Here is a 49869-nt window from a genome sequence, read left to right as displayed (position 1 = left end):
GGATGATACCAATGTTTTTCCCGATTATTTTAGCAATAATTATTGTAATACTATTATTAGTTATTATTATTGAAAGAAGAGTGATGAATCATAAGCTTGAGACTGAATCATACGCAAAAGATCAGTTAATAAATAAAATTAGTATCATCACGCGTGAAAACACATATTTAAAAAATCAAATGTTTGAAAAAGATGTAAATAATGATACACATCATCATGGATTAAGAAAAGCAAAACAGGATTTAAACGACATATTAAATCAATATCGAAGTCAAGGTTCAATTTCATTTTTTGATATTATTACAACTGGAAATTTAGCAGTGAAACATCCTTTGTTTGAATATGCTAGAGCTTTCGATTACATCGTCATTACTGAAAAAGGATTATTTAATATCAACGTGAAAAACTGGAAGCAAAAAACATTTTATCATTTCACGGTTGACCCAACAAATGACACACAAAATAATGGAAGCGATACAGTAAATCAAACGGTTGGACGTTATATTGCAAACCAATTCCACAGTCAATTTCAATCAACACGACCAACAACATACACATTTGTAGAAAGAATTAGAAATAATTCTATTATTTATGACTTTTATAACTATGATCCATATGAACAGTCTTCAAAAAATGCCAAAGCATTGGAAGATAGAATTGCAGACCAATTAAACCATAGAATTCAAAATATTGGTTTAGTTTATTTTACAGATGGCAGCGTCAATTTAATTGATGGACCTACAGAAAGACAAGATTTTGTAGAAACAGTTTCATCCAAATCTTCACTAAAAGAAGTCATTGGTGAGACGATTGTAAATGCTCAAGAATCATTAACTGAGGCACAATACAATGAATTGCTTGCACATTTTCACTAATTAAAAGGTATTTAAAAAGCTGCAATAGAAATTTTGTTACGTGACGACATATCTGAAAGTGATTTAAATGAAAGAATACAAACTTAAATTAAGTAATGTTGAACACAGACAAACAAGCACGGTTAAAATCATAAAGATTTAAATATAAAAGAGAGCTAATCCATTAGGGTAGCTCTCTTTTTTGAGTATGGTTATTTATGTACCAGCCTCATTTGCGTTTAAGCCATTTGAAATTTTTAACTCCAAATATTTACTTTATTGCTTTTAGCAATCTGTTCTGCTTTTTCGAATAAATCTCTATATTTTCCATTTGGTGAAAAATATTTTTCTCTTGCCAATCCTTTTTTCACTAACAGTTCATTGAACATGGTTTCTTTATCCAACCATACATATGCTAATGTGCGCCCATAGCGATCTTCTTTTTCTTTATCATATTCTAAAAAGACATCTTTATCGGTTAAATGTTCTTTTGAAAAATCAGATGCTTCCTTACCATATGGTTGTACAGGTGTATTTGGTTTAACAGTCTCTGGCGTGTCTACACCTATCAACCTTACTTTAATTTGTTCATGCTGACTATTGTTTGCTACTAGTGTGTCTCCATCAACCACACGCGCTACATGTACTTTCTCAGTTTGTTTTGGTCCAGCATGATTGTTATTGGAATCATTGGATGAAAAAGGACCAGTACCATTAATAAACTGAAATGCTAGTACACCTAGTACAACTATACTTATAATTAATGTCGTAATTTTCTTTGTTGATTTCATTGTTGCACCCACTTTTTTTGAATATACCAAATTATCATATAGAAAATTAAAGTTTACGTCAAGATGCTCATTCCAAAGAAAAATTACGCTTTTACAATAAACGAAACTATAATAGTTCTTTATTTTAACTCACTTAACAAATCGTGCTATAATACTAAGATGATAGGAGTGAACAACTTGAGTATATTTAAGGAGAACATGATTACAGTTATTGCGATTGTTATAGCAATCATAGTGGGATTAATATTACAGTACCAATATCAATTCCCACCTCTTGTATCTGCAGTTGTCGCAATATTTTTAGGCCTTTTTATTGGATTTATTGTCTTTCTCATTCAAGTGATTGTAACTAAAAACAAGAAAAAATAGTACCTTCTGCCGAGTGTTTAAATCGGCAGTTTTTTATTCAAGTTAACATAATATTGTTATTGTTATTTTTATATATAGTAAAAAATAAGTTTTGCTTTAGAAGTTATATTTATAAAATCGCTCGGTTTAATGTTTTTTCTAATAACGTCCATGCTTCGTAATCTTTTTCATTTGAAAGGATTGGTCTAAACCCATAATTTAGATACATATTAACCGCTTGATAACTAGTGGTTTGAGAAGTTAAAAACGCTTGGTTATGATATTGAGATAGGCGATTCATTGCTTCAGATAATAAAGGTTTAGACAATTGCTTACCTTGATACTCTGGGAGTATCGCCACCCAATGAATGCGTCCGCAAATTTTACTATCTCTTGTTAAATTTCCATACCATGCTGTTGTAGTACCTATGACTTCACCTTTAGGATTTTCAAGAAACAAACATCTTTGTTCCATTTCATGCATATTTTGTCCGAATTCAGTGTTAAAATGTGTCAATGCTTGATCTGTAGTATCAAATTCATTTACTTTCATTTCTAAATTTGCCCATTTTACTTCTTCTCCTATTTTAAAATTTCGAATTTTATATCCAACAGGCAATTCATACTGTGGAATACTTTCTAAATTTTCTCTTATCATCTGCACTTTTAAATATTTCATACCTTAACCCCCTCACTCACAAGCCATTTGTCATCAGAAAAAGGTTGAGACATGATGTTCGTCTCAACCTCAATTAGTATAGTTTTCAATTCACTGAACCTTACTTGCATTATAACTTATAACGCTTGTATTTACTCTACTTCTTTTATAAATGTTAATATAGCATGAAACTCTTCTTCATTTGCTGAGAAAGCACGCTCTTCTACTTCACGAACGGTTGAATTGAGTAATTGATAATCCGCTACTTCTTCATCTTTTAAATATGCATTTATGCTACTTTCTAATTCTTTTAAGGAACTCGCTTTTAATGTACTTAGTTTTACTTCTTGCATGTAACTACAACCCCTTTTAATTATTTTTAATCATTTTAATAAGATTAAAAGTTATTTTTACTTAAAAAACTATAAATATGATATGTTTTTTCAAAACCCCTAATCTTATTTTCAAAAATTATATCACTTCATACATATTTTACATAGTTTTTTTATTCTTTAATAGTTCAAACAATGCTTATCGTCCTCAATTTCCACCCAAAAAGCTTTAATTAATATAAATAGGTGCTTAAAAAAGCAATCCAAATCACTTATGAGTAAGTGACTCGGATTGCTTGTATACCTAGTGTTTGCCCCTTTTGCTTAGCACCTAGTATTGTTTTAAATATTGCTCTCTTTCCCATTCAGAAACTTGAGTTCTATAATAATCCCATTCAATAGATTTAGAATTTATAAATTGATTATAAATGTGATTACCCAAAGCCTCTTTAATAGAATCATTATCTTTCATTGCTTTAATAGCAGTATATAATGTTGATGGTAAATCTTGAATACCAACGGCTTCACGTTCTTCACGATTCATTTCATATATATTTTGATTTACTGGCTCAGGTACTTCTAATTTATTTTCAATACCATCTAAGCCCGCTTGTAAAATAGCCGCTAATGCTAAGTAAGGATTGGCTGCTGGATCTACCGAACGAACTTCTACACGTGTTGATAAACCACGTGAAGTTGGTACACGAATTAATGGTGAACGGTTTTTACCACTCCAAGCAATATAGCATGGTGCTTCATAACCTGGAACTAAACGTTTATAAGAATTAACCAATGGATTACATACACCAGTTAAACCTCGTGCATTTTTTAGAATACCTGCGATAAAATGATATGCATCTTTAGTCATTTCCATATCGCCTTCAGGATCGTAAAAGGCATTTTCTTTACCCTTGAAGAGTGACATATTGAAGTGCATGCCGCTTCCGTTCACACCAAATAATGGTTTAGGCATAAATGTTGCATGAAGATTGTGTTGACGTGCAATTGTTTTAACAACTAATTTAAATGTTTGGATATTATCACACGCAGTGATAGCATCTGCATATTTAAAATCAATTTCATGTTGTCCTGGTGCCACTTCATGGTGACTTGCTTCAATATCAAAGCCCATGTCCTCTAATTCTAAAACAATATCACGACGACAATTTTCACCTAAATCTGTAGGCGCAAGGTCGAAGTAACCACCATTATCATTTAATTCTAATGTTGGTTCACCTTTTTCATCTAATTTAAACAAGAAGAATTCAGGTTCTGGTCCTAAATTAAGTTCACTAAACCCTAAATCTTGCATGTTTTTTAATACACGTTTCAAGTTTGCACGTGGGTCACCTTCAAACGGTGTGCCGTCTGTTTTATAAACATCGCAGATAAGACGAGCCACTTTGCCTTGACCTGCTGTCCATGGGAAAATAACCCATGTATCTAAATCTGGACATAAATACATATCTGATTCTTCAATACGGACGAAGCCTTCGATTGAAGATCCATCAAACATCATTTCATTGTCTAAAACTTTTTCTAATTGGCTTACTGGTACTTCCACGTTTTTAATAACACCTAAAATATCAGTGAATTGCAAACGTAGGTATCTGACATTTTCTTCCTTAGCGAACTTGTGTATGTCTTCCTTGGTAAATGTACGTTTTGCCATTATAAATGTCCCCCATTAATTTTATTTGATAAATCGAGATAAGTCACCACGATTTATCGGAATCGCTTCTCGTTGTGGTTTCTGTGTAGCATCAACAATCATTTGTTTTCTCGTTTCTTGTTCATCATCAGAAAGGTGATCTTGTTCGTCATTTAAAATCTGTTTAATACCTTTTAAATTAAAGCCTTTTTCTATCAATCTTTTTATCTCTAAAAGGCGTTCCAAATCGTTTAACGAAAAAAGTCGTTTATTTCCTTCTGACCTATGTGGTTTAATCAGTTCATGTGTCTCATAATAGCGAACTTGTCTAGCAGTTAGTTCACTTAATTTCGTAACAACACTCATAGAGAAGACCGGCATGCTTCGTCGTATCGTATCTTTTGACTCCAATCCAATCACCTCTATTTTTGAACTTGTATTTAATTTAGCATAATTCTTAAAGCAATTCAAAAATATGTCAGGTTTTCTAACATATACTTCAAACCATTGATTTAATTGACTTTATAATGCACTTCCTACATTTAATCGCAGAATTTTCCGAAATTTTTTCTATAATTAGAAAAAGCCACATATGCATTATAATTTGCTATTTGACCTAGCTATAAATACAATGTGGCCTCTCTTTAAATTTATTAAAATATTTTTTCAACAGCTCTTGTTACAGCTAATTTAACGTGTTCATACGTTAAGCCACCTTGAACATAAGCCTCATACGGTGGTCTTATAGGACCATCTGCTGATAATTCAATTGAAGAACCTTGAACAAACGTACCCGCAGCCATAATGACATCATCTTCATAACCCGGCATATAAGATGGTTCAGGACTAAAATGTGCGTTAATCGGTGAAGCTGCTTGAATACTTTGGCAAAATTGAATCATCTGTTCCTTCGTATCAAAAGTGACCGTTTGAATTAAATCCGTTCTTGGCACATCAAATCTTGGTGAGGTGTGCATATTCATTTGTTCTAGTAACAAACTCGTAAATAATGCACCTTTCAAACTTTGGCTCACAACATGAGGCGCTAAGAAAAATCCTTGATACATTTCTTGTAACGAATATAGTGAGGCACCAGCTTCTTTACCAATTCCTGGCGCAGTTAAACGGTATCCACATCTTTCCACCAATGTTTCATTTCCAACGATATAACCACCGATTTTAGCTAGCCCTCCACCAGGGTTTTTAATTAAGGAACCAGCCATTAAATCAGCGCCGCACTCTATAGGTTCTCGTTCTTCTACAAATTCACCATAGCAATTATCTACAAATATTATGATTTCAGGATATTGCGCTTTTATTTGTTGAATTGCACTTTCTATTTTTGTTAAATCTATGGATGGTCGTTGATCATAACCTTTCGAACGCTGAATAGCGATGACCTTAGTTTGTGGTGATATTTTAGTTAATACCTTATCAATATCGATTTCACCGTGCTTTAAGTCTACTTTATTATATATTACTCCGTGTTCTTTTAAACTTTCTATACCATTACCATTAATACCTATCACTTCTAATAATGTATCGTAAGGATCACCTGTAATATACATTAATTCATCCCCATATTTCAAAGTACTTTGTAAAGCAATTGTAATCGCATGCGTACCAGAAATAATCTGAGGGCGCACTAATGCGTCTTCCGCCTTAAATGCATGTGCATATACAGCTTCTAAATGATCTCGACCTATATCATCATATCCATAACCCGTTGTGCCAAGTAAGTCACTTTCGGATACTTTAACAGCGTGGAACGCGTCCAACACTTTTTCTTGATTGATATAAGCAATCTCTTCTATATTTTTAAAATAAGGTTCTAGTTTTGCTTCTGTATCTGCTATTAATTGTTTCATATTTTTCATCGTAAATCTTCTTCCTATTCTTTTTTAAACCCTTTTACAGTATATGTTGCATCTTTCTCATTAAATATGATTTCTGTGACGAGTGTATGTTGTTTCAAGAAATATAATCTATCCGCATCAGCACTTGAGACATTTTCTTCATAAAAAGTTAAAGCTGATTTAACTTGCTCTATAAGTAATTGTTTCACTTTGTCTTCATCTTCTTCATTTTTACTTGAAACAAAAACTGATGGTAAATGAGTTGTTGGCATAGTTCCTTCGTGTAAATCTTTTTTATTAAAAATAATAGCTTGTGGAATATGCCCCATATCTAAGTCACCTATGATTTGGTTTACTGTATCATACTGAACTCGATATTCAGGATGACTAGCATCCACAACATGTAATAGCAAATCTGCGCCTTTCGCCTCTTCTAAAGTGGATTTAAACGCAGCAATGAGTGTAGTTGGTAGTTTTTGAATAAAACCAACCGTATCAGATATGATTAGGTTAAATCCATCATTGATTTGAATTTGTCTTGTTTTAGGATCTAGCGTAGCAAAAAGCAAGTTTTTCTCATAAGTAGCTTCATTCGCCAATGCATTAAACCAAGATGATTTACCAGCGTTTGTATATCCAATAAGTGCTACTTGAAACACATTATTTTGTTCACGTTTGTTGCGATATCGCTCTCGATGTTCAACCACCGTTTCTAATTGATGTTTGATTTCATTCATACGTGTTCTAATATGACGACGATCCATTTCTAACTTAGTTTCACCTGGACCTCTCGTTCCGATGCCACCACCTAATCTTGATAAACTGCGCCCATGACCTTGAAGTCTAGGTAATAAATAATCTAATTGCGCTAATTCTACCTGAAGCTTACCTTCTTTACTTCTTGCTCGAAGTGCAAATATCTCTAAAATCAGTTGTGTTCTGTCGATAATTTTAACGTTCAGATTACCATTTAATGTTTTTGACTGGGCTGTAGTCAATTCATCATTAGCAACAACTACATCTATATCATTCATTTCTATATAAGCTTTTATGTCCTCTAATTTACCTTTTCCAACGTAATATTTATTATCAAAATGTTGTCTGTTCTGGGTGAATTCAGCTTGTACATTTAATTGGCATGTTTCAGACAATGAAGCTAATTCTTCCATTGTTGATTCAAAATCAAACACTTCATCGGTTTGAGCTTGTACGCCAACTAAAATTGCTGTCTCTAATTCTTTTTTAGTCGTATGTGTTTGTTGGCTCATAACATGCACCTCTTTCAAAGTTTTCTTTGCTATTTTATCATAGTGTTTATATAAAGACTATCTTCTCAAATTATGTTAAATTAATAATAAGAGGTGACATGATATGACTATATACGATATAGAAGTTCAAAAACCAAATGACGAAACTTACAAGTTAGAAGAATATAAAAATAAAGTATTGCTAATTGTCAATACTGCAAGTGAGTGTGGCTTCACACCACAATTTGAAGGACTACAACACTTATACGACAACTATAAAGATCGAGGATTTGTTGTGCTAGGTTTTCCATGTAACCAATTTGGGGGTCAAGAACCAGGTACGGGTGAAGAAGCTACTCAAAACTGTAAAATTAACTATGGCGTTTCTTTCCCAATGCACGAAAAAATTGATGTCAAAGGCGAAAATCAACACCCTTTATATCAATTTCTGACAGAACAACAAAATGGCTTTTTCAATGAAAAAATCAAATGGAACTTCACCAAGTTTTTAATCGATAGAGAAGGTAATGTAACTAATCGATATGCGCCACAGAAAAAACCAAGTCAAATTGAAGCTGATATTGAAGCGTTATTATAAATAAATTACTGATTTAAAGAAGAAAGCTACACTTGATAATTTCTATCAAAGTGTAGCTTTCTTCTTTTAAAGTATGCAAAAATAAATTGTTTTTTTAATGTTATACTTCTTCTACTGCATCATCATCAAGTGTGAATGTACTGATAGCATGTTTATAAATAAGATGTTGCTTTCCTTGTGTTAATAAACAAACCAAATTCTCATCATAATCTTCGATAATACCTTTCATTTGAAAACCATTCACTAAAAATACGATAACTTTCGTTTGATCAGCCTTAAATTGTCCTAGGAATTTATCTTGGATGTTTTCTGTTGTATTCATGTTATGTTCTCCTTTTCTTTATTTGGACTGAAACTTCATCTAACATCAATGAAAGTGACATTATCTCTCTATCTAACCATACTACGTCGAGCTTGTTTTTGAACCAAGTCATTTGTCTTTTAGCATAATTTCTAGAATGCTTTTTCAATTTATTTGTTGCTTCGGCTAGACTAGCCTCATTTTTAATTACAGGTAACATCTCTTTATATCCGATAGCTTGCATACTTTGACAAGTCTCAAAACCATCTTCAACGAGTTGTTTCACTTCATTTAGTAATCCGCGTTCCAACATTATATCTACACGTTTATTAATTCTTTGATATAAAGTTTCGCGTGACATTTCTATCCCTATTAATAATGTATCATAATTTTCTGTATATTGTTGATTTTTCTTGCGTGAACTTAAAAGTTTTTTTGTTTTTAAATAATATTCAATCGCTCTACGTACCCTTTTACGATTATTTGGATGAATAGTATCAGCTGAATCTTTATCTATCGAAACTAAATAATCATGCAACGCTTCATTTGATAATGAATCTAATTCATCTAGCGTATGGTCTACTTTAATTTGTTGTGCTTCAGATATCGTTTCATCTTCGAAATCATAATTATAAATTAATGATTGGATATACAAACCTGTACCGCCTACGATGATAGGCATATGACCTCTAGCCGTAATTTCATCTATTAAATTTTGCGCTCTATTTTTAAAATCATACGCAGAAAATGTTTCATCAGGTTCAAGAATATCTATCATATGATGTGGAATATCCGCCATCTCTTCTCTATTTATTTTTGCTGTTCCAATATCCATATGTTTATAGACTTGCATAGAATCTCCACTAATAATTTCACCATTAAATCTTTTAGCCAATTCGATGCTTAATTCTGTTTTACCAACAGCTGTTGGACCAACTAATGCAATTATAAAAGGTTTATCGCTCTGCACTTATATCAACTCTCTTTATGCTTTATCTACTCTGCTATATTTTTTTAAAATTTGTCTTTCTATCCAATCATACATATGTTGCCACGTAGTCGTAGCATCTTTTTCAAATAACACTTCATGTCTTTTATTTTTGTATAAATGTACTGTAATATGATGAATATTACCCTTTTTATATAGTTTTCCTAAATGTCTAATCCCTTTTCCATAATTGCCTATCGCATCATCTTTTCCAGAAATTAGTAAAATAGGAAGATCTGACTTCATTTTTTTTATGTTTTTTAATTTGCTTGTCTGTAACATATACTTTACTGTTTCAAAAATCAGTTGATTTGAGACTAAAAATCCAGTAAAAGGGTCTTTTTCAAATTTTTCAACTTCTTGGTCATCGCTGGATAACCAATCATTTTTCGATTTGTTGTTTTTTATATTTTTATTGAAAGTTTTATACATTATTTGGTTTAACCATTTTAAACGACGTCTTTTACCAGTTATTAAAGTGATAAGTTTTAAAATTATTTGTACGCATTTCCCTAAAAACTTAGAGTATTGCATTGTTCCTGATAGAATCATGCCTTGTGCAACATCTGGATATTTTTGGGTAAAAATTCTAGCAATAATAGAACCCATTGAATGCCCCAATATAATATATGGCGTATGCACAGTATCTGAATACAACGTCTGTGCAATTTCAAAAGTATCATCTGCCACTTGCTCCATACTATCAATGTGACCACGTTCATACGATGCTATATCTTTACCATGCCCTCTATGGTTGTGTCGTAGTACATCATATCCTTGTTGGTTTAATGAATCAATAAGTGCATCATATCGATCCATATGTTCTGCCATGCCATGAAGTAAGTGTATAACACCAATCGTGTCTTTTTTCGCCTTATTCAATTTCACTTCTAAAGTCGTTCCATCTGCAACAGTGATTTTAAACTCATTTCCACTCATGTTTTACCCCCAAATCACGTTTCATTTCATTCATCATACATAATACAATATACCTTCAAAATACACTGTTTTCAAATACAATGCTATTCGGCTTATCACTTGTTACAGCGCTATTATTGATAAAATTAAATGCAAAACCTCATTAAAAATATAAAAACCCCTCCAAAGTCTACATTTTTTAATGTCTACTTTGAAGGGAAAGAATTATTGTTCAAAATTTGAATCTACTAACTCATTATTGGATAAAGATCAAATGTTAGATTCGGACAATATTTAATTTATTCTTTAACTGCAGGTTGATTATTACCTGTTTGTGCTTCATCAATTGCAGTTTGAAGTTCTTTTGTAAACAAGTCTTTTTGAATATCTGTGTAACCTAGTAATTCAGCCATTACATCAATAACTTGATCTTTATAATTGAGAACGTCATCTATTTTGAAATAAAGTTTACCAGTACGACGAATAAAGAAATCTGTTGGACGGTGAACCATTTCGTTTTGAATAGAATAAATCAATTCTGTATATATATCTAATGGTAAACCAGATTCTTGATATTGTGCTGTTTGAGCAATTTTGAATAATTCTTCTACATTTGAACCATATTTCGTTGCAAAATGACGTGCTGTCGCATCATCTATTTGATAAGCTTTAGCATCTTCAACTTTTTTATCAATAAATTGATCAAAGTTTGCACTACCACCAACATCTCCACCAGAAATTGGTAAGTGTTTTGTAGCACATTTATCAAATTTCAAACCGTATTCTGATTTTAAGCGTTTAGATAAAAGGTCTACAATTTCTAATGCCATATGACGATAACCAGTTAATTTACCACCAGCAATTGTAAGTAGGCCTGATTTACCTTCCCAAACTTCATCTTTACGAGATATTTCTGATGGGTCTTTACCTTCTTCTAAAATTAATGGTCTTACGCCAGCCCATGATGACTCAATATCTTCATCAGCTACATTTACATCTGGGAACATATAGTTGATCGCATCAATTAAGTAATCTCTGTCTTCTTGTGTAGCTAATGGTGATGTTTTATCGTTATCGTAAAATGTATCTGTTGTACCTACGTATGCTTTACCTTCACGAGGAATCGCAAAAATCATACGTCCATCTTTTTCAGTATCAAAGTATACTGCTTGTCCTAATGGGAATTTTGATTGATCAATAACAATATGAACACCTTTTGTTAAACGTAATTGTTTGTTATTACGTGCATAATCACCACTACGTACTTCATCTACCCATGGGCCACTTGCATTGATTACTTTTTTAGCCTTAATTGGATAAGTCTCACCAGAAATTTGGTCTTCTGCATGAATACCGTTGACCTTTTCATTTGAATCATATGTGAAATGTACTGATTTCGTATGATTGATTACTGTGGCACCTTTTTCAGCTGCACGTTTCATGACTTCAATTGTTAAACGCGCATCATCTGTACGATATTCAACATAAGATCCGCCACCTTTTAATCCTGATTTTTTAACAAGTGGCTCTTTCGCTAACGTTTCTTTAGCATTTAACATTGTTTTACGTTCTGATTTTTTAACGCCTGCTAGTCTATCATACATTGCTAAGCCAATAGATGTAGTAAATTTACCCATAGAACCACCTTTATGCATTGGCAATAGCATACGTTCAGGTGTCGTTACATGAGGCCCATTTTCATATACAATTGCACGTTCACGTCCAGTTTCTGCTACAACGCCAACTTGCAATTGTTTCAAGTAACGCAACCCACCATGCACTAATTTTGTTGAACGTGAACTTGTACCTTGTGCAAAGTCTTGCATTTCTACTAACGCGACTTTCATACCTCTTTGTGTTGCATCTAATGCAATACCTGCACCAGTAATACCTCCACCGATAATGACAACATCAAAAGTATCATTTTTTAAATCTTGCTTAATCTGTTCTCTTTTCAAAGTTGATAAACTCATAAAATCTAGCGCCTCCTAGTAGTAATAAAAAAAGAGAGACCTATCCCATACATATATAATTGTACGAACAGTGTCTCTCAATTCTCATCTCGATAATATTAACTTACCCTTATTATAGCATAAGAAACTTAGATAAGTCTAATTCTTTTATTCTTCGTCTAACTTAAAGACTTGAGTGGCCTCTACAGCTTTTTTCCAGCCTTTGTATAATTTATTTCTTTCTTTTTCTTCCATATCTGGATTAAATTCTTTTTCAAGTTTCCAACGGTTAGCAATTTCATCTTTACTATCCCAGAAACCTACAGCTAAACCAGCTAAATAAGCGGCACCTAAAGCTGTTGTTTCGTTAATTTCTGGACGTTCCACACTCACGTTTAATAGGTCTGATTGGAATTGCATAATAAAATTATTTTTAACAGCACCACCGTCGACACGTAGGTTATTTACTGTAATATCAGAATCTTTTTCCATTGCTTCAAGCACATCACGTGTTTGATAACACAATGATTCTAATGTAGCACGAATAAAGTGTTCTTTTTCAGTACCACGCGTTAAACCAAAGATTGCTCCACGTGCATCAGCATCCCAATATGGTGTTCCTAAACCTACGAATGCTGGCACAACATAAACACCTTCCGTAGATTCTACACGTTCCGCGTAATTTTCTGATTGTGGTGCAGAATTAATCATTCTCAATCCATCTCTCAACCATTGAATAGCTGATCCTGAAACAAAGATAGAACCTTCAAGTGCATAATTAACTTTTCCGTCTAGTCCATAGGCAATTGTTGTTAATAATCCACTTTCAGATGCTACAGCTTCTTCACCAGTGTTCATCAGCATAAAGCCACCTGTACCGTAAGTGTTTTTTACATCTCCACGTTCAAAGCATGCTTGACCAAATAATGCTGCCTGTTGGTCACCTGCAATACCAGCAATTGGAATTTCTTGTCCGAAGAAATGATAATCAATGGTATTTGCATAAACTTCACTAGATTCTTTAACCTCAGGTAACATAGTATTTGGAATTTCTAATATATCCAATAATTCTTGGTCCCATTCTAAATCATGGATATTATAAATCAACGTACGGCTTGCATTCGTATAATCTGTAATATGAGCTTTACCACCAGATAATTTCCACACTAGCCAAGAATCAATAGTACCGAATAATAAATCTCCATTATCAGCTTTCTCTCTAGCACCTTCCACATTATCTAGAATCCATTTAACTTTTGTTCCAGCAAAATATGGATCTAGTAAAAGACCTGTTTTTTCTCTAAATTTATCTTCTAAGCCTTGCTCTTTTAATTCTTGACAGATGCCTTGAGTTTGACGAGATTGCCAAACAATCGCATGATACACTGGTCTTGATGTTTTCTTATCCCATACTACCGTAGTTTCACGTTGGTTTGTAATACCAATACCAGCTATTTGATCAGCACCGATGTTTTCTTCATTTAAAACTTCCGCCATAACAGCTAAAACGGATGTCCAAATTTCATTGGCGTCATGTTCTACCCAGCCTGATTTTGGAAAATATTGTTTGAATTCACGCTGTGCAACTCCTTTAATTTTTCCATCTTGATCAAATAGAATTGCTCTCGAACTCGTAGTACCTTGGTCGATTGACAAAATATATTTTTCCATAATGATTAGCTCCCTCTTCAAATGTTCGTAATACGAATTACATATGTAATTCACATTGATATATATATTTCTCTGTACCCAATTTTTATTAGTTCACTCAACTAATAATTTTATATTAATACAATGACAATAATATCTAGTTATATTTTAACGTAAATACACTTAAATTAAACGTAATTAATATATAGTTTCTATACCTTTAGCATTTTTCGCTTTATTTAACGTTACGCCTAAAATAAGTGTGATAATTAATAATACGATAGCAACTACCGACATTGTATCAAATGCACCTTTGTAAAATAATCTGTAAATCACTGCACCAATCATACCACCAGTTACAGGTCCTAACACAGGTACAATTGCATATGACCAATTAGAATCACCTTTACCTGCGATTGGTAAAATCGCATGTGCAATACGTGGACCTAAATCACGAGCTGGGTTAATTGCATAACCTGTTGGCCCACCTAGACTTAATCCAATTGCAACGATTAAACTACCGACAATTAATGGATTTAAACCATCAGCAATTTTGTTCATACCAATGAATAAAAGCCCCATTGTTAAAATACCTGTACCAATAATTTCACTCATGAAGTTTGCAAAATAGTTTTTAATGGCAGGTGCTGTAGAAAATACAGCTAATTTTGTGCCTTGGTCTTCTGTGGCTTTCCATTGTGCTAAATACATTAACCAAACTAATGCACCACCAACGATACCACCTAGAATTTGACAGATAATATAGCCTGGCACCATAGCCCAACTAATGGCACCATCCATGGCAAATGCTAAAGTAACTGCAGGATTTAAATGTGCACCTGAAATATTACCTACCGCGTACACTCCCATAGTAACTGCTAATCCCCAACCTGTAGCAATAACAATCCAATCTGCGCCATTCCCATTACTTCTTTTTAAGTTGACGTTTGCAACAACCCCTCCCCCAAATAGTATAAGTATTGCTGTTCCCAAAAATTCAGCAAAATATTCACTCATAAAGACTCCTCCTAAAATAAGACAGGGAGACCCCTACAATTATATCCAGTTGTGAACCACCGGTTTAATTACTGTAGAAATCTCCCATCTCTGTTCTAAATATTAACTTGTGTACATCTTACACCGTTGTTGTAAGCGTTGTCAAATACTTTGTAAAAAAGTTGTCACAACTCAAGTTGATATCACACTATTTTCATCAATACTAAATTGACTAGTCAATGGGTCAATTTGTGCCGTTAACCCATAAGGAATCGCATGTTTGGGCTCATTATGACCAAATGATAAATTATAAAAAACTACCATTTTAGGATTATTGCTTTTTTTAATTATTTTTAATATCTCTTTTTTATAATTTTCATAATATACATTATTAAATGGCTTACCAAAAATCATACCATTCAGGTGATTTAAAATCCCTTGCTTCAGCAATTCCTCTAAATATTTAGCAAACATATCAAGTGTCGGTGTGTCTTCTGAGGTTTCTAAAAATAATATTGCACCATTAAATGCTTCAATTTCAGGAAATATTGATGTATGCATTAAATCAACAAAAGTTTCTAGATTTCCACCTAAAAGGTGTCCGCTCACTTTTTTATTTCCATTTAATATTTCGTATCCTTTTTGTTCTATTTTAGCTCTACATGTATATTTGTTTTGTTTATTCCATTTTAATCCATATGGTCTCATATAAAATGCTGGTTCTATTTTATTTGTATTAAACCAACACTTGTTAATATTCTCCACTGTATATGTATCCATTGCTATATTTTCTGCAAAGTCAGTAAGTAATGCCTGACCATAAAAACTAACTATTCCCATTTTATAAAACATCAAATGTACTGTTGTTGTATCTGAATAACCACTGAATATTTTAGGGTTGTTTGCAATTGCTTGGAAATCTACATAAGGTAAAATACGTATCGCATCTTCTCCGCCAATACAACTAATAATAGCTTTAACTTCTTGATCTTTTACTGCTTCATTTAAATCTTTAGCTCTACATTCTGGATGATTGTGAATAAACGCTACACCTTTTAATGCATGTGGCATTACTTTGACTTTTAAGCCAAATTCATTTTCCAAACGTTGAATGCCTTGTCGAGTTCGCCATAACATATTACTTTCACCTGCTAAACCAGAAGAAAGAGACACAATTGCTACTGTGTCTCCTACTTTCAATTGCTTTGGTTTTATCATTGTCGTCATCCCCTTATACTCGTTCACAACGATTGATTACAAATAAATGAATCAATAATATGGAAATAGTTAAATTTTTATCATTTTAGTGACAATACATGATTCGATTACCATAGTGATCGGTCACTAGTTGTAATATATTTTGCACCATTTGAAACTGCAACATCTACTTCTTCTTTGCTATTTATGAGCCCACCTGCAATTACTGCAGTATTCGTTTCTTCGTTAATGATACGTATTGCTTTAGTAGCAATACCAGGTAAAACTTCCACAAAATCTGGTTCTACACGCTTAATCAATTCGATACTTCTAGATAGTGCATGACTATCTAATACAAACACTCTGAACACGGTTGTAGTATTTAATGATTTTGCTTTATTAATTACTTTTGTCTTAGTTGAAACGATGCCTTTAGGATGATAATTTTGAATGATATATTCACAAGCAAATTCATCATGGCTCATACCTTTGATTAAATCGATATGCATGTATGTTTCAATCTTATTCTTGTTTAATAGACCCATAATACTTTTAACATGTCCGATATGCGCATCTAACATGACACATGCCTTGTAATCGGTCATCGTTAATTTTTCTAAATCTTTCATTGAGCGAACTGCAGGCAAAATATGCGGTTTCAACATGAATTCCTCCTTAGACAATACGTTTAAATAGGCGTTCTAATTCATAATTTGAGAAATTAATAATAATGGGTCTACCGTGTGGACAGGTAAATGGGTCTTCAGTGTCTCTCAATTGATTAACTAAATCTGCCATCTCGTTATTTTTTAGATAGTGGTTAGCCTTGATTGATTTTTTACAGCTCATCATAATCGCAGCTTCTTCACGAATTTTTCTTACGTCAACTTTTTTATGTTCTAATACATATTCGATCATATCCTTGATGATTTCTTCAGCTTCTTCTTTAGGAAACCATACTGGATAGCTATCTACAATGTAATCATGTCCACCAAATGGTTCTAAATGCACGCCTACTTTATCTAATTCATCTTTATATTGATTAATTATCATTAATTCATCTTTTGAAAAATGGAAAGTTAATGGAATCAATAAATTTTGACTTTCATTTACAACATCACCAATTTTTTCTCTGAAATATTCATACTTTATTCTTTCTTGAGCTGCGTGTTGATCAATCATAAACATACCATTTTCATTTTGAGCGATGATGTAAGTGCCATGCACTTGTCCAACAATTTCCATATAAGGTATTCTACGTGTTGGCGAAGCACTCACGCGCCCTTTAATATCTTCTTCACCACTGTGTTGTAAAATGTTATCCGTAGTTGATACTTCGTTATCAGTAGAATCACTACTTGTCGTTTCTAAATCATAAAGCAAATCATTTTGTATTTTCTTATAATCATCATAATCATTTTGTGACTCCTGAATGCCGCTTCGTTCATTATCCGGTTGATTTATATAGGAGGTTGAATTGTCTACACTTGCGTTATTTGCATTATTCACGTTTGGTTCACTTGATTGCTCAACATTTTGCTCAAGGTTATTTTGTTGTTGCCGTTTTTCGAAGTCCATTTTCTGTTGCTCAAATTGGTCTAATACCTTGTTTTTCTTCGTCATTTTATCCATATCATTTTGAGGAATTAAAATACGATCTTTAAATGCTTCACGAATTTTCGTCACAATTAATTCAAAAAGCTGGTCTTCTTTTGATAACCTTACCTCTAGTTTAGTTGGGTGCACATTAACATCTACCAATATCGGATCCATTTCAATATTGATATAGCATATTGGATAACGACCAACCATTAATAAAGTATGATAGCCCTCTAAAATTGCTTTATTTAATAAGAAGTTTTTAATATATCTGCCATTAATAAAGATAGAAATATAATGCTTATTACTTCTAGAATGTTCTGGCTTTGCAAAATAAGCTTCTAAATGATAATCACTTGTATCACCCGTTACATGAACTAGATCTTTTGCAATTTTCATACCATAAATTTCTGCCATGACTTCATTTGTTCTACCTGATCCATTTGTTTTTAATATTGTTTTACCATCAGAAACTAGTGAAATACGGATATCAGGATGACTCATAGCCATACGGTTCACGATATCTGTAATCTTTCCAAGTTCTGTATAGAGACTTTTAATATATTTTAAACGTGCTGGCGTATTATAAAACAATGACTCTACCAAAATATCTGTGCCTCTTTTTGCTTTAGCTGGTTTTCGATTTAAAACTTCCCCATTTTCCACATAAATTTCTTGGCCTTCTTGATTATCTGTACATGTTTTCAATGTCACCTTAGAAACTGAAGAAATACTAGCTAAAGCTTCACCGCGAAATCCTAATGTGCGAATATGGAACAAATCATCATCTGCATCTAATTTACTTGTTGCATGGCGATGGAATACTAAGTCTAAATCATCGATTTCTATACCAGTACCATTGTCAACCACACGTATAGAAGCGACTCCTGATTGTTTAACCTCTATGTTTATTTCTGTCGCTTGAGCATCAATTGCATTTTCTAATAATTCTTTCACAACCGATCCAGGTCTTTCTACTACTTCACCGGCTGCTATTTTATTTGCTAAAGATGTCTGTAATTCTTTTATTTTACCCATTGAATGACCTCACCTCTATTTTAACTGTTTTTGTAATTCACTAAGTTTTACTAGAGCTTCTATCGGTGTCATATTCGATAAATTTAATTGCTTAATTTCAGTCTCAACTTCACTTTGTACCGCAGGATAATCAAATAAATCAAAAGCTGCTTGTTCAAATTGGTGGCTACTTTGTGCTTGCTTGTCATCGTTATAGCTGTGCTCGTTTTCAGATACAAATGATTTTTCTATCGGCGGTGCTTCCACGCCCGATTTAATAACGTTCATTTGTTCATTTGTCGCTTGTCCATGATTATTATTTTGTTCAAATGCATCTAGAATCACTTGTGCGCGTGATATAACTGCTTCTGGTAAATGTGCTAACTTCGCAACTTGGATACCATAACTATCATCGACAGCCCCGTCTTTAACTTTGTGTAAGAAGATAAGCTCACCTTTGTATTCATTTGCTGCAACATGAACATTTTTCAACGAAGGCAACGACTGATCTAATGTTGTTAACTCGTGATAATGTGTAGAGAATAATGTCTTAGCATGAGAAGTATGTGCCACGAATTCAATCATTGCTTGTGCCAATGCTAATCCATCATAAGTAGAGGTTCCCCTACCTATTTCATCAAAAATAATTAAACTATTTTCTGTAGCGTTAGCGAGTGCTTTTTGTGCTTCCAACATCTCAACCATAAATGTACTTTTACCAGAAACTAAATCATCTGCAGCTCCAATTCTTGTAAATATTTGATCAAAAACTGGTAATACAGCTGTTTCACACGGCACATAAGCACCCATTTGTGCCATAATGCTTATGATTGCAACTTGTCTCATATAAGTAGATTTCCCAGACATATTAGGTCCAGTGATTAAATAGATAAACGTATCTTGATCTAAATTACAATCATTTGGCACATAGTCGTTGTGATCCATAACGCGTTCTACAACAGGATGTCTCGAATTTGTTAATTTAAGTGTTTTGTCTTCGCTAAATGCAGGTCTTGCATAATTATATTTTTGTGCTATCTCGGCAAAACTTTGCAAACAATCCAATTCAGAAATAACTTTTGCTTGTTTTTGTAAGCGTTCTGTATATGTCTTTATTTGTTCACGTAATTCAACGAATAATTGATATTCTAATTCAATCGCTTTATCTTCAGCACCTAATATAATGTCTTCTTTTTCTTTTAATTCATCCGTAATAAACCGTTCTGCATTTGATAAGGTTTGTTTACGATGATAACCATATGCAGAAGGGTCAAAACCTTGCAAGTTGGCTCTTGTAATTTCAATAAAGTATCCAAACACTTTGTTAAAGCTAATCTTCAGTGATTTAATACCAGTGCGTTGACGCTCCTTAGTCTGAAGTTCAGCCAACCAAGTTTTACCATTTTTCGATGCTTCTAAATATTCATCTAGCTCCTGATTAAACCCTTTTTTGAATAATCCACCTTCTTTAACAGATATTGGCGGTTCTTCTTTCAAACTATTTTCTAATAATGCTAACAGCTCATCTAATGGTTCAAGTGCTTTAAATTGCTCAGTAGTTTCTGTATCTAAGCGATCTAATAATTGCTTAATATTGGGTATTTCAGAAATTGAATGTTTGAGTTGAATTAGATCTCTAGCATTTACATTACCATAACTCACTCGACCGACTAAGCGCTCGATATCATATACTTGATTAAGATGTTCTCTCAATGTATCTCTCTCTATAAAAAAGTCTATAAATTGCTCAACTGTATCTAGACGTGATTCAATTTGATTTTTGTGAATTAACGGTCTATCAATCCATTGTTTTAATCTTCTTGCACCCATAGGGGTCTTAGTTTCATCCATCAGCCATAGTAATGTTCCTTTTTTACTTTTCAGACGAATACTTTCTGTCAATTCTAAATTTCTTTTTGCATAAAAATCCATTTTCATAAAATCTACTGCTTCATATTTAACAACAGTTTCTATATGAGATAGATCTCGTTTTTGCGTATGAAAAATATAATCAAGTAATAACTGAGTCGCATTGTATAAAGATTGTTCATTACTAGTATTTACTGCATAATGTGCATCTGATATTTCATTCAATACTGTAATCGTTTCAGTTGTTAAACTTATTTGACGTTTTAGTTCTTCAGCAATATGCTCATTTACTACGATTTCATTTGGATTAATGGTTGTTATTTCATTTATTAATGTAGCTTGATCGTTAAAGGAAGTTACTTTTAGTTCTCCCGTAGACACATCACAATAACTTAATGCATAACAGTCATTTATTTGTACAAAGCTCAAAATATAATTATTTTGTTTTTCATCTACGCCACCTTGATCCATAACCGTACCTGGCGTAACGATTCTAACAACTTCACGTTTTACCATTCCTTTTGTCTGTCTAGGATCTTCCATTTGCTCACAAATAGCTACTTTATATCCATTATTAATTAATGTTTCAATATAGCCATCTGCTGAGTGGTAAGGGACCCCACACATAGGAATAGGATTTTCTTTTTTAGCATCACGCTTTGTTAATGTAATCTCTAGAACTCTAGAAGCTTCTTTCGCATCTTCAAAAAACATTTCATAAAAGTCGCCTAATCTAAAAAATAATAAACAATCTTGATATTGTGATTTTATTTTTAAATACTGTTGCATCATTGGCGTTTGGTTAGTCATTTAATCTTTCACAATCCTTCTATTAGTTTCTTACTATTATTTACAATACATTAAATAAACTATTACTTATGTATGTTATATCATTAAATCAGATGGTTGCTCACTTGTTTAACTGATTGCTATTTTTACTTTATAACTAGTGTTTCTATTCTTATATTATTTCGTACTTTTAAACCATATTTCGATATTTTTATTGTCCATTTAACTCTTAAATTTTAACATAACTTTAGTTTTTACGCTTATGCTTACAAATTAGGATTGGTGTACAATGTTGTCAATTAACTACTTGATGAATGATATTTATAAAATAAAAAAGATTAAGCTTCATTTGCACATACAATTAGTTAATTACAAATCTAAATTATAATTAAATCGTTGATATGTTAAAAGCAATGAAACTTAACCTTTTCATATTTATAAGAATCGTTTTAAGATGCCTTTTCTTTTCATAACCATTAAAATAACATAACTAATCATTGCACCAATCACACTTGAAGCAATAAAAGCTATCATTAAAGGCTTGACAGCAAAGTTAGCAAAACCTAATACCCAGGCTAATGGTATACACATAATACTACCAATGATGCCTGTACCTATAACTTCACCGATTGCTGCCATAAAAATATGCTTGCGATAATAGTAAAAACCACTTGCTAATAATACACCTACCATACTTCCAGGAAATGCAAAGAAACTACCGGTACCAAACACCATTCTTAACAGCGAAGAAATAAACGCTTGTGCCAGACCAAACCAAGGCCCCACAAATACCGCACATATCACATTGATTAAATGTTGTATAGGTGCCGCTTTGATAGGCCCAAGTGGTATAACAACAATGCTACTTAACACTACATTTATGGCAATCAATATCGCAGTCAGTGTTAATTTTCTTGTTTTCATATTGCTCATTTCCTTTCTACATATGGATTATGCATTAATCTTTATCTTGTTGAATTTCATTTAAACGGTTTGACATCGTACTAATCATCATTTGCAATAAGTCATTTGCCTCTGCTTGTGATTCTCTAAATTCTTCAACAATAGGTATAATATTGAGGTTTTGCTCGATATCTTGAATTTTATCTTCAGACTGACGCAGTGCCTGCTGTTTACCATAATTTTGTAAATTAACAGACTGTTTCTGCGTTTTTTTCAAGTCTTTCATACGTGTTTCAATATTTTTATTTTGATGAATTTGCTGTTCAATCGCTTGATATTCTTTAACAGTGTCTAATGATTGAATACGTTGCCTGAGTTTATCTGCCTCTGCCAATATTTCATCTTTTTCATACATTATTGTGTCACCACTGCTTTTTCACTAACGCCTAAAAACGTACCATTCAATGAAAACTGTTTAGCTTCATCAACTTTTACATCAACAATCTTTCCAATCATTTCTTTAGGTGCTTTAAAATTAACTAGTTTATTTTTATTCGTATAACCTGCAAGTACAGTATCATCTTTCTTACTAGCACCTTCACAAAGAACTTGTACTGTTTGGCCTTCATATTGTGCCATAGCTTGTTCAGAATAATAGGCTACTTTTTTATTTAACTGTTGTAATCTTGACTTTTTTTCCTCTAATGGTACATTATCTTTCATTTTAGCTGCTGGCGTGCCATCTCTTTGAGAATAAATATACGTATATGCATGTTCAAATGCTACTTCATCATATAAAGTCAATGTTTCTTCAAATTGTTCTGCTGTTTCATTTGGATAGCCTACAATAATATCTGTTGTTAAAGCAACATCAGGTATTTTTGACTTAATACGATTGACTAAATCTAGATAGCTTTCTCTAGTATATTTACGTCCCATAATTTTAAGAACAGCATTATTTCCTGATTGTACGGGCAAATGCACATGTGGAACGATGTTTCCACCGTTAGCAATCACTTCTATCATACGATCGGTGAAATCCCATGGGTGACTCGTAGTGAAACGTACTCTAGGAATATCTATTTTCGAAATATCTTCTAGCAAGTCGCCAAGTCCATATTCTAATCCATCAATATCCTTACCGTATGAATTAACATTTTGACCTAATAGTGTAACTTCTTGATATCCTTGACGAGCTAAATCTCTAACTTCGTCTATAATATCTTGTGGTCTTCTACTACGCTCTTTACCTCGTGTAAATGGCACAATACAGTATGTACAGAATTTGTCACAGCCATACATGATATTAACCCATGCTTTTATATTACCTTTTCTGACTTTAGGTAAATTTTCAATTACATCGCCTTCTTTAGACCAAACTTCTACCACCATTGCTTTTGAGAGATAAGCTTCTTCGAGTATTTCAGGCAGTCTGTGTATATTATGCGTACCAAAAATCATATCCACATTTTGATATGATTTTAATATTTTATTCACGACTGATTCTTCTTGAGACATACAACCGCAAACACCAATAACTGTTTCAGGTTTTTCTTTTTTCAAGTGTTTTAAATTGCCAATCTCGCTAAACACTTTATTCTCTGCATTTTCACGAATTGCACAAGTGTTAATTAAAATAACATCCGCTTCATCGATTTCTTCTGTTGGCTGATAACCTAAAGCACTTAAAATACCTGCCATTACTTCTGTATCATGTGCATTCATTTGGCAACCATATGTTTTTATTAAAAATGTTTTACCTTTACCCATACCACGATATTTTTCATCGATTTGAAAATCACGGTTATAATGTACTTTTTCTTTACCACGTTTACGTGCTTCTTTTAAACTTGGTGGTTGGTATACATGCTCAAAATACTTACTATAATCTTTTGTCTTCTTATCGCGCTCGGCCAAAACATCTATAGAAGTTTGCTTTCTTTGTTCTTCATTCACGCTAACAAAACCCTTTCTATATCATAAAAACTATGAACAAACGCATTAAAATAGATCTTATCTCGCTGTTTTACAATCGAGTCGTTCAAAGTTCTATAACTTTATCTATAATCATTATTTCATTATATTAAATTTAGCAATAAAGTGCAAAAGTCATCTACAATAATGAATGTTGATTTCAAAAGTACATTTTACAATAAAAACCATCTTGATTAAATATACTTTGTCCAATAACAAACATTTTTAATAAAATAATGATACAAAAATAAGGCACTTACGTATCATTTAATAACATTTATTAAATAAACGATGTACCTTATAGTTACGACTTTAATTTTAATTTTACAATATCATAATGCAATACCTTACTATCAAGAAAACTACTTAGATTTCATCATATTTTCCAGTTAAAGTTTCAATCGTTATACCTTCTGGAACATGATAAAATTTCACTTGACTGATAGTACTTGGTATTTCTAGTTCTACCATTCGCTCATTAAGCTTTTGGATTAATATTAAACATTCATTCATCTCACCTTGTACAGTTGTTTCTAAAGGTCCAACGCGATAATCCAAACCAGAATCATCGATCACTTGAATTGCTTCATCTACGTAAGGTATAACATCTTCACCATTAGCAGTTTTAGGAATAATTTGTACACTCATTAAAGTATCATTCATACTTGTTCAACCCCTTAAATTTTACTTACCTTCAGTTTACCAAAACATTAACTTAAGGTATAGAAATCGAAAGCTTTGTTTATTTATTGATAGGTTTCGTTTATAAGTGACATCATCATATTTTTAGCAACGTTACCACCATTTGAAGCCGCATCGATTAATTGGCTAGGAAAATTGTCCTTAGTCTCTCCAGTTACATATAATCCATTAATATTTGTTTCTCCATATGGTGATGATTTGATTTTGCCCTGTTCATCACGTTCTAACAATATATTATTTAGGAAATTGAATTCGGTATCCCATCCCATTTGTGTAAATGCACCTTCTATTTTTATGACACTACCATCTTCTAATTCGACTCCTTTTAATTGTCCCTGATCTCCTAATAGTTTTTTGATCGTTGTTGAACAGACCTCAATATGGTGTTGTTCTAAAAATTTAATTGCCTCTGGCTCTAACGTTTCAATACCATTAGTAAATACAGTGATTTTTTTCGAAAAATTTCTCAATAATTTAACAATGTGTATTACATCTTTATCAGAGTAAAATACGCCTAATTGAGTATGTTTCATTTCAAAGCCATCACACCAAGGACAATAAAATACCGTTTTACCGTAAAAGGATTCAATATTATTTATTTTAGGTAAATGTTCTCTAACACCTGTAGCAACAAGTATTTGCTTGGCTGTATAGGATTTTGATGCTGTTGATACTTTAAATCCGGATTCAATTTGTATAATATCTACGACCCTTGCATTCACTATGGATACATCTTTGTATTTGGATACATCTTCTATAGCTTGTTGTTTAAATTTTTGTGGAGAAATACCATCTTGCGTTAAATAACCATGTGATAATTGAGTAACTTTATTTCGTGGTTTATCTTCATCAATGACTAATGTATGCATCATTCCTCTACCAAAATTCAAGGCAGCGCTCATACCTGCTGGGCCACCGCCTATGACAATTACTTCATATTCCATCATTCCACTCCTTTTATTTACACGTCTATTAAAGACTTTTAATATCTATAATAGTTTTAAAAAAGTGTATAGAAATAGTTTATGCTTTGCTATTTCTATACTATAAAATTATTTAACTACAGGTTTTAGCAGACTCGATAGTTTCTTTTGCTTCAAAGTTGTTACCAAAGTTGTTTCAGCATCTTCCATTATAGCTTTGATAGGACAGCCTTCATCATGATTAAAAGTGTCTTCTAATAAACTTTGCTCCCCATCTATCGTAACAATGACTTCATAGATAGATACTGAATCCCATCCATTCTTTAATTGATATCCGCCTTTAGCACCACTACTAGCAGAAATGATATTACGCTTAACTAAACGTGTCATTACTTTTGATAAATAAGTTGTAGAAACACCTAAAACTGATGCTAAGTCTTGTACAGGAATCTTTTTTTGATCACCTTGATTATTAATCATAAATAACAGTGCATGTAAAGCATAATCAGTCGCTTTTGAAAATTTCATAAATTTATCATCTTCCTATTATAGATATAATAAATCTATAATAACTTATTTGTTTTTCTTTTTCAATATTACACTAAATTTTTAGTAGCATTAATAATTGCATCTGCAAAATCATACATAAACTGAGCCCAGTTACTACTGTTCTCTCTACTTTTTTTATTATAACGTTCATTTTCAAACAATTTCTTTCTTATTCCTGAGGTTAACTCGAGTTGGACACCTTTCTCAGTTTTACAGCAATTTATAATATTGTCATCATGCGCACCAGACATATGTGATGGGGCTTGTCTGACTATTATCCCTAATTTTTCAAATTCTGCCGTCATCTCATCCATTAATTGCTCATCCTTACCACCCATATAGACAATTTCATCTTCACCTTTACAACCATGTATCGCGATGGCATATTGATTATTTGCAATCATTTTCATTAATTTAGGTTCATCATAATTTCTGGACGTCACATGTAATTCTGCATTACCTTTTGTTCTAATTGCTTTAAACGTAAAGTAGTCAAAACCACCTTTTTCAGCTGTTAATTCCGCCAATTCGGTAGTAGCAGGTTCTATTGCTCCGCCATGAATTGCAGTTATGATAACGTTGCTATTTCGGTCAATTGAATTAATAATCCAATCCGTATTTTCCTCTGTTAGCTGCATTAATTCCGTCATAGATTTAAATTGATCAGCCATTGATTATCCCCCTCAATTTTTTATATGTACACTTTTTGTATACCACATTTTAGCGTCCATTATTTTAAATCACTGTTAAGTTTTTGATAATTTATTAACTCAATTTTTACAGTTAACTATTACTGATTATTGATTGCTTTAATCATAGCTTTTGAAAACGCTTCTAAATAGGTTGACCAGTTCGAACGATTTTCTCGGTCTTTTAAATCAAATTTTTTATTAACAAAACAATGCTTCCTAAAGTTAACAGTCAATTCTAACTGTACCCCCATACCTTTTTGACCACAATTCACAAAGTTATCCTGTTGTTTACCAGAAATATGAGAAGGTGCATCCTTTGTAACGATTCCTGTTTCATTTAACGTTTGTTTTATTTGCGCAATCAGTGATTTATCTCTACCACCGATATACACTTCATTTTTCTTACCCATGCAACCATGTATAGATATAACTTGAGCATGTTCAGTCACAATCTTTTGTAATTTTGGCTCGTCAAAATGAATTGAAGTTACATGAAGTTCATTGTTTTTATTTTTTCTTACACCTTTAAAACTATAAAAACTATAGTTACCTGTTTCACTTAAATGTTGTGCAACTTCAGTAGTTCCTCTTTCTATAGCACCGCCATGGACAGCAGTAATAAGTACTGGTGAATCTCTTTCACACGTTTGAATTTCCCAATCTTTATCTTCATTTGTGTAAGTTAATAATTCCGTCATTGTTTTAAAGTAATCAACCATATCTCTCTAACCTTCCATTTTTCGTATATAAATATAAAACTAGCTGATTCACAAATATAAAACAATGATTTTTTCTATGAAAATCATCTTTTGTGATCAGCTAGTTATTTTACGCTATTGATTATTATTTAAGTAGATAAACGATTATACAAACTGTTTTGTTAAGTCTTTAAATTGTTGTTCATCAAGGTGAATATCTTTTTTGGCTAATGCTGTACCTTCTATTTCTTCAATTTGAGATTCATAAGAAGGTGTTTCCGTGTCTTGATATACAATGCCTTTAAGTAATGAATTATACTCTAAAACCTTTTGAGTAGCTTTTTGTTTGTCGGTCGCATCAAAATCTTCAATTTCATCAATACTTGTAAGATTTTCTTTAAACCAATCATAAGTGTTGACTTTATTATATGTTACACATGGAGAGAATACGTTAACGAATGAAAAACCGTCATGGTTAATTGCATCTTCCAACATTTTAGTTAATCCTTTAATATCACTAGAAAAACCTTGTGCAACAAATGTAGCACCTGAAGACAACGCAAGTTCTAATGGCGCAACATTTTTTTCAATATTACCTTTAGGCGTAGATTTAGTCACAAACCCTTGTGCTGATGAAGGTGATGTTTGTCCTTTAGTTAAACCATAGATTTGGTTATCCATCACTATATATGTCATGTTCATATTTCTACGCAACGCATGGATCGTATGTCCCATACCAATCGCATACCCATCACCATCACCACCAGAGGCAATTACGGTCAAGTCTTTATTAGCCATTTTCACGCCTTGTGCTAATGGTAATGAACGACCATGGATCCCATGTACACCGTATGAATTAACATAACCTGATAAGCGGCCTGAACACCCGATACCTGTTATAATTGCAACTTCTTCAGGTTCTAGCCCAACATTTGCAGCTGCTTTTTGAATAGCTGCTTGAACAGAGAAATCTCCACAACCTGGGCACCAATTGGGCTTCACATTATTTCTAAAATCTTTAAATGTTGCCACTTATACCAACTCCTTTAAATTTTTGGCAATTTCTAATCCTTTGGCTTCTATTTCATTTGGTAAGAATGGCGTACCATCATATTTCGTTTGATTAATTAATTTATCTCCAACGTTCACATTCATTTTTAATATATTGGAAAGTTGTCCTTGATAGTTATGTTCCACAACGACAACTTTTGAAGCTTTATCAACCGCTTCTTGTATCGTTTTGCTTGGGAAAGGATGTAGTTGTCTGATTTGTAAATGATTAACCTTCAATCCTTGTTGCTCTAACCTTTCTTTACCTTCTTGAATCGCACCTTTAGTAGAGATGAAACCTAAGTAAAGTATGTCTGCTTCATCATGGACTGCATTATTTTCTACAGGTTGATTGATCAATAGATGTTCTGTTTTTCGCATCCGTTTATCCATTTGCTGTTGTCTGTTATCAGCTGCTTCACTTGTCTTACCTTCTTCATTATGTTCCACACCTGTGACATGGTGGATGCCCCCTTTAACTCCAGGGATTGGTCTTGGAGAGACCCCACTTTCAGTCAACGCATATCGTTTGAAGTATGTTTTATCATCTTCATCTCTTTCTATATCCGATTGAATCGTTTCTCCTCGGTTTATTTCAATTTTATTATAATCTAATGATTCTACAGTTTGTTTACCTAATGACAATTGTAAATCACTTAAAATAATGACCGGGCATTGATACATTTCAGCAAGATTAAAAGCTTCTATCGTAAGGTAAAATGCATCTTCAGCATCTGTTGGTGCTACAACTATTTTAGGTATATCGCCATGCGTACCGTAGATCATTTGCATAAGGTCTGATTGTTCTTGCTTGGTAGGCAATCCAGTGGACGGACCGCCGCGTTGTGTATTAATTACAACAAATGGCGTTTCCGTCATACCAGAAAGGCCAATTGCTTCCATCATGAGTGAAAGACCAGGTCCAGCGCTCGCTGTAAATGCACGTACGCCAGCATAGTTAGAGCCTATTGCCATATTTGCCGCAGCGATTTCATCTTCAGTTTGTACAACAGTCCCCCCAACTTTGGGTAAATTTTCAATCATATATTCCATGATTTCAGATGCTGGTGTAATAGGATAAGCTGCCATAAATCGAGAACCAGCTGACAACGCACCTAGACCTATCGCATCATTGCCAATCATATATAGATGTGGTGTACCTTCTGTTTTTTCTAAAACAAAATCACCATCAATATGACTTAATTGTTCGTTCATTAAACGGTAACCTTCATTCAATGCTTCAATATTCATTTCTACAACTTTATCACCTTTTTTAGTAAACATATTGGTGATAAGTGTCTCAAAATCTGAAATGTCTAAGTTCATTACTGCACAAGTCGCTCCAACCGCGACCATATTTTTCATTAAAGTAGTGCCTAATTCTTTCGCAGTGGCAGTAAAAGGTAGCGCAACCAATTGTGCGTCACAATGCTCAGGTTTTTCTGGTTTAGCTTTACTATCAGCAATAATCACACTGTCTTTACGCATCTCATGGTGGTTCACTTCAATTGTTTCTTGATCAAATGCGATTAATATATCTAAATCATCACTAATTGCATGTACTGGTGATGTTGATACTCTAATTTTATTATTTGTATGACCGCCTTTGATTCTACTTGAAAAATGACGATACCCATATAAGTAGTATCCTTTACGGTTCATAGCAGTGGCAAAGATTTCACCTGTTGATTCGATGCCTTCCCCTTGTTGTCCGCCCACTTTCCATGATACTTGAGATTTCATATCATCTAGCCTCCTAGTGGTTATAATAATTCATATTTCATCATACCAAAACAAACCACGCTTTTACTATGAAAAGAGCGGTTTATTTTAAAATTCATACTAATGGACGATTATTTAAAAGGATGGTCATCATTGATAAGAATACGTTCGATACGTTTTGTTTTACCATCTTTATTTAAATCTATAATCACACCTGATAATACACTACGACCTTCGTCAGGAACAACATGTCTTTGTGGTAAGCTTGTGATAAAACGCGTAATCACCTCTTCACGATTAATACCAAGAATACCATCATAGTATCCTGTCATACCTACATCTGTAATATATCCTGTGCCTCCAGGTAATATTCTTTCATCTGAAGTTTGGATATGTGTATGCGTGCCGACAACAGCACTAACTCTATTATCTAAATACCATCCCATTGCATTTTTTTCTGAAGTCGTCTCAGCATGAAAGTCAACAAAGATATAATCTGTTTCTTTTTTTGCTTCAGTTACTAACGCATCAGCTTTTTTAAATGGATCATCAATATCTTGCATAAATGCTCGTCCCTGTAAATTAATGATAGCCAATTTGATTTCGTTAATTTGAATGTAGCGCATACCAACACCAGGTGCTTCATCTGGAAAATTGGCAGGGCGAACCATGCGATTGGCATTTTCTATAAAATCATAAATTTGTCGTTGACCATATGTATGATTACCCATTGTCATAAAATCAACGCCTTCTCTTAATAAAGATTTGTATATTTTTTCAGTCAAACCTTTACCATGTGCTGCATTTTCTGCATTTACGATTGTAACCGTAGGTTTATAAGTTTGTTTCAACTTGGGCAAATAGTTTGAAATAGCTTCTCTACCTATTTTACCAACAATATCCCCAATAAATAAAATTCTCATTTACGTGTCATCCTCTCTTACTGTTAGTTTAATTGAAATTAACGATGATGAAAAGGCTCTTTAATAAATATTCATAAACATTACTTTGTTTTAAATTTATGATTGGTGGTAATATTTATATTGTAGTTATGTATCATTTCAAAAAAATAGGAGTTGTATGTAAGATATGTCAATTAATATTGATCCACAACATTTTGCTGATTTAGTTGTTTCTGCAAACCCTTCAAATAGTGACAATCCGGAGGAGATTGCTAAAGATAGCTTGGAGTTATATATCAATGCTTATAGACTTGCTGAAAGATATGCCAATATCTCCACAAATTGTTATGACACTGCCGAAGTAATTAAAGAATTAAGTAAAGTAGATTTAGAATTAAAATAACTTAACGTAATTCACAGTAATAAAAGAGACTGAAGTATAGTGTTTAGTTTCAAAACAAAGGAGTCTGGGGAACATTATTGTTCATCCTAGACTCCTTTATTTTTTCCAGATTTCTAACCTAGTCTTTTGAATTAAAGCATGTACCATGTACGAGTGTGATTGTGCTGTAATATGGTTTACATAATCCGAGCTTGCAATAGCTCTCACAAATAAATCATTCTATCCAATCCAAGTGTCAGCTGTTACGAGTGAAATATGTTAAATCGAAAAAGTGTGAAGTTAACCACAATGTATTTTTACTTTAACTATACTTCTTAATAATATCGGTTTTACAAACTAAAAATAACTGCTAGTAAAATTTTACATCTCTACTAGCAGTTATTCCGTAACTTAATTAAGTTCTTATTTATTATTTTGCGTATTCAATTGCTCTAGTCTCACGAACAACTGTCACTTTTATATGGCCAGGATATTGAAGTTCATCTTCAATCTGACTCTTAATATCTCTTGCTAAGCGGTGTGACTTTAAGTCGTCGATAGTTTCTGGTGATACGATAACTCGAATTTCTCTACCAGCTTGGATTGCAAATGCTTTTTCAACACCATCATAACTTTCTGAGAGTGTTTCTAGTCTTTCTAACCTTCTAATATAATTTTCTAGGGTCTCTTTACGAGCACCTGGTCTTGCAGCTGATAGTGCATCTGCTGCTGCAACTAATATAGAAATAATAGAAGTTGGTTCTACATCACCGTGATGTGAATGTATAGCATTTAATACTGTTTCACTTTCAGCATATTTTTTAGCTAATTCTACACCAATTTCAACGTGACTGCCTTCAACTTCATGGTCGATAGCTTTACCAACATCATGAAGTAGTCCAGCACGTTTGGCTAATGTAACATCTTCTCCTAATTCAGCCGCTAACATGCCGCTTAAATGGGCAACCTCTATAGAATGTTTTAACACATTTTGACCATAGCTAGTACGATATTGTAAACGACCTAGAATTTTAACTAAATCTGGATGCATATTATGCACATTAATTTCAAATGTTGCTTGTTCACCAGCATCTCTTATAATATCGTCAACTTCTTTTCGAGCTTTTTCAACCATATCTTCAATTCTTCCAGGATGGATACGTCCATCTGAAACAAGATTTACTAATGCAGTTCTTGCAATTTCGCGTCTAATTGGGTCAAAACCTGATAGAATAACTGCTTCTGGTGTATCATCTATAATTAAATCAATACCAGTTAACGTTTCTAACGTTCTTATATTTCTACCTTCTCTACCAATAATTCGACCTTTCATTTCGTCATTTGGTAAATTAACAACTGATACTGTAGATTCTGAAGTATGCTCTGCAGCTAACCGTTGTACAGTAGTTGCTAATAATTCTTTTGCATTTTTATCGACTGCTTCTTTTGCTTCTTTCTCTTTTTCCTTAACAAGTATTGCAATATCATGTGACAATTCTTCCTCGACTCTTTGAAGTTGTTCGTTAGCAGCTTCTTCTTGAGTGAGACCAGAGATGCGTTCTAATTCTTGTTCATGCTTATTTATTAATGACTGAACACTACTCTCTTTTGCATCTACTTGTTGTTGTCGTTCTTCAAGTTTAGACTCTTTTTGCTCTAAAATCTCATCCTTTTTATCTAAAAGATCAGATTTTCGCTCTAAGTTTTCTTCTTTTTGAAGAAGTCGTGCTTCTTGCCTTTGAAGATCACCGCGTCTTTCACGAAGTTCATTTTCACTTTGCTCTTTTAAGATTTGATTCTCTTCTTTAGCTTCAAGGAGCTTTTCCTTCTTAATATTCTCTGCTTCTTTATTACCATGTTCGATAATATCTTCTGCAGTTTGTCTTGCTTGTAATTGCTTTTGATGCAATATATTTCGGGCAATAATATACCCTACAACAACTCCGAGAATAATACCTAGCAAAATGAGTAGGAGGTTTAATAAATTCACACAAACACCCCCTTTTTCTAGGATTTTGCTCTGTATATCAAATTCAATATGATTATATGAAGTTATATAAGAATCATACAATGTAATTGTACGGTTTCAAACTAAGAAGTGTCAAGGTGTGCAACTACATTAATTAAATATTTGAATAGCTTCTTTTACATTAAAATAGTTACAGTTACTGCTATTGCTTATTTCTTGTTGTTTTTTCATCATAAAAAATTTTTATTTAATAATTTTAAACCTATATGCAATTACAAAAAAATAAGTGTGTATTTATAAATACACACTTATTTTATAAGAAAATTTATAATATTTTAACTTAATTTATAAGTTACTCATCTTTTTCATCAAAAAGTGTAGCTGGTGCATCTTCTTCCTCTTTTTCATCTACATCACCATCAAAAATACCTAGTTTTTCTCGCAATTTCTGATCGATTTCTTGTTTAACTTTTGGATTTTCTTTTAAATATAATTTAACGTTTTCTTTACCTTGACCCATACGCTCACCATTATATGAATACCAAGCACCCGATTTATTAACGATTTCATTTTCTACACCAAGGTCTATGAGCTCTCCTTCTTTAGAGATACCTTTTCCGTACATCATATCAACTTCAGCCACTCTAAATGGAGGTGCTACTTTGTTTTTTACCACTTTGATTTTTGTTCTGTTACCAACAATTTCTTGACCTTGTTTCAACTGTTCAGCACGACGAACTTCTAAACGTACAGAACTATAGAATTTTAATGCACGTCCACCTGGTGTCGTTTCAGGATTACCAAACATAACGCCAACTTTTTCACGAATTTGGTTTATAAATACAGCAGTTGTATTTGATTTAGAAATAGCACCAGACAATTTACGTAATGCTTGTGACATTAAACGTGCTTGTAAACCGACATGTGTATCGCCCATTTCGCCTTCAATTTCAGCCTTCGGTGTTAACGCAGCTACTGAATCGACAACGACGATATCAACCGCACCACTTCTAACAAATGCTTCAGCGATTTCTAAGCCTTGCTCACCATGATCTGGTTGAGATAAGTATAAGTTTTGAATATCAACACCTAATGCTTCTGCATAAACAGGGTCTAAAGCATGTTCAGCATCAATAAATGCAGCGATACCACCATTTTTTTGTACCTCGGCTATGGCATGTAATGCAACTGTTGTTTTACCAGAACTTTCTGGCCCATATATTTCTATGATTCTACCTTTAGGGTAACCACCAACTCCTAATGCGTTATCTAGTGTTACCGAACCACTTGATACACTAGAAACTTTACGTGCTTCATTATCACCAAGTTTCATTACTGCACCTTTACCAAATGATTTTTCCATATTTTTAATTACTGTATCTAAAGCTTTTTGACGATCATTATCCAAAACGCTGGACCTCCTAAATGAGATTTATCTCTGAAAAATATCTTAACCATACTATACATTGATTTAAAGTATTCTGCAAGCATTTTGCGAATATTTGTTCGCTACTAATAGAACAATTCTTCACAAAAAGGGAACGTACGTACTAATCATTGTTTGTTTTGAATTATTAATTTTTTTCTCTAAAGTAGTTTAATAATCTAATCAATGAATAGTTTTGTGATCTTTTTTTTATTAAATTTCTATTCTTCGTCATTTTAAATGATTTAATGGTTAGGCATTCGTTTTCTAAAATACCTAAGTATACTGTACCATTTTCATGTAATAATGAAATACCAATTTCAGCATTATACAAATCTTTGACGATACGGCATGAAATTAGTAATTGATGCTCCATATCCTCTTTAGAATTTATAAACTGTTGGTGATGGGGTAACATACCAAATAGCTTATTTGAATAATCATGATCTTTCATTCTAGAATATAATTCGCCATCTGTTACACCATCATAGATTGCAAATGATTGTTTCATATGTGCTAAAAAGGATGATTCTATGGAATTATCATCTGACCCGTAATAATATTTACCTATACGTGACAGGATTTCTTTTTTTACTGGTGCTATTAGTGCTTCACACTCTTGTTTAGAGTTACCATTCGCCGTCAGTCTTATATTAACTTCATGCGTACCAGCTAATGGTGCAATAGTAGGATTTGTTTGATTATCTATCAAATCAATTAAAATAGTTTCAACTTTAGATTCACCTATCCCTGCAAAACGCAATAATTCTGAAAAAATAATACCTTCTCCAGTTAAAAAATATGGTAATAAGCCATCTTTTGCCATCGGTTGCATTTCTTTAGGTGGACCAGGCAATAGAGCGATGTGTTTATCGTTATATTCAATCAGCATACCTGGTGCCATACCTACTTTATTTTCTAAAACTGTTGCACCTTCAATGACTAGTGCTTGTTGTTTATTGTTCGGAGTCATTTCAACATTTTGATCTTTAAAATAATGCTCAATATACATCAATGACTTTTCATCCGTTACTAAATTGCGATCTAATATTTGAGCTACCGTATGCTTTGTTAAATCATCTTTAGTAGGTCCTAATCCACCAGTAAGAATAACAGCATCATATTGTTCCAATGATGAATGTATTGCTCTTTCAAGTCTATTAGGATTATCTCCTACTACAGTGTGTTCTACAACACTATGTCCTATATCATTAAATAATTTTGATAGATATTGACCATTGGTATTTGCAATTTGACCCAGCAATAATTCAGATCCAACTGCTATAATTGATATATTCACACTTTCCCCTCCTTGTCCGAAAGAAAAATTTCGCTATTTAATTTGTTAAACTTATTATTTATATTATAAATCCAATTCTATTTAAAAACTAAAATTTCGTTTGAAGATTATTCTGTCTTAATTAATAACGATTCTGTATCAAGATATACTATTTTAACAAAAAAACTGGAAAGGTGCTTAAAAACACTTTCCAGTTGAATTCATGTTTGCCAGAACCAAACTCATATTATTTAGCCTTAAATACATCTCTACCTTTATAAAAGTATTCAATACCAGATAGAATCGTAAAGAATACCCCTATGTATAATAGCACCTGACCTATTGGAAAACCAATCCATGTAGCTAATGGGTCGCCTAGTAAAATCCATACTAACGCAATCATCGTAACCGCCGTTTTAATTTTACCTAATTGGCCTGCTGCGCTTACAAAACCTTGTTCGATTTGTAATAAACGTAACCCTGTAACCGCAAATTCACGTGCAATAATAATAATCGCAACCCATGAGTTTGTTAACCCAATTTCAACAAGAGCAATCAAAGCACTTGAAACGAGTAATTTATCTGCTAATGGGTCTAAAAATTTACCCATATTTGTAACAAGCTGCCATTTTCTTGCTAAGTAACCATCTGCAAAGTCACTTAACGAAGCAACAATAAAGATAATACCACTAATCAATAATTCAATTCTAATTTCATATCCACCAATAAAAGTTACATTACCAAAACCAAAATCTACTAAAGCGAATAATAGAAATACTGGAATTAATATAACTCTAAAGACAGTTATCCAATTCGGAATATTCATTTCAAATCCTCATTTCTATATATATAACTTACAACAAAACTACAATAACATTTTTTATAAAAATAATACCGCTAATATCCACAGTATGGCAGTGATAATAATCACTAGACTTATTACTACTGCTAACTGCAGAGGTTCTTTGTTTTTACTACGATAAGTAGGTTGATGATCTGAAGAAAAAGCATCAATCGTTTCTTTCAAATTGTTATCATGATTAGGAATTTCATCTCTATGTGCATGAATAAGCTGTTCAGCATCAATATTTACAGCCTTTGCATATTTGCGAATAAAACCTTCTACATAATCTGCATTTTTAAGGGACTCAAAATCATTATTTTCAATGAGTGTTAAAGCTTGGCGTTTGATTTCTGTTCGGTTTTCTAATTCTGTTAATGTCATACCTAATCTTTCGCGACGTCCTTTTAAAGTTTGACCAACTAAACTCACGATGTTAGTCCTCCTCATCCATTATCTTTTACTATTCAAAAAATCCAAAACCACCACCGAAAACATCGTCACCGAAATCAAGATTATTTTTACTTTTTACGGTATGTTTTTTCATTTCTTCATAATGGATTTCTTGATTTTTATTTTCTCTTAGCTCAATGATATAATCAAAATCACTCATCTCATAATCACTAGTTTCCACAAATAAATCTGGATGTTCTACAACTTTAATCGCTGGTAAGCTCATAACTTCTTTCACTAATTCTTGATGTTTTTGGTTAGATTCTCTGGCTGTAACCGCACCATCAATAATATAGACATGATCAGAATCATACTCACCTTTGATGAGCGAACTACGAACAGTTTGTTTAATTAGCGTAGAACTAATAAATAGCCAACGCTTATGGGCACAGACACTACCAGCAACAATCGATTCAGTTTTACCTACTCTAGGCATACCTCTAATACCGATTAATTTATGCCCTTTTTCTTTAAATAATTCGGCCATAAAATCTACTAATAAACCTAAATCTTCTCTTTCAAAACGAAATGTTTTTTTATCAGCAGCATCTTGTTCTATGTATCTACCATGTCGTACAGCCAATCGATCTCGTAATTCTGGTTTACGCAATTTAGTAATAGAGATGTCATCAATTTCACTAACGATATTTTCAAATCTACTAACTTTTTCAAGGTTATCCGATTTAATTAATAGACCTCTTCTGCCTTCGTCAATGCCATTTATTGTAACAATACTAATACCCATCATACCTAATAAACTGGAAACGTCACCTAATAATCCAGCTCTGTTCATTGTAATTTCATATTCTAAATACCATTCTTTTTTTGTAGCAACTGTCATGGCATATACACCCCTTAGTTTATAAATCGCAACAATGCGCTTTGACTAAAATCTATCACATTTTCAGTTATTTATTTAATGAAAAAAGCATAGTCCCACATAAATAATTTAAAAAGTAATGTAATGAATGATATTGATATTATATCATTGAATGATTCACAGGTGGTTTATTTTTTCTATTATATCAAAAATTATAAATACCAAGCACCATTCACTTTTTGTATTGTACCAGTGACACTTTTGGCTAATGGATTACAAAGATAACTACAAGTATGGGCAACTTCTTCTGGTTCAATAAATCTTTGTTGTGGTAAATCTTGAGATAAAGTTTCAAGATCATTTTCTCCCCAAGCTTTTAACATATTACCACTTACAAAACCAGGTGCGATCGCGTTCACAGTGACTGAAGTCAATGATAATTCTTGACTCAGTGCTTTTACGAAGCCAATTTGAGCTGACTTCATCGCCGAGTAGACTGTTTCCATACTCGCACCTGTTTCTCCCCATATTGATGAAATAACTATAATCCGCCCATTTTGACTTTGTCGTAACTGGTCTACAAAATATCTACACATTCTAATGAATTGGCGCACGTGAATTTGATAATGCTCATCAATCATTGCATCCGTCATATCTTGCAACTGACCATACAATGCAGTGCCACTCGCATAAATAAGACAATCTAAATTTTTTATAAAATGAAAATATTGGTTAAAATCATCTACGTTGCGCAAATCACATTGTACCAATTGCACTGAACTATGGTTGAACTGAAACTTTAATTTATTGATATCTGTATTATTATAATGAACGATGACTTCATACCCATCAGATAATAAGCGATTAACGATTGCAGAACCAATTGACCCTGAGCCACCTATAACTAAAGCTTTCATTGTTTATTTCATCTCCAAACGACTATCTACAATTTGGGATAAATTCAAACTCGATTGTGCCGTTTCATTTACGCTTTCCAATGTAATACTTTCAACAATATCTAATAGATCAAATAAACTTACACCTTCAAAATAAAGTTTTGTATATTGGTTCGCAATATATTCAGGCGAATTCAAACCAGATATAAACTCACCAATAAATTGCTTTTTCAATAAATTAAATGCTTCTGTATCAGTTAAATTGCCCTGTTTTGCTTCGAGTTCATCCATCAATAATTTTTTTAACTTATCTGGTTGTTGAGTCGCACTGGTAATCATGGAAAAACTATATGTAGGCTCTAATACAAATTGATACCCAAATGTTTCATCTATCAACTCTTCATTAAGTAACATTTGATAAAAGTCAGTTTCTTCACCAAATAGTAATTCAAAAAACAAAGTCATTTCTAAATCTTTTTTTACCAATAATCTATCTGGCACATCAGTTAATGGCATATTTTTAAAGCCAAGCATAATTCGAGGTGATTGCAATTTCATCTTTTCAGTGACTACTTTTTCTTTTACACTATCCTGTTCTTTTAAAGAATCCCTAACTATTCGAGGTTGATTCGTTTTATCTCTTTGATTTTCATGGTCAGCAACAACATTGTAAATATGGTCTACATCTACATCTCCAACAACAAATAAAACCATATTAGAAGGATGATAGAATGTTTCATAGCATAGGTATAAATCTTCTTTAGTTATTTCATAAATACTTTCTACACTACCAGCTATATCTACACGAATTGGATGTGATTCATACATAGCTCTTAATGTATTAAACATTAATTTATATCCAGGTTGCTCTTGATACATTTTTATTTCTTCAGCAATAATACCTTTTTCTTTATCTACAGATGCTTCGGTAAAGTATGGTGTTTCAACCATGGTTAACAAGCGTTTTATATTACTTTCAATATTATCTGTTGCACTAAACAAATAACTTGTTCGGTCAAAACTAGTAAAGGCATTTACTTGTGCATTATCTTCTGCAAATGCAGTAAACAAGTCTTCTTCCTCATTTTCAAATAGTTTATGTTCTAAAAAGTGCGCTACACCATCTGGTACAGTAACATAATCTTCACTGCCATGTGGTTTAAATTTACGGTCTAAGGAACCAAATTGAGTTGTATATGTAACAAATGTTTTCTGAAAGCCAGTTTTAGGGATGACAAATAATTTCAATCCATTATTTAACTCAGCTTCATATACAGTTTCATCTATTTGCTTATAGTATGTGCATTGCATTAATAATTACCCCCTTTCGTTAAAACATAGATTGTATTGAGTTCTATATTTTTTGCTAAATCTATGATTTCAGCATAATCCACATCTTGAATGTGTTTAATGTACGCTTCCTCTGATATACCATGTTCTAATAGAATATTATTATTTAATATCTCTATGATGCGTTTAGGACGGTCATATGACTCTTGACGCTGTGAAATAATAATCTTTTTAGCAAGTTCTAATTTTTCTTCGCTAAATTGACCTTGTTGGAACTTTTCAAATTCCGCAATAATTGTATCTTTCGCTACTTCATATTTGTCAGATGAAACACCACTAAGAACAAACATAAAACCATTTTTTGCATCTATTTGGGAATGAATTGAATATGCTAAACTTTGTTTTTCTCGTACTTCGTTAAACAAAACGGAAGATGGGTCTCCGCCAAACATAGTATTAAAAACAACACTTGCAAAATATTGTTTATCTCCAAATTGTACAGGCAATTTAAATCCAATATTTAATTTAGCTTGATCCACTTCATCTGTCTCAATAATTTCTTGTGGCACATTATCTGCTTGTGGCACTGGCGTCGCATGAGATTGTTTGAATTGGAATGGTTTTATATCAAAATAAGTTTTGATTTGAGATTTTACTTCTTGTTCATCTACATTACCCACGACATAAACAGCACAATAGTCGTTGTGTAGCATAGATTGATATGTATGATATAAATTTTCAGGTGAAATATCTGCTATGTAATCTACTTGTCCTGAAGCTAGGTGACGATATGGTTGTTCACCAAACATATACTTCAATAAATTTAAAAAAGATATTTGAGATTTATTATCAACCATTGCTTCTAATTTTTTAGTTAATAAAGCTTTTTCCTGTGAAACGAAGTTTTCGTCAAAACGATCATTAACAACTAAAGGATTCCAAATCATTTCTCTCAACAAATCTAAACCTTTTTCAAATAATGGGGTTTGATCAGTAAGATAGCGCTCATTCACTAATTCCAATGATATTGTGATGACATGTTTGTCTTTAAATTTTGAGACAAAGCTATTAACATACGCGCCATACAATTCTGAAAGATGACGGTTAAACGCCTTGTCTGTTGGCCATTTTTTTGTAGCACGCACGAGTAACTTACTGAGAATTGATCGAGCTGTCATGGTTTCACTATCTAATGGTGCCATAAATTTTAAAGTAATTGTGGTCGTTTTGAACTTTGTTGTTGGTAACACATTAATATGCAAATTATTTTGTTGTTCATTAATTTTCAAATTGTCAAACCTCACTTTCATAATTTTGTTATTATATACTATTTCTAACCGTTTTAAATTTTACTAAACTACTTTTGAAATAATTAAAAGAATAAAGTATTGGTTGATCATTTTTATCATAATGAATTAATTTCAATAACATAAGTCCTTCATGCGGCGAAGCATCTAAAACATCCGAAATATGTGGTTCATAACCAATAGCTTCAATCTCAGTTTCTGCATATGCCACTTTTTTCGAAGCATAATATTCCAAAGCATTTAACAAAGATTCATCACTATTTTGATACTCTGCACATGTTAAATCTTCAGCTGGTAGCTTATCCAAACAATAAACAACTGGCATGCGGTCAGCCATTCTCACACGTTCAATAATTGTCACCAACGCCTTTTCAGGAAGATTTAATCTTTTAGCATCTAAAGAGGTCGCAGGTTTTTCGTCTAAATTTATAAATTCTGTACTCGCATGATACCCTTGATCTTCTATCATTTTACTAATACTAACCAACTCATCTAATGGATAGAAGAATGGGTGCAGCTTTTTAACACTTGCACCTTCTTCTAAATTATTAGATAGCACTTGCTCAGTAATCAGTTCATCAACTGCATCGTATACATCATCTGTTTTAACATTTAATTTTCTAGCAACCGCAAGATTACTAGGTAAAGCATCTCCCGGTTTCAATCCTCTCGTACTTATCTCTTGAATCAGCCATTCTTTTACTTTATAAACAGAAGTTAATTCCATATTTACACCTCATCACTATCTAAATCCACAAGTATTTGTCTAGGTTTACTACCTTTTTGTGGTCCAATCACTTGATTACGTTCTAAATCATCCATCAATCTAGAAGCACGGTTGTAACCAATTCTAAATTGTCTTTGCAATAACGATGTACTTGCCTTTTGTTGTTCAATTACAAATAAATACGCTTCATCATATAAGGCATCTTCACTCTTCATTTCTGATTTTTCAACTGGGGCATCGGGTTCCATTTCTTTTACATAATTCGCTTTTTGTTGCTCTACGACATAATTTACGATGTCTTGAACCTCTTGGTCACTTAAAAACGCACCTTGAACTCTTGTTCTAGTTGATCCACCATTAGCGACATAAAGCATATCACCTTTACCAAGTAATTTATCTGCTCCGCCACTATCAATGATTGTTCTAGAATCTGTTTGTGAACTCACAGCAAAGGCAATTCTAGACGGAATATTATTTTTGATTAAACCAGTAATTACATCAACGGATGGACGTTGTGTTGCGATTATTAAGTGAATACCAGCAGCACGTGCCATTTGTGTAATTCTTTGAATTGCGTTTTCTACTTCTTTACCAGCAACCATCATTAAATCTGCTAACTCATCTACAATCACGACAATATATGGTAATTCTGATTGCTTTTCATCTAACGCTTCATTTTGCTTTCTAATCGCTTCATTATAACCTTCAATATTTCTAGTAGAAGAATGTTGAAACAAGTCATACCTTCTTTCCATTTCTGCAACTACTTTTTCCAAAGCTTGTGATGCTTTATGAGGATTGGTTACAACAGGTATGAGCAAATGAGGGATGCCATTGTATACGTTTAATTCTACCATTTTCGGATCAATTAACATAAGTTTAACTTCATGTGGCTTTGCATTTAATAGGATGCTTGTAATAATACCATTGATACAAACAGATTTCCCGCTTCCTGTAGAACCTGCTACAAGTAAATGAGGCATTTTGTTAAGTTCTACTGTGATTGGGTCGCCTGAAATATCTCTACCTAGTCCTACTTCTAATTTATTCGAAGCTGGAAATTTTTCATCTAACACTTCTTTTAAAGAAACAAGTGAAATCTTATCATTTGGTACTTCTATACCAACAGCAGATCGGCCAGGTATTGGTGCTTCGATACGTATGTCCTTAGCTGCTAATGCTAACGCAATATCATTATGAAGATTAACAATCTTACTTACTTTAACACCTTGAGCGGGTTGTATTTCATATTGTGTCACTGCTGGACCTATTTTAATTTGAGTGACTTTAGCATCTACACCAAAGTTTTTTAAAGTGTTTTCTAATAACTGCCCTTTTTTCTGCACTTCAGCTTTAGAAGTTGATTTCTGTTTAGCTGGTTGTTTCAATAACGTTAATGGCGGTATTTTATAGGCTTCGTTTTCTACTTCTCCTGCCTCAGATATAGAATTTGAAGCTGCATCTTCATCATATGCTTCACTTTCTTCTAATTCGTTTAAAGGTTGCTCTGTAATTCTATTATCTTCTTGATTCATTTGCTGCGCCGCACTTTGATTATTTTGATCAAAAACGCGTTTAGACCTTTTATTTTGAGGTTGTGCTTGTTGAATATCTTCATCTTTATAATCGTTATGACCATAAATCGGAATTGATTGTTGCTCAGTCGTGTTGTTGCTAATCTCAGGTAAATCAGTGACATCTTTAACGTTATTTTGAGATTGTGATTGCTCAGCTGCTTTTTCAGCTTTTCTTTCTGCTTTTATACGTGCTTTAGCATCTTTCTTAATTTTATTTTCTTTGCGACGCTCTTTAAGATTTGCAGAAGCATCCTGACTTTTTATTTTCATTTTTTCAAAAGCAACTTTAGATACATCTCTATGTCTTTGTTTTGTCAATAAGATAAAACTAGAAGCGATTAATAATATCGTTACAATAATAACTCCGACAATTGAAATAAGAGGTATCAATAATGCCAATAAGTAATGTCCAAATAAGCCTCCACCAAAATTTGGAAATGTCGTATGTTCATAAGATTTATAAACATATGATAGCACAGGCTCTCTGAGCGATTGTGCTCTATGCATGAAATAGTATACTATTTGAGTCACAAGTAACAATGCAATTTGTAAAACAAATGCGCCAGTGGTACGTCTTGTCTTTGGTAACGCTTTATAATAAGTAATGAATACAGTACTAATCAAGATTAATATATAAGTTAAATACCTACTTGTACCAAATAAGTAATTGAAGAAACTATCTATCATGGTGCCTATAATACCCAATTGAAAAACACCAAGGATGATAGCAATAAAAATCACTATCGCAATAATATATCTTAACGGACTGTCACTTTTCTTCTTTTTATTATTTGCGGTTTTCTTTTTCGTATTCGATGTTTTTTTCTTTGTTGTTGAGCTCTTTCTTGTTTGTGCCAACATTCACACCTTCTTTTCAACTCTGTTTTTTCAATATGTATATGAACCATAAATGTGTATTTTAATTACAAGTGAAAATACACATAATAAATATGCTTTTAAATACTATAAAATCATTTTATTACATACTTATAATAACATAAAAGAGGTAAGACATTATTCGCTCCAGTATATTTAAAGGTTGTATATAATTTGTTTAGATATAATATATATACAATGTACTTTTAAATAACTTTACCAAAGCGTCTGTCTTAACCTCTTTATTTTAGGATAGAAATTATTAAATTTCAGAAATTACCGGAATAATCATCGGACGGCGTTTTGTATTTTCAAAAAGTAGTTTGCTTACTTGATCACGCATATTTTGCTTGATTTCTGACCATTCAATACGTTTTTCTTGTAAACCTAATTCAACGATTTCACGTACTTTTTCTTCAGCTTCATTTAATAAAGCCTCACTTTCCCTTACGTAAACAAAACCACGTGATTGAATTTCTGGACCAGCAGCAATTCTACGATTCTTAGGATCTAGCGTTACGACTGCGATAAAAATACCATCTTCAGCAAGTAAATGACGGTCACGTAATACGATGTTACCAACATCACCTACACCTATACCATCAATGAGCACATTGCCGGAATTAACTTTCTCATTTAAAATCATTTCTTCGCCATCGTAGTTTACTACATCGCCTTTTTCCACTAAGAATATTTTTTCTGGTTGGACGCCTGCCTCATTAGCTAACTTGGCATGGGCAATTTGCATTTTAAATTCACCATTTACTGGGATGAAATACTCAGGTTTCATGATATTAATCATCATTTTTAACTCTTCCATACAACCATGACTTGATGTATGAATTTTTTTACTGTTTGGAATGATTTCTGCGCCTGCTCGAACGAGTTCATTTAACGTATTTCCAACAATCACTTCCATATTAGCAGATGCAGTAATTGCTAAAAAGACGGAATCTCCTTCTTCAATATTCATGATTTTATGTTTCTTTTGAGCCATTTGACTTAAAGCTTCAACAGGTTCTCCTTGCATACCAGTAGCAATGATAATCACTTCGTTTTTGGGATAATTTTCCACTTCATTAATTGGTATTAGTAGATCCTTAGAAATATCAAAATAGCCAAGCTTTCTAGCGATATTAAACGAACTTTCCAACGAACGACCTAAGAAAGATACTTTTCTATTTAACCTTTGTGCAATGTTTAAAACTTGTTGAATGCGAATAAAATTAGATGCATAACATGAAACGATTAATCTACCTTTCACCTTTGTAAACGCATCATACATATGAGATTCTATCACGTTTTCAGGTGTATTATAACCTGGTTTTTCTGCCTCAGTAGAATCACTGATTAACGCAAACACACCATCTTGTCCAATTTCAGTCATCTTTTTCAAATCTGGTGCATAATGACCTTGTAAACTTTGATCGAATTTGAATTCTCCAGTGTAAACAATCGCACCATATGAAGTGTGTATACAAACACCTAAACTATCTGGAATACTATGAGTAGTATTAAAGAATGTGACATTAACACCCTTAAAGCGCATAATTGATTCATTATTAACAGTATAATATCTAACTTTCTTATTAACATTGCGCGCCTTCATATTTTCCTTGATTAATGCAATCGTTAATTTCGATCCATAAACAGGTGCATCAACTTGTTCAAGCACATAAGTTACAGCTCCTATCGCATGCTCATGCCCGTGCGTTAGGAATATACCTTTTAATCTCTCTTTATTTTCTATCACATATTGAATATCAGGAATAACAATATCTACACCTAACATTTCATCTTCTGGAAACATCAATCCCGCATCTAACATAAACATTTCATCGTCTACTTCAACGATATACATATTTTTCGCAATTTCCCCAACGCCTCCGAGAGGGATAATACGAATATTTTTATTTTTTTTCTTAATTAAACTCAAAATGTTACCTCCTATTTAAATTACCCGTCCATATATAAACTCATAGTTTATTATAAGTGAAAATAGGCCTTATGTACACTATTAAAGTAGTTCTTTAGTTGTTTTAAAATATATCATTGGATGATTTGTATTTATGTAAAAATTTTTCTCCGGAACGTAATGTCGTATTAATCGCACTTTTTAATGTGCATTTTCAAATATATATTTAACTTTTGACTTAATAATTTTTATTAGCCTAGGTCAAACATTAAAAAAAGAAACCAGTGATCTGACTTGAACTTTTCTACAATAGAATTAAAATAATTCTATTGTAAGCAGTTCTCATCATTTTACCAGTCTCTAGCAATAAACATTATTTAGAATGATTAGATAGTAATGCTTTATGCGAAGCATTTACTCTACCTTGTTTATCAATTTCTGTAACTTTAATTTTAAATGTGTCTCCTACTTTCAACACATCTTCTACTTTATCAATGCGCTCATTAGCAATTTGCGAAATGTGTACAAGTGCGTCTTTACCTGGGAATAATTCAACAAAGGCACCATATTTTTCAATACGTTTAACTGTACCATTGTATACCTCTCCAACTACCGCTTCTCGTGTGATTTCGTCTATGATACTACGTGCTTTTTCAATCGCATCTTTATCTACTGCACCAATAAATATCGTTCCATCTTGTTCAATATCTAATTTAACACCCGTTTCATCAATGATTTCATTGATTTTTTTACCACCAGGGCCAATGACATCTCTAATTTTTTCAGGTTTAATAGACATCGTAACAACCTTAGGTGCAAAAGCACTAAGTTCACTACGTGGCGTATCAATTGTTTTTAACATATGATCTAATATGGCTAAACGACCTTCTCGAGCCTGTTCAAGCGCTTCTTTAATAATTTCTTTAGTTAAACCATCAATTTTGATATCCATTTGTATAGCTGTAATACCTTCCGATGTACCTGCTACTTTAAAGTCCATGTCTCCAAGCGCATCTTCCATGCCCTGTATATCTGTTAAAATCGTATAACTATCGTCACGTGTCACTAATCCCATGGCAATACCCGCAACTGGGGCTTTGATTGGAACACCTGCGTCCATCAACGCTAATGTGGACCCGCAAATAGAAGCTTGTGATGATGAACCGTTTGATTCTAATACTTCACTCACTATTCTCACAGTATATGGGAAATCTTTAACGTCTGGAATGATGTGGCTAAGCGCACGTTCTCCCAACGCACCATGTCCAATTTCACGTCGACCAGGTGAACGAACTGGACCAGTTTCACCAACTGAATAATTTGGGAAATTATAGTGATGCATAAAACGTTTTTGTTCTTCTTCACCAAGACCATCTAAGATTTGGTATTCACTCATTGACCCTAATGTTAATACTGAAAGTGCTTGAGTTTGTCCTCTTGTGAATAAACCTGAACCATGTGCTCTTGGTAAAATACCTACTTCAGATTCTAATGGACGAATTTCATCTGTTTTACGACCATCTGGTCTAATTTTTTCTTCTGCAATGAGACGTCTAACTTCTTCTTTAACCAAGTCATCTAATATACTGTAGACCTCTTTGATTAATGCTTCATTTTCGTCATCATTTTCATCAACAAATTCTGATGCAACCTTTTCTTTAAGTTCATCTAAATTAATATCTCTTTGTTGCTTGTCAAATGTTAATACGGCCTCTTTCAAACCATATGATTCAGTTAATGATTTTACATTAGCAACGAGTGATTCATCTTTTTCAACAGGAATAAATGCTTTTTTCTCTGGTTGAATATGGTCGATAATTTCTTCTTGGAAGCTAACTAGACGTTGAATTTCTTGATGTCCAAAGAAAATCGCTTCAAGCATTTCATTTTCTGTAATTTCACTTGCACCAGCTTCTACCATATTCACCGCATCTTTATGACCAGCTACTTCTAAATCGAGTCTAGATACTTCTTTTTGTGCAACGGTAGGGTTAATCACATATTCACCATCTATATAACCAACGTTTACACCTGCTATTGGACCTTGAAAAGGTATGTCAGAAACACTTAATGCCATTGACGAACCTATCATTGCTGCCATTTCAGGAGAACAATCTGGATCAGCACTCAATACTGTATTCATAATTTGAACGTCATATCTGTAACCTTTAGGGAACAGTGGTCGAATGGGTCTATCAATTAAACGTGCAGTTAACGTGGCTTCATCACTTGGACGTCCTTCGCGTTTTTTAAAGCCACCAGGTATTTTACCTGCAGCATACATTTTTTCTTCATAGTTAACCATTAATGGGAAAAAGTCACCATCTCGTGGTTCTTTTGATGCTACTGCAGTAGATAAAACGACTGTATCACCATATCTAACAA

At 32.9% G+C, this 49869-nt stretch carries 45 protein-coding genes; 4 read left to right on the top strand and 41 right to left on the bottom strand.

The features are described from left to right. Positions 1–11 precede the first annotated feature (11 nt). Positions 12–875, top strand: a complete 864-nt coding sequence (locus CD150_RS12675; RefSeq protein ID WP_103161649.1) for a hypothetical protein — start codon at positions 12–14, stop codon at positions 873–875. Between the two features lie 236 nt (positions 876–1111). Here the strand turns inward: CD150_RS12675 and nucI are convergent, their stop codons facing one another. Further along, on the bottom strand, positions 1112–1645 hold the full coding sequence (gene nucI, locus CD150_RS12670) for a thermonuclease NucI (RefSeq protein WP_073342232.1): 534 nt from the start codon (positions 1643–1645) through the stop codon (positions 1112–1114). A 177-nt stretch (positions 1646–1822) separates the two neighbouring features. Between nucI and CD150_RS12665 the strand changes: the two genes are divergently transcribed. Next, positions 1823–2014, top strand: coding sequence for a hypothetical protein (locus tag CD150_RS12665; RefSeq protein WP_046208583.1), 192 nt, complete (start codon positions 1823–1825; stop codon positions 2012–2014). Positions 2015–2123: 109 nt separating this feature from the next. On the opposite strand, the gene CD150_RS12660 is transcribed toward CD150_RS12665, so the two are convergent. From CD150_RS12660 to hflX, 6 genes are all read right to left on the bottom strand, one after another. Further along, a complete protein-coding gene (locus tag CD150_RS12660) occupies positions 2124–2672 on the bottom strand; it encodes a GNAT family N-acetyltransferase (RefSeq protein WP_046208584.1) in 549 nt (182 codons plus the stop codon). Between the two features lie 131 nt (positions 2673–2803). Further along, positions 2804–3004, bottom strand: coding sequence for a hypothetical protein (locus CD150_RS12655; RefSeq protein WP_046208585.1), 201 nt, complete (start codon positions 3002–3004; stop codon positions 2804–2806). 310 nt (positions 3005–3314) lie between these two features. Next, complete coding sequence (gene glnA, locus CD150_RS12650; protein WP_046208586.1) at positions 3315–4655, bottom strand: type I glutamate--ammonia ligase; 1341 nt, start codon at positions 4653–4655, stop codon at positions 3315–3317. A 21-nt stretch (positions 4656–4676) separates the two neighbouring features. Next, the gene (locus CD150_RS12645; RefSeq protein WP_073342234.1) at positions 4677–5045 is read right to left on the bottom strand and encodes a MerR family transcriptional regulator; all 369 of its coding nucleotides are present in this window, start codon (positions 5043–5045) and stop codon (positions 4677–4679) included. A gap of 242 nt (positions 5046–5287) precedes the next feature. Further along, the gene (locus CD150_RS12640) at positions 5288–6511 is read right to left on the bottom strand and encodes a methionine gamma-lyase family protein (protein ID WP_064209013.1); all 1224 of its coding nucleotides are present in this window, start codon (positions 6509–6511) and stop codon (positions 5288–5290) included. A gap of 14 nt (positions 6512–6525) precedes the next feature. Next, on the bottom strand, positions 6526–7758 hold the full coding sequence (hflX, locus tag CD150_RS12635; protein ID WP_070658467.1) for a GTPase HflX: 1233 nt from the start codon (positions 7756–7758) through the stop codon (positions 6526–6528). A gap of 103 nt (positions 7759–7861) precedes the next feature. Between hflX and CD150_RS12630 the strand changes: the two genes are divergently transcribed. Further along, the gene (locus tag CD150_RS12630) at positions 7862–8335 is read left to right on the top strand and encodes a glutathione peroxidase (RefSeq protein WP_103161647.1); all 474 of its coding nucleotides are present in this window, start codon (positions 7862–7864) and stop codon (positions 8333–8335) included. Between the two features lie 100 nt (positions 8336–8435). Here CD150_RS12630 and hfq read toward each other — a convergent pair whose 3' ends face one another. From hfq to CD150_RS12525, 21 genes are all read right to left on the bottom strand, one after another. After that, the gene (gene hfq, locus CD150_RS12625) at positions 8436–8657 is read right to left on the bottom strand and encodes an RNA chaperone Hfq (protein WP_073342236.1); all 222 of its coding nucleotides are present in this window, start codon (positions 8655–8657) and stop codon (positions 8436–8438) included. A 1-nt stretch (position 8658) separates the two neighbouring features. Continuing rightward, positions 8659–9606 (bottom strand): tRNA (adenosine(37)-N6)-dimethylallyltransferase MiaA, encoded by a 948-nt coding sequence (miaA, locus tag CD150_RS12620; RefSeq protein WP_103161646.1) that lies wholly within the window; start codon positions 9604–9606, stop codon positions 8659–8661. A gap of 15 nt (positions 9607–9621) precedes the next feature. Next, the gene (locus CD150_RS12615) at positions 9622–10563 is read right to left on the bottom strand and encodes an alpha/beta fold hydrolase (protein ID WP_073342240.1); all 942 of its coding nucleotides are present in this window, start codon (positions 10561–10563) and stop codon (positions 9622–9624) included. Positions 10564–10841: 278 nt separating this feature from the next. Next, entirely contained in the window at positions 10842–12515 is a 1674-nt protein-coding gene (locus CD150_RS12610; RefSeq protein ID WP_064209015.1) for a glycerol-3-phosphate dehydrogenase/oxidase, read from the bottom strand. A 147-nt stretch (positions 12516–12662) separates the two neighbouring features. Beyond that, a complete protein-coding gene (glpK, locus tag CD150_RS12605) occupies positions 12663–14165 on the bottom strand; it encodes a glycerol kinase GlpK (protein ID WP_046208594.1) in 1503 nt (500 codons plus the stop codon). A 177-nt stretch (positions 14166–14342) separates the two neighbouring features. Further along, positions 14343–15161, bottom strand: coding sequence for an MIP/aquaporin family protein (locus CD150_RS12600; protein ID WP_064209016.1), 819 nt, complete (start codon positions 15159–15161; stop codon positions 14343–14345). 171 nt (positions 15162–15332) lie between these two features. Continuing rightward, a complete protein-coding gene (locus tag CD150_RS12595) occupies positions 15333–16358 on the bottom strand; it encodes a S66 family peptidase (protein WP_103161645.1) in 1026 nt (341 codons plus the stop codon). Between the two features lie 107 nt (positions 16359–16465). After that, on the bottom strand, positions 16466–16999 hold the full coding sequence (locus CD150_RS12590; protein WP_046208731.1) for a glycerol-3-phosphate responsive antiterminator: 534 nt from the start codon (positions 16997–16999) through the stop codon (positions 16466–16468). Positions 17000–17012: 13 nt separating this feature from the next. Then, complete coding sequence (mutL, locus tag CD150_RS12585) at positions 17013–18974, bottom strand: DNA mismatch repair endonuclease MutL (RefSeq protein ID WP_103161644.1); 1962 nt, start codon at positions 18972–18974, stop codon at positions 17013–17015. A gap of 15 nt (positions 18975–18989) precedes the next feature. Then, positions 18990–21611 carry a DNA mismatch repair protein MutS gene (gene mutS / locus CD150_RS12580; RefSeq protein ID WP_438829867.1) on the bottom strand — a complete coding sequence of 874 codons (2622 nt, stop codon included), beginning with the start codon at positions 21609–21611 and terminating at the stop codon, positions 18990–18992. A gap of 435 nt (positions 21612–22046) precedes the next feature. Then, the gene (thiW, locus tag CD150_RS12575; RefSeq protein WP_073342248.1) at positions 22047–22535 is read right to left on the bottom strand and encodes an energy coupling factor transporter S component ThiW; all 489 of its coding nucleotides are present in this window, start codon (positions 22533–22535) and stop codon (positions 22047–22049) included. Positions 22536–22569: 34 nt separating this feature from the next. Then, the gene (locus tag CD150_RS12570) at positions 22570–22929 is read right to left on the bottom strand and encodes a YlbF/YmcA family competence regulator (protein WP_073342250.1); all 360 of its coding nucleotides are present in this window, start codon (positions 22927–22929) and stop codon (positions 22570–22572) included. Continuing rightward, positions 22929–24470 carry a tRNA (N6-isopentenyl adenosine(37)-C2)-methylthiotransferase MiaB gene (gene miaB, locus CD150_RS12565; protein WP_073342252.1) on the bottom strand — a complete coding sequence of 514 codons (1542 nt, stop codon included), beginning with the start codon at positions 24468–24470 and terminating at the stop codon, positions 22929–22931. Before miaB ends, CD150_RS12570 begins: the two co-directional genes overlap by 1 nt. A 384-nt stretch (positions 24471–24854) precedes the next feature. Next, a complete protein-coding gene (locus CD150_RS12560; protein ID WP_073342254.1) occupies positions 24855–25151 on the bottom strand; it encodes a thiamine-binding protein in 297 nt (98 codons plus the stop codon). A gap of 83 nt (positions 25152–25234) precedes the next feature. Continuing rightward, positions 25235–26134 carry an NAD(P)/FAD-dependent oxidoreductase gene (locus CD150_RS12555; protein ID WP_073342256.1) on the bottom strand — a complete coding sequence of 300 codons (900 nt, stop codon included), beginning with the start codon at positions 26132–26134 and terminating at the stop codon, positions 25235–25237. 108 nt (positions 26135–26242) lie between these two features. Beyond that, the gene (locus tag CD150_RS12550; protein WP_064209022.1) at positions 26243–26641 is read right to left on the bottom strand and encodes an RrF2 family transcriptional regulator; all 399 of its coding nucleotides are present in this window, start codon (positions 26639–26641) and stop codon (positions 26243–26245) included. Between the two features lie 68 nt (positions 26642–26709). Continuing rightward, entirely contained in the window at positions 26710–27333 is a 624-nt protein-coding gene (locus CD150_RS12545; RefSeq protein ID WP_073342258.1) for a poly-gamma-glutamate hydrolase family protein, read from the bottom strand. A 119-nt stretch (positions 27334–27452) separates the two neighbouring features. Next, positions 27453–28073: a poly-gamma-glutamate hydrolase family protein gene (locus CD150_RS12540; RefSeq protein WP_073342260.1), complete on the bottom strand. Its 621-nt coding sequence runs from the start codon at positions 28071–28073 to the stop codon at positions 27453–27455. Between the two features lie 144 nt (positions 28074–28217). Further along, a complete protein-coding gene (locus tag CD150_RS12535) occupies positions 28218–29084 on the bottom strand; it encodes a 2-oxoacid:ferredoxin oxidoreductase subunit beta (RefSeq protein WP_046208607.1) in 867 nt (288 codons plus the stop codon). Continuing rightward, entirely contained in the window at positions 29085–30845 is a 1761-nt protein-coding gene (locus tag CD150_RS12530) for a 2-oxoacid:acceptor oxidoreductase subunit alpha (RefSeq protein WP_046208608.1), read from the bottom strand. Between the two features lie 110 nt (positions 30846–30955). Next, positions 30956–31747: a TIGR00282 family metallophosphoesterase gene (locus CD150_RS12525; RefSeq protein ID WP_046208609.1), complete on the bottom strand. Its 792-nt coding sequence runs from the start codon at positions 31745–31747 to the stop codon at positions 30956–30958. A gap of 166 nt (positions 31748–31913) precedes the next feature. Between CD150_RS12525 and CD150_RS12520 the strand changes: the two genes are divergently transcribed. After that, on the top strand, positions 31914–32129 hold the full coding sequence (locus tag CD150_RS12520) for a hypothetical protein (protein WP_046208610.1): 216 nt from the start codon (positions 31914–31916) through the stop codon (positions 32127–32129). 409 nt (positions 32130–32538) lie between these two features. On the opposite strand, the gene rny is transcribed toward CD150_RS12520, so the two are convergent. From rny to pnp, 13 genes are all read right to left on the bottom strand, one after another. After that, complete coding sequence (gene rny, locus CD150_RS12515; RefSeq protein WP_019468711.1) at positions 32539–34098, bottom strand: ribonuclease Y; 1560 nt, start codon at positions 34096–34098, stop codon at positions 32539–32541. Between the two features lie 331 nt (positions 34099–34429). Beyond that, complete coding sequence (gene recA / locus CD150_RS12510; protein ID WP_046208611.1) at positions 34430–35485, bottom strand: recombinase RecA; 1056 nt, start codon at positions 35483–35485, stop codon at positions 34430–34432. Between the two features lie 166 nt (positions 35486–35651). Next, positions 35652–36803 carry a CinA family nicotinamide mononucleotide deamidase-related protein gene (locus CD150_RS12505; RefSeq protein ID WP_070658447.1) on the bottom strand — a complete coding sequence of 384 codons (1152 nt, stop codon included), beginning with the start codon at positions 36801–36803 and terminating at the stop codon, positions 35652–35654. Positions 36804–37029: 226 nt separating this feature from the next. Then, complete coding sequence (pgsA, locus tag CD150_RS12500; RefSeq protein WP_046208613.1) at positions 37030–37608, bottom strand: CDP-diacylglycerol--glycerol-3-phosphate 3-phosphatidyltransferase; 579 nt, start codon at positions 37606–37608, stop codon at positions 37030–37032. A 54-nt stretch (positions 37609–37662) separates the two neighbouring features. Further along, positions 37663–38055: a helix-turn-helix domain-containing protein gene (locus CD150_RS12495; RefSeq protein ID WP_080937823.1), complete on the bottom strand. Its 393-nt coding sequence runs from the start codon at positions 38053–38055 to the stop codon at positions 37663–37665. Positions 38056–38086: 31 nt separating this feature from the next. Then, positions 38087–38917: a DUF3388 domain-containing protein gene (locus tag CD150_RS12490; protein ID WP_046208615.1), complete on the bottom strand. Its 831-nt coding sequence runs from the start codon at positions 38915–38917 to the stop codon at positions 38087–38089. A 191-nt stretch (positions 38918–39108) separates the two neighbouring features. Then, on the bottom strand, positions 39109–39813 hold the full coding sequence (gene ymfI / locus CD150_RS12485; RefSeq protein WP_046208616.1) for an elongation factor P 5-aminopentanone reductase: 705 nt from the start codon (positions 39811–39813) through the stop codon (positions 39109–39111). Positions 39814–39816: 3 nt separating this feature from the next. Beyond that, positions 39817–41103 (bottom strand): EF-P 5-aminopentanol modification-associated protein YfmH, encoded by a 1287-nt coding sequence (gene yfmH, locus CD150_RS12480; RefSeq protein WP_103161643.1) that lies wholly within the window; start codon positions 41101–41103, stop codon positions 39817–39819. Further along, entirely contained in the window at positions 41103–42392 is a 1290-nt protein-coding gene (yfmF, locus tag CD150_RS12475) for an EF-P 5-aminopentanol modification-associated protein YfmF (protein ID WP_073342269.1), read from the bottom strand. Before yfmF ends, yfmH begins: the two co-directional genes overlap by 1 nt. 10 nt (positions 42393–42402) lie before the next feature. Beyond that, on the bottom strand, positions 42403–43116 hold the full coding sequence (locus tag CD150_RS12470) for a GntR family transcriptional regulator (RefSeq protein ID WP_046208619.1): 714 nt from the start codon (positions 43114–43116) through the stop codon (positions 42403–42405). 2 nt (positions 43117–43118) lie between these two features. Then, entirely contained in the window at positions 43119–45551 is a 2433-nt protein-coding gene (locus tag CD150_RS12465) for an FtsK/SpoIIIE family DNA translocase (protein ID WP_073343666.1), read from the bottom strand. A gap of 280 nt (positions 45552–45831) precedes the next feature. Further along, complete coding sequence (gene rnjB, locus CD150_RS12460) at positions 45832–47505, bottom strand: ribonuclease J2 (protein WP_046208620.1); 1674 nt, start codon at positions 47503–47505, stop codon at positions 45832–45834. A 352-nt stretch (positions 47506–47857) separates the two neighbouring features. After that, positions 47858–49869: polyribonucleotide nucleotidyltransferase (gene pnp, locus CD150_RS12455; RefSeq protein WP_103161648.1), on the bottom strand; the 2012-nt coding region annotated here is incomplete at its 5' end.

Origin of the sequence: Staphylococcus ureilyticus (assembly GCF_002902235.1) — a bacterium.
Classification (GTDB): domain Bacteria; phylum Bacillota; class Bacilli; order Staphylococcales; family Staphylococcaceae; genus Staphylococcus; species Staphylococcus ureilyticus.
The sequence above is the reverse complement of the archived record's forward strand: the minus strand, read 5'-3'. Positions and strand labels throughout refer to the sequence as shown.

What these genes read in the sequence shown, in the direction of transcription:
- CD150_RS12600 (WP_064209016.1), bottom strand. Translation starts at nt 15,161, where the DNA reads ATGAGTGAATATTTTGCTGAATTTTTGGGAACAGCAATACTTATACTA.
- CD150_RS12630 (WP_103161647.1), top strand. Translation starts at nt 7,862, where the DNA reads ATGACTATATACGATATAGAAGTTCAAAAACCAAATGACGAAACTTAC.
- CD150_RS12560 (WP_073342254.1), bottom strand. Translation starts at nt 25,151, where the DNA reads ATGAATGATACTTTAATGAGTGTACAAATTATTCCTAAAACTGCTAAT.
- CD150_RS12470 (WP_046208619.1), bottom strand. Translation starts at nt 43,116, where the DNA reads ATGGAATTAACTTCTGTTTATAAAGTAAAAGAATGGCTGATTCAAGAG.
- hflX (WP_070658467.1), bottom strand. Translation starts at nt 7,758, where the DNA reads ATGAGCCAACAAACACATACGACTAAAAAAGAATTAGAGACAGCAATT.
- yfmF (WP_073342269.1), bottom strand. Translation starts at nt 42,392, where the DNA reads ATGAAAGTGAGGTTTGACAATTTGAAAATTAATGAACAACAAAATAAT.
- CD150_RS12555 (WP_073342256.1), bottom strand. Translation starts at nt 26,134, where the DNA reads ATGGAATATGAAGTAATTGTCATAGGCGGTGGCCCAGCAGGTATGAGC.
- glpK (WP_046208594.1), bottom strand. Translation starts at nt 14,165, where the DNA reads ATGGAAAAATATATTTTGTCAATCGACCAAGGTACTACGAGTTCGAGA.
- mutS (WP_438829867.1), bottom strand. Translation starts at nt 21,611, where the DNA reads ATGCAACAGTATTTAAAAATAAAATCACAATATCAAGATTGTTTATTA.
- mutL (WP_103161644.1), bottom strand. Translation starts at nt 18,974, where the DNA reads ATGGGTAAAATAAAAGAATTACAGACATCTTTAGCAAATAAAATAGCA.
- CD150_RS12545 (WP_073342258.1), bottom strand. Translation starts at nt 27,333, where the DNA reads ATGGCTGATCAATTTAAATCTATGACGGAATTAATGCAGCTAACAGAG.
- CD150_RS12570 (WP_073342250.1), bottom strand. Translation starts at nt 22,929, where the DNA reads ATGTATGAAAAAGATGAAATATTGGCAGAGGCAGATAAACTCAGGCAA.
- CD150_RS12610 (WP_064209015.1), bottom strand. Translation starts at nt 12,515, where the DNA reads ATGAGTTTATCAACTTTGAAAAGAGAACAGATTAAGCAAGATTTAAAA.
- CD150_RS12525 (WP_046208609.1), bottom strand. Translation starts at nt 31,747, where the DNA reads ATGAGAATTTTATTTATTGGGGATATTGTTGGTAAAATAGGTAGAGAA.
- hfq (WP_073342236.1), bottom strand. Translation starts at nt 8,657, where the DNA reads ATGAATACAACAGAAAACATCCAAGATAAATTCCTAGGACAATTTAAG.
- CD150_RS12675 (WP_103161649.1), top strand. Translation starts at nt 12, where the DNA reads ATGTTTTTCCCGATTATTTTAGCAATAATTATTGTAATACTATTATTA.
- CD150_RS12490 (WP_046208615.1), bottom strand. Translation starts at nt 38,917, where the DNA reads ATGACAGTTGCTACAAAAAAAGAATGGTATTTAGAATATGAAATTACA.
- yfmH (WP_103161643.1), bottom strand. Translation starts at nt 41,103, where the DNA reads ATGCAATGCACATACTATAAGCAAATAGATGAAACTGTATATGAAGCT.
- CD150_RS12530 (WP_046208608.1), bottom strand. Translation starts at nt 30,845, where the DNA reads ATGAAATCTCAAGTATCATGGAAAGTGGGCGGACAACAAGGGGAAGGC.
- CD150_RS12655 (WP_046208585.1), bottom strand. Translation starts at nt 3,004, where the DNA reads ATGCAAGAAGTAAAACTAAGTACATTAAAAGCGAGTTCCTTAAAAGAA.
- CD150_RS12640 (WP_064209013.1), bottom strand. Translation starts at nt 6,511, where the DNA reads ATGAAAAATATGAAACAATTAATAGCAGATACAGAAGCAAAACTAGAA.
- thiW (WP_073342248.1), bottom strand. Translation starts at nt 22,535, where the DNA reads ATGAAAACAAGAAAATTAACACTGACTGCGATATTGATTGCCATAAAT.
- glnA (WP_046208586.1), bottom strand. Translation starts at nt 4,655, where the DNA reads ATGGCAAAACGTACATTTACCAAGGAAGACATACACAAGTTCGCTAAG.
- CD150_RS12540 (WP_073342260.1), bottom strand. Translation starts at nt 28,073, where the DNA reads ATGGTTGATTACTTTAAAACAATGACGGAATTATTAACTTACACAAAT.
- CD150_RS12660 (WP_046208584.1), bottom strand. Translation starts at nt 2,672, where the DNA reads ATGAAATATTTAAAAGTGCAGATGATAAGAGAAAATTTAGAAAGTATT.
- ymfI (WP_046208616.1), bottom strand. Translation starts at nt 39,813, where the DNA reads ATGAAAGCTTTAGTTATAGGTGGCTCAGGGTCAATTGGTTCTGCAATC.
- nucI (WP_073342232.1), bottom strand. Translation starts at nt 1,645, where the DNA reads ATGAAATCAACAAAGAAAATTACGACATTAATTATAAGTATAGTTGTA.
- CD150_RS12550 (WP_064209022.1), bottom strand. Translation starts at nt 26,641, where the DNA reads ATGAAATTTTCAAAAGCGACTGATTATGCTTTACATGCACTGTTATTT.
- CD150_RS12595 (WP_103161645.1), bottom strand. Translation starts at nt 16,358, where the DNA reads ATGATAAAACCAAAGCAATTGAAAGTAGGAGACACAGTAGCAATTGTG.
- CD150_RS12615 (WP_073342240.1), bottom strand. Translation starts at nt 10,563, where the DNA reads ATGAGTGGAAATGAGTTTAAAATCACTGTTGCAGATGGAACGACTTTA.
- pgsA (WP_046208613.1), bottom strand. Translation starts at nt 37,608, where the DNA reads ATGAATATTCCGAATTGGATAACTGTCTTTAGAGTTATATTAATTCCA.
- CD150_RS12520 (WP_046208610.1), top strand. Translation starts at nt 31,914, where the DNA reads ATGTCAATTAATATTGATCCACAACATTTTGCTGATTTAGTTGTTTCT.